Source organism: Polaribacter sp. NJDZ03, assembly GCF_019263805.1.
In the GTDB taxonomy this organism is placed as follows: domain Bacteria; phylum Bacteroidota; class Bacteroidia; order Flavobacteriales; family Flavobacteriaceae; genus Polaribacter.
Genome location: NZ_CP079195.1, coordinates 3,154,731 through 3,212,401, shown reverse-complemented (window position 1 = coordinate 3,212,401; position 57,671 = coordinate 3,154,731). Strand labels below are relative to the sequence as shown.

49 protein-coding genes and 1 tRNA gene (2 of these 50 cut by a window edge) are annotated in these 57,671 nt (G+C 30.7%); 13 read left to right on the top strand and 37 right to left on the bottom strand.

Annotation, left to right across the window (positions count from 1 at the left end):
* On the top strand, window positions 1-283 hold the 3' end of the coding sequence (locus KV700_RS13680) for a T9SS type A sorting domain-containing protein (RefSeq protein WP_218598215.1). Its footprint begins 9,212 nt before the window's first position; the window shows 283 of its 9,495 coding nt (coding positions 9,213-9,495); its start codon lies off the left edge, out of view; its stop codon occupies window positions 281-283.
* A gap of 429 nt (window positions 284-712) precedes the next feature.
* Complete coding sequence (locus KV700_RS13675; RefSeq protein ID WP_218598214.1) at window positions 713-6,127, top strand: T9SS type A sorting domain-containing protein; 5,415 nt, start codon at window positions 713-715, stop codon at window positions 6,125-6,127.
* Between the two features lie 171 nt (window positions 6,128-6,298).
* On the opposite strand, the gene KV700_RS13670 is transcribed toward KV700_RS13675, so the two are convergent.
* From KV700_RS13670 to KV700_RS13655, 4 genes are all read right to left on the bottom strand, one after another.
* A tRNA-Arg gene (locus tag KV700_RS13670) sits at window positions 6,299-6,372 on the bottom strand.
* Window positions 6,373-6,406: 34 nt separating this feature from the next.
* A complete protein-coding gene (locus KV700_RS13665; RefSeq protein WP_218598213.1) occupies window positions 6,407-6,856 on the bottom strand; it encodes a GatB/YqeY domain-containing protein in 450 nt (149 codons plus the stop codon).
* Between the two features lie 20 nt (window positions 6,857-6,876).
* Window positions 6,877-7,326, bottom strand: a complete 450-nt coding sequence (locus KV700_RS13660; protein ID WP_218598212.1) for a retropepsin-like aspartic protease — start codon at window positions 7,324-7,326, stop codon at window positions 6,877-6,879.
* A gap of 52 nt (window positions 7,327-7,378) precedes the next feature.
* Window positions 7,379-8,170, bottom strand: a complete 792-nt coding sequence (locus tag KV700_RS13655; protein ID WP_218598211.1) for an alpha/beta hydrolase — start codon at window positions 8,168-8,170, stop codon at window positions 7,379-7,381.
* Between the two features lie 209 nt (window positions 8,171-8,379).
* On the opposite strand from KV700_RS13655, the gene KV700_RS13650 reads away from it, so the two are divergent.
* A complete protein-coding gene (locus tag KV700_RS13650; protein WP_166387741.1) occupies window positions 8,380-8,559 on the top strand; it encodes a hypothetical protein in 180 nt (59 codons plus the stop codon).
* Between the two features lie 166 nt (window positions 8,560-8,725).
* Here KV700_RS13650 and KV700_RS13645 read toward each other — a convergent pair whose 3' ends face one another.
* The 12 genes from KV700_RS13645 to KV700_RS13590 form a co-directional block, all read right to left on the bottom strand.
* Entirely contained in the window at window positions 8,726-9,475 is a 750-nt protein-coding gene (locus KV700_RS13645; protein ID WP_254712919.1) for a LytTR family DNA-binding domain-containing protein, read from the bottom strand.
* Complete coding sequence (locus tag KV700_RS13640) at window positions 9,459-10,154, bottom strand: sensor histidine kinase (protein WP_254712918.1); 696 nt, start codon at window positions 10,152-10,154, stop codon at window positions 9,459-9,461. Before KV700_RS13640 ends, KV700_RS13645 begins: the two co-directional genes overlap by 17 nt.
* Before the next feature lie 83 nt (window positions 10,155-10,237).
* Entirely contained in the window at window positions 10,238-10,900 is a 663-nt protein-coding gene (locus KV700_RS13635; protein WP_218598209.1) for a hypothetical protein, read from the bottom strand.
* A 34-nt stretch (window positions 10,901-10,934) separates the two neighbouring features.
* Window positions 10,935-11,627: a hypothetical protein gene (locus KV700_RS13630; RefSeq protein WP_218598208.1), complete on the bottom strand. Its 693-nt coding sequence runs from the start codon at window positions 11,625-11,627 to the stop codon at window positions 10,935-10,937.
* 171 nt (window positions 11,628-11,798) lie between these two features.
* Entirely contained in the window at window positions 11,799-13,154 is a 1,356-nt protein-coding gene (locus KV700_RS13625; protein WP_218598207.1) for a hypothetical protein, read from the bottom strand.
* Window positions 13,155-13,246: 92 nt separating this feature from the next.
* Window positions 13,247-14,971: an OmpA family protein gene (locus tag KV700_RS13620; protein WP_218598206.1), complete on the bottom strand. Its 1,725-nt coding sequence runs from the start codon at window positions 14,969-14,971 to the stop codon at window positions 13,247-13,249.
* 240 nt (window positions 14,972-15,211) lie between these two features.
* A complete protein-coding gene (gene nqrF, locus KV700_RS13615; protein ID WP_166387753.1) occupies window positions 15,212-16,522 on the bottom strand; it encodes an NADH:ubiquinone reductase (Na(+)-transporting) subunit F in 1,311 nt (436 codons plus the stop codon).
* A 2-nt stretch (window positions 16,523-16,524) separates the two neighbouring features.
* Window positions 16,525-17,250, bottom strand: coding sequence for an NADH:ubiquinone reductase (Na(+)-transporting) subunit E (nqrE, locus tag KV700_RS13610; protein WP_166387755.1), 726 nt, complete (start codon window positions 17,248-17,250; stop codon window positions 16,525-16,527).
* A gap of 79 nt (window positions 17,251-17,329) precedes the next feature.
* Window positions 17,330-17,977 carry an NADH:ubiquinone reductase (Na(+)-transporting) subunit D gene (locus KV700_RS13605; RefSeq protein WP_166387757.1) on the bottom strand — a complete coding sequence of 216 codons (648 nt, stop codon included), beginning with the start codon at window positions 17,975-17,977 and terminating at the stop codon, window positions 17,330-17,332.
* A gap of 3 nt (window positions 17,978-17,980) precedes the next feature.
* The gene (locus KV700_RS13600) at window positions 17,981-18,727 is read right to left on the bottom strand and encodes a Na(+)-translocating NADH-quinone reductase subunit C (RefSeq protein ID WP_218598205.1); all 747 of its coding nucleotides are present in this window, start codon (window positions 18,725-18,727) and stop codon (window positions 17,981-17,983) included.
* A 2-nt stretch (window positions 18,728-18,729) separates the two neighbouring features.
* A complete protein-coding gene (locus tag KV700_RS13595) occupies window positions 18,730-19,929 on the bottom strand; it encodes an NADH:ubiquinone reductase (Na(+)-transporting) subunit B (RefSeq protein ID WP_166387762.1) in 1,200 nt (399 codons plus the stop codon).
* Between the two features lie 4 nt (window positions 19,930-19,933).
* Entirely contained in the window at window positions 19,934-21,283 is a 1,350-nt protein-coding gene (locus KV700_RS13590) for a Na(+)-translocating NADH-quinone reductase subunit A (RefSeq protein ID WP_166387764.1), read from the bottom strand.
* A gap of 204 nt (window positions 21,284-21,487) precedes the next feature.
* Between KV700_RS13590 and KV700_RS13585 the strand changes: the two genes are divergently transcribed.
* Window positions 21,488-22,705 (top strand): DUF5103 domain-containing protein, encoded by a 1,218-nt coding sequence (locus KV700_RS13585; protein ID WP_218598204.1) that lies wholly within the window; start codon window positions 21,488-21,490, stop codon window positions 22,703-22,705.
* 61 nt (window positions 22,706-22,766) lie between these two features.
* Entirely contained in the window at window positions 22,767-25,196 is a 2,430-nt protein-coding gene (locus KV700_RS13580) for an ATP-binding protein (protein WP_218598203.1), read from the top strand.
* Here KV700_RS13580 and KV700_RS13575 read toward each other — a convergent pair.
* The 7 genes from KV700_RS13575 to KV700_RS13545 form a co-directional block, all read right to left on the bottom strand.
* Window positions 25,189-26,547 carry a sigma-54 dependent transcriptional regulator gene (locus KV700_RS13575; RefSeq protein WP_218598202.1) on the bottom strand — a complete coding sequence of 453 codons (1,359 nt, stop codon included), beginning with the start codon at window positions 26,545-26,547 and terminating at the stop codon, window positions 25,189-25,191. The two genes, KV700_RS13580 and KV700_RS13575, sit on opposite strands and share 8 nt — an antisense overlap.
* Window positions 26,548-26,671: 124 nt before the next feature.
* Entirely contained in the window at window positions 26,672-27,034 is a 363-nt protein-coding gene (locus KV700_RS13570) for a hypothetical protein (protein ID WP_166387772.1), read from the bottom strand.
* A gap of 83 nt (window positions 27,035-27,117) precedes the next feature.
* Window positions 27,118-27,447 (bottom strand): hypothetical protein, encoded by a 330-nt coding sequence (locus KV700_RS13565; protein ID WP_218598201.1) that lies wholly within the window; start codon window positions 27,445-27,447, stop codon window positions 27,118-27,120.
* A gap of 74 nt (window positions 27,448-27,521) precedes the next feature.
* Window positions 27,522-27,851, bottom strand: coding sequence for a hypothetical protein (locus KV700_RS13560; protein WP_218598200.1), 330 nt, complete (start codon window positions 27,849-27,851; stop codon window positions 27,522-27,524).
* A gap of 94 nt (window positions 27,852-27,945) precedes the next feature.
* The gene (locus KV700_RS13555) at window positions 27,946-28,275 is read right to left on the bottom strand and encodes a hypothetical protein (RefSeq protein WP_218598199.1); all 330 of its coding nucleotides are present in this window, start codon (window positions 28,273-28,275) and stop codon (window positions 27,946-27,948) included.
* A gap of 94 nt (window positions 28,276-28,369) precedes the next feature.
* The gene (locus KV700_RS13550; RefSeq protein ID WP_218598198.1) at window positions 28,370-28,699 is read right to left on the bottom strand and encodes a hypothetical protein; all 330 of its coding nucleotides are present in this window, start codon (window positions 28,697-28,699) and stop codon (window positions 28,370-28,372) included.
* A 96-nt stretch (window positions 28,700-28,795) separates the two neighbouring features.
* Window positions 28,796-29,125 (bottom strand): hypothetical protein, encoded by a 330-nt coding sequence (locus KV700_RS13545; RefSeq protein ID WP_218598197.1) that lies wholly within the window; start codon window positions 29,123-29,125, stop codon window positions 28,796-28,798.
* A gap of 403 nt (window positions 29,126-29,528) precedes the next feature.
* On the opposite strand from KV700_RS13545, the gene apaG reads away from it, so the two are divergent.
* Entirely contained in the window at window positions 29,529-29,915 is a 387-nt protein-coding gene (gene apaG, locus KV700_RS13540; RefSeq protein WP_166387973.1) for a Co2+/Mg2+ efflux protein ApaG, read from the top strand.
* A gap of 158 nt (window positions 29,916-30,073) precedes the next feature.
* A complete protein-coding gene (locus KV700_RS13535; RefSeq protein ID WP_218598196.1) occupies window positions 30,074-30,979 on the top strand; it encodes a DUF3667 domain-containing protein in 906 nt (301 codons plus the stop codon).
* On the opposite strand, the gene KV700_RS13530 is transcribed toward KV700_RS13535, so the two are convergent.
* Window positions 30,957-31,661 (bottom strand): NRDE family protein, encoded by a 705-nt coding sequence (locus KV700_RS13530; protein ID WP_218598195.1) that lies wholly within the window; start codon window positions 31,659-31,661, stop codon window positions 30,957-30,959. The two genes, KV700_RS13535 and KV700_RS13530, sit on opposite strands and share 23 nt — an antisense overlap.
* A 153-nt stretch (window positions 31,662-31,814) precedes the next feature.
* Here KV700_RS13530 and pruA point away from each other — a divergent pair, with 153 nt between their 5' ends.
* Both pruA and KV700_RS13520 read left to right on the top strand, forming a co-directional pair.
* Window positions 31,815-33,440: an L-glutamate gamma-semialdehyde dehydrogenase gene (gene pruA / locus KV700_RS13525; protein WP_218598194.1), complete on the top strand. Its 1,626-nt coding sequence runs from the start codon at window positions 31,815-31,817 to the stop codon at window positions 33,438-33,440.
* 76 nt (window positions 33,441-33,516) lie between these two features.
* Window positions 33,517-33,906 carry a DUF2306 domain-containing protein gene (locus KV700_RS13520; protein ID WP_218598193.1) on the top strand — a complete coding sequence of 130 codons (390 nt, stop codon included), beginning with the start codon at window positions 33,517-33,519 and terminating at the stop codon, window positions 33,904-33,906.
* A 59-nt stretch (window positions 33,907-33,965) separates the two neighbouring features.
* On the opposite strand, the gene KV700_RS13515 is transcribed toward KV700_RS13520, so the two are convergent.
* Window positions 33,966-37,262 (bottom strand): reprolysin-like metallopeptidase, encoded by a 3,297-nt coding sequence (locus KV700_RS13515; protein WP_218598192.1) that lies wholly within the window; start codon window positions 37,260-37,262, stop codon window positions 33,966-33,968.
* Window positions 37,263-37,326: 64 nt separating this feature from the next.
* On the opposite strand from KV700_RS13515, the gene lipB reads away from it, so the two are divergent.
* Window positions 37,327-38,031 (top strand): lipoyl(octanoyl) transferase LipB, encoded by a 705-nt coding sequence (gene lipB / locus KV700_RS13510; RefSeq protein WP_166387981.1) that lies wholly within the window; start codon window positions 37,327-37,329, stop codon window positions 38,029-38,031.
* 233 nt (window positions 38,032-38,264) lie between these two features.
* Here lipB and KV700_RS13505 read toward each other — a convergent pair whose 3' ends face one another.
* The 3 genes from KV700_RS13505 to KV700_RS13495 all read right to left on the bottom strand — a co-directional run bounded on the left by KV700_RS13505 (window position 38,265) and on the right by KV700_RS13495 (window position 40,994).
* Complete coding sequence (locus KV700_RS13505; RefSeq protein ID WP_166387776.1) at window positions 38,265-38,570, bottom strand: GIY-YIG nuclease family protein; 306 nt, start codon at window positions 38,568-38,570, stop codon at window positions 38,265-38,267.
* Between the two features lie 543 nt (window positions 38,571-39,113).
* Window positions 39,114-40,166 (bottom strand): nucleoid-associated protein, encoded by a 1,053-nt coding sequence (locus KV700_RS13500; RefSeq protein ID WP_218598191.1) that lies wholly within the window; start codon window positions 40,164-40,166, stop codon window positions 39,114-39,116.
* Between the two features lie 228 nt (window positions 40,167-40,394).
* Window positions 40,395-40,994 carry a ribonuclease HII gene (locus KV700_RS13495; protein ID WP_218598190.1) on the bottom strand — a complete coding sequence of 200 codons (600 nt, stop codon included), beginning with the start codon at window positions 40,992-40,994 and terminating at the stop codon, window positions 40,395-40,397.
* A gap of 175 nt (window positions 40,995-41,169) precedes the next feature.
* Here KV700_RS13495 and KV700_RS13490 point away from each other — a divergent pair, with 175 nt between their 5' ends.
* Both KV700_RS13490 and KV700_RS13485 read left to right on the top strand, forming a co-directional pair.
* A complete protein-coding gene (locus KV700_RS13490) occupies window positions 41,170-43,140 on the top strand; it encodes a putative porin (RefSeq protein WP_218598189.1) in 1,971 nt (656 codons plus the stop codon).
* A 321-nt stretch (window positions 43,141-43,461) separates the two neighbouring features.
* Complete coding sequence (locus tag KV700_RS13485; protein ID WP_166387784.1) at window positions 43,462-43,716, top strand: hypothetical protein; 255 nt, start codon at window positions 43,462-43,464, stop codon at window positions 43,714-43,716.
* On the opposite strand, the gene KV700_RS13480 is transcribed toward KV700_RS13485, so the two are convergent.
* The 9 genes from KV700_RS13480 to KV700_RS13440 all read right to left on the bottom strand — a co-directional run bounded on the left by KV700_RS13480 (window position 43,673) and on the right by KV700_RS13440 (window position 53,020).
* Window positions 43,673-44,134, bottom strand: coding sequence for a GNAT family N-acetyltransferase (locus KV700_RS13480; protein WP_254712917.1), 462 nt, complete (start codon window positions 44,132-44,134; stop codon window positions 43,673-43,675). The two genes, KV700_RS13485 and KV700_RS13480, sit on opposite strands and share 44 nt — an antisense overlap.
* A complete protein-coding gene (gene nhaC, locus KV700_RS13475) occupies window positions 44,121-45,605 on the bottom strand; it encodes a Na+/H+ antiporter NhaC (RefSeq protein ID WP_166387786.1) in 1,485 nt (494 codons plus the stop codon). The genes KV700_RS13480 and nhaC overlap by 14 nt, the downstream gene beginning before the upstream one ends.
* A 639-nt stretch (window positions 45,606-46,244) precedes the next feature.
* Window positions 46,245-46,886 carry a YceI family protein gene (locus tag KV700_RS13470; RefSeq protein ID WP_218598188.1) on the bottom strand — a complete coding sequence of 214 codons (642 nt, stop codon included), beginning with the start codon at window positions 46,884-46,886 and terminating at the stop codon, window positions 46,245-46,247.
* A gap of 122 nt (window positions 46,887-47,008) precedes the next feature.
* Complete coding sequence (gene dtd, locus KV700_RS13465) at window positions 47,009-47,461, bottom strand: D-aminoacyl-tRNA deacylase (RefSeq protein WP_218598187.1); 453 nt, start codon at window positions 47,459-47,461, stop codon at window positions 47,009-47,011.
* Between the two features lie 6 nt (window positions 47,462-47,467).
* A complete protein-coding gene (gene rsgA, locus KV700_RS13460) occupies window positions 47,468-48,436 on the bottom strand; it encodes a ribosome small subunit-dependent GTPase A (RefSeq protein WP_218598186.1) in 969 nt (322 codons plus the stop codon).
* 554 nt (window positions 48,437-48,990) lie between these two features.
* A complete protein-coding gene (locus KV700_RS13455) occupies window positions 48,991-50,073 on the bottom strand; it encodes a bifunctional 3-deoxy-7-phosphoheptulonate synthase/chorismate mutase type II (RefSeq protein WP_218598185.1) in 1,083 nt (360 codons plus the stop codon).
* Between the two features lie 21 nt (window positions 50,074-50,094).
* A complete protein-coding gene (locus KV700_RS13450; RefSeq protein WP_166387797.1) occupies window positions 50,095-50,946 on the bottom strand; it encodes a prephenate dehydrogenase in 852 nt (283 codons plus the stop codon).
* 99 nt (window positions 50,947-51,045) lie between these two features.
* A complete protein-coding gene (locus KV700_RS13445; RefSeq protein ID WP_218598184.1) occupies window positions 51,046-52,188 on the bottom strand; it encodes a pyridoxal phosphate-dependent aminotransferase in 1,143 nt (380 codons plus the stop codon).
* Window positions 52,189-52,195: 7 nt separating this feature from the next.
* Window positions 52,196-53,020 (bottom strand): prephenate dehydratase, encoded by an 825-nt coding sequence (locus KV700_RS13440; protein ID WP_166387801.1) that lies wholly within the window; start codon window positions 53,018-53,020, stop codon window positions 52,196-52,198.
* Window positions 53,021-53,923: 903 nt separating this feature from the next.
* Between KV700_RS13440 and KV700_RS13435 the strand changes: the two genes are divergently transcribed.
* Window positions 53,924-57,671, top strand: the start of a protein-coding gene (locus tag KV700_RS13435) for a T9SS type A sorting domain-containing protein (protein ID WP_218598183.1). Its footprint extends 4,763 nt past the window's final position; only the first 3,748 of its 8,511 coding nucleotides appear in the window; the start codon lies at window positions 53,924-53,926; its stop codon lies off the right edge, out of view.

Sequence of the window (57,671 nt, the reverse complement as noted above, 5' to 3'; positions counted from 1 at the left end):
TCCAAGCAATACTTTAGATCTAGAAGATGAAATATTAGCTGCATACACCAATATTTATGCAGACAATAAAAACAACCAAATTGTAATTTCTATAAACAATGAAATAGAAATAAACAAGGTAGAGTTGTTTGACATCCTTGGTAAAAAAGTAAGCCTTTGGAATATTAAAGAACAAAAAGAGACTTATCAATTAGGTATCAAAAAACAATTACCAACAGGTATTTATATTGTAAAAATGGATACAGATAAAGGTACTATCAATAAAAAAGTAGTTATTGAATAATACTTTAGAAATATTCCAAATATAAAGGAACAATTCTTAAAATTTAAACCAGTGAAAAATTTTCACTGGTTTTTTTTTGTCAAAATAAATTCAATAAAAAAAGATTAAACCTTGTTATGTAGAACCTGTTTCAGCATCTAAATTTACGGAAGTTCAACCATCATAAGAATCTGAAATAAATTCAGATTGACAAGAAAAATTAGACAACCTCTTTTAGGATAGCTTCTAAAAAGGAAATTCTCTCAATCAGTTACTTTTTCAAATTATCTATATAATGAATGTATTATTTATTTAAAATTCTCGTCCTAAAATATCTTAAACAATTAAATATTTAAATTAAGTGTGACATATAAAATTTAATAGTGTCTATAACATGGTGCTCAGTTAATAATAACTACTTTTGCACCCTTTTAAAAAAAACTTTCTTAAATGATTAAATATCTAAAAGAAACGAAACTATTTGGGGAAATAGCTCGTTTTAATGTATTTAACCCTATAAACTTATCTTTATTTAGTTTAAAAAATACATTAGTATCAAATTCAAATAAGGTTTCTTATCTTATACTTACTACATGTTTACTTATTACTTTTCAAAACACAAATGGGCAAAGCACTCCTATTTTTCCAAATAGTCAAGTGTTAAAGCAAGGTACAGACAAAAAACCAGGTGCAAAGTATTTAATAGAAGATGTACAACTTAAAGCCAATGGAAGCCTTTATGATGTAGATGCAATTCTAAGTATTGTATCCTTTATTGGTACACCAACTATTGTAAGCATTGATGATACACAATTTGTTGAAAACAGATTTGAACCTGTTATAACATACAGTCAACCTAATCAGGCTGTACGTTGGAGAATAGAATTTATTGCTGCCGGTTCTGCAGATAGTAATATAAATGACGCAGTAGTGTTTCCTTTAGATTCTTATACGTTAGAAATTATAGATTTAGATGCAGGAGAATGGGCAGAAGTTATTGTACCAGATAGTTATCAACTTGCTAGTCCTACTATTATTTCTGCAACTCCAGGAACTTCGGTAGCGAACTCAACTCGTTTTACTAGTGAAACAAATACAACAGACCAAAGTGTATCTATAAATAACACAAGATCTATTGTAAGAATTAATTACACAAACGTAAGTGTTGTAGACTTTACATTAGGTAGAAATAACAACGTACCAAATATAACAAGAAATATTTCTGTTGGATTTCTAGGAGAAGTAGTCTTTACGAGACCTGTTGTAGTAGAAGTAAATGAGCCACCAGTTGTAATAAATAACTTAAACAACATCATTATTTCTAACACCACATTTACAAAAAATGTACTTAACGGATCTAGTGATCTTGATGGTAATTTAGCTCCAGAAACAATTACGTTAATAGACCCAAATAACCCTACAAACCTAGGAAGTGTTGGCAATCCGTTAGTAATTCCTGGAGTTGGTACCTATACCGTAAATAAAAATGGAAAAGTAATATATACTCCTGCAACAGATTATGTTGGAGATGCTTCTATTCTATTTAGAGTAGCAGATACACTTGGCGCAAATTCTAATGATGGAAAATTACAAATTACAGTATCTGCAGATACAGATAATGATGGTATTCCTAATATTTTAGATTTAGATGATGATAACGACGGTATTTTAGATACTGTTGAAAACGGAAACAACTTTGCTGATGGTGATGAGGATGGTGATGGAATTCCTAACTATTTAGACACTGTAGATAATGGTAATTCTGGTGATGGTAGTACAACAAATTACACAGATGCAAATAAGGATGGTATCCCAGATGTATATGATGTAGATGGAGATGGTATACCTAATCATTTAGATTTAGATTCAGACAACGATGGTATCCCTGATATTGTAGAAGCTGGTGGAGTTGATACAGACGGAAATGGTTTAGTAGACAATATTAATACGAATGGTACTCTTAAAAATGATGTTGATAAAGATGGTTTAGATGATCGTTACGACGCTAATGTAAAAGGAGGAACTAATGGAATTGCTATTACGAACCCAGATACAGATAACGACGGAATTTCTGATGCACAAGATTTAGATGCCGACAATGATGGAATTCCTGATATTATAGAAGCAGGCGGAACAGATACTGACGGAAATGGTTTAGTAGATACTATTAACGCCAATGGTAAACTTAAAAATGATATTGACAGTGATGGTTTTGATGATCTTGTAGATGGTGATGTTGGCCAATCAGGAACATCAAATAACAAGAATAATGCATTAATAATTACCGGATCTGATACAGATAAAGATGGTAAACCAAACTCTTATGCAACTGGAGATACTGATGGAGATGGAATTCCAAATCATTTAGACCTAGATTCAGACAACGATGGTATTGTAGATATTATTGAAGCTGGAGGAACAGATGCTAACAAAGATGGTAAAGTAGATAATATTGATACCAACGGAAAGTTAACAACTGATAGAAATACAAATGGTTTTGACGATGCAGTAGATGGTGCTATAAATTCTGGTACTCCTTTAATAATTACAGGAACTGACACGAATAATAATGGAAAACCAAACTCTTACAAAACAGGTGATGCAGACAATGATGGTAAATTAAACCACTTAGATATTGATGCAGACAATGATGGGATTCCAGATAATATTGAAGGACAAACTACAGCTGATTACATCGCCCCTAGCGGAATAGGAACTACTATAAAAGACACCAACAACAATGGTGTAGATGACAATTATGAAGACATCTCAAATAATATTGTTGGTCTTACTCCTGAAAATACGGATAAAACAGACGAAGCAGATTATTTAGATTCAGACTCAGATAATGATGGAATTCCTGATATTTTTGAAAATGGTCATACAAAGAATATCCTTAGTGGAAATGACAAAGATAATGACGGTTTAGATGATAATTTTGAGGATAATGATGATTCATCAATAAATGGAGCTACTGTTAATGATGGTTTAAATCCTGACAATAAAGTAACAGACCTAGTAACTTTAGAAAACTCTTTTGGTGATGAAGACAATGACTTCGACCCTAAAACCCCAACTACCGGTAATCTTGATTATAGAGATGTACCTGTAGCTGCAGATGTGATGATTACCCAAGTATATCAATTCAACAATGAAAAATGGATTGAAATTACAAATATCAGTTCTAAAGTTATACCTGCTAAAACTATTAAAATTCAATTATATAAAGATAAAACAGGCGATCAAACAGGTGTAGAAGCAGATGCTTCTTATATTGTTGGTACAGAACTAAAAGCAGGTAAATCTGTATTATTTAAAAATAGTACAAACAGTATTATTTCTAAGGATGAATTAGCAGCAGATGCAACCATTATTATTAATAATGCGTTAACTAGTTTAGATGATGCTACTAATGATATTATTACGCTTTCTTCTGTTTCTGGAGTGTATTCTTGGGCATATAGATACGATGTAGCCTCTAATATTGCTAACAAAACTTCGGTTGTAAGAATAGATGAAACATTAAAAACGAATCCTAACTATACAAAAAGTGAGTGGGTAGTATTTATAGATGATGCAATAAACTCATACCAATCTGGATATGGTGGTGGTAATAGCAATACTAAAAGACACTCTCAAGATCCTTTAATTTCAGAAATAAAGACTTCTAATAAACAAGCAAATACCTTGTTAGGTTTACACAGAATTAAGGAAACTACAACAAATACAGATGGTACTTGGAATAATGGTTTTCCAGACAGATCTCGTTATGTTATAGTTAATGCATATTACAATCATGAGAACAATAGATTAAGTGCAAGAAAATTAAAGGTTGTTAAGAATAATGAATTAAGAGTAACAGATCAATTATTAGTCGTTACTAATGATATAGAGTTAAACGGAGAAATTCGTTTATCTGGTTCTTCTGCTCAATTGATACAAACACACACAGATGCAAGTACCGTTTCTGGGGATGGAAGGTTGTTTGTAGATCAAAACTCAGAAGTACCTAGTTTATATCGTTACAACTACATGAGTTCTCCTGTTACCACTTTAAATGAAGATACCTATACTATAGAATCTGTTCTTAGAGACGGTACCATAGCAAATACACCTAAAGAAATTAAATTTGTTGGTGGTTATGATGGTGCATTTACTGGATCTGGTATTTCCTTAGCAGATTACTGGGTATATACCTATACTCCTGCTAGTAACGGAAGAGCTAACTGGGCACATAAATATAATAAAGGAATTATAGATAGAGGTGATGGTTATACTTTTAAAGGACCAGGAAGAAACCAAAATTACACATTTGTGGGTACCCCTAATGATGGTAAGTTTGAGACTAAGAATATAACTAAAGGACAATCTTATTTAATAGGTAATCCTTTCCCTTCTGCTTTAAATGCTAGAAAGTTTTTAGATGATAATAACGCTTTAATATCAACTATTTATTTTTGGCAACATGTAGCAGAAACGGAAGCTTCAGGAACTGCTGGTCATAACTTTGGAGGTTATATTGGTGGATATGCTGCTCAAAACGTAAGTATGGCAACAGCTGTAAAAACGGGTAAAATAGAACCTGTTAACTACACGCTTGAAGCTGAAGATTCACCAACATTAATTGGAGCTATATTAGACCTAATTGGTCTAGGTAATAAAGAAGTTTCTTTAGCTAAAGATGAATATATCACTTTTGAAAATATTACTAGAGGAGTAGATTCTTTAAGAATTGTATATAGAGCAACAGGACTTAAAAAATTAAAAATTAAAATAAATAATGTTGAAAGAGGAGAATTTAAGCTTCCAAACACTAGTAATCGTTTTGAAGAAATAAAGTTTGCTATGTGCATAACATCAGGTAGTGACATAACATTAACCTCTAACTCTAACTCTAGTGAACGTCTTTATATTGATAAGATAATTTTAAAAGATGAAGATGGTCAGTTAGCTTGTATTCCAGACTCAGGAGGTGATACTTATACAAATTTATACAAAACTCCAGAACCATATGTTGCAATTGGTCAAGGATTCTTTGTAGAAGGTATTGGTAACGGAAAAATTAAATTTAACAATAGTCAAAGAGAGTACAAAACAGAAGGAGATGGTACCTCTATATTCTTAAAAAGTAGTCAGAAAAAAACTGTGAAATCAGTTAATAATGAGCTACCTATATTAAAATTAGGAATGAGTTACTCTAATGATCAAGGAAGTAATTTACATCGTCAAATTGGAATTTCTTTTAATCAAGCAAATTCTTTTAGTTATGAAAAAGGATATGACTCAGAAATGTTTGATGTTAGTACTACAGATTTCTATTGGAAGTTTCCAAATGACGCAAATAGCTATGTAATTTCTGGAGTACAAGAAATTTCTAACGCATTAGAAGTACCTTTAGAAGTTATTGTAAGTGAAAACAGTATTATTACCATTAATATTGATGAAATAAACAACATCAATCAAGACGTTTACATCAAAGACAAATTAACAGGTAAAACACAGCAAATAAACAATGCCAATGTAACGTATCAATTAAAAGCAGGAACGTACACAGATAGGTTTGTTTTAGCTTTTAACGCAACCGAGGAAACACTACTTGGTGTTCAAGAAGATATACTTGCTGGTAAAACGAGTATTTATGCAGACAATGATAATAACAACATTGTAATCTCTAAAAACCAAGAAGTAAACATTCAAAATGTAGAGTTATTTAATATTCTTGGTAAAAAAGTAAGTACATGGAATATTAAAGAACAAAAATCTACGTATCAATTAAACGTCAAAAAACAAATAACAACAGGTATTTATATTGTAAAAATGAATACAGATAAAGGTACCATAAGCAAAAAATTGATTATTGAATAATTAGATTAAAACCTTGTCATGCTGAACTTGTTTCAGCATCTTAACTGATGCAACTTCAACCATCATAAGAATCTGAAATAAATTTAGGTTGACAAAAAAAGATAACCTCTTTTATCTTATAAATTAAAAAAGGCTAAGAATTACAAAATGTAATTCTTAGCCTTTTTTTTGTGACCGCGAAGGGATTCGAACCCCCAACCCTCAGAGCCGAAATCTGATATTCTATCCAGTTGAACTACGCAGCCATTTTGTTTTCTATAAAGAAAACAAAAATATTTTTTACATTAAATTCTTTTTCACTAAAGTAGAAATGGTTTTACCATCTGCCTTACCTGCTAACTCAGCAGAAACAATTCCCATAACTTTCCCCATATCTTTCATTCCAGATGCTCCTACTTTACTAATCGTAGCAACAACAACACTTTCAATTTCTTCTTTAGATAATGCTTCTGGCAAAAACTGTTCTAAAACAGCTAATTCAGCCAATTCCGGGTCTGCTAAATCTTGTCTGCCTTGTTCTATAAAGATAGCTGCACTGTCTTTTCTTTGTTTAACTTGCTTCTGAATAATTTTAATTTCTTGCTCTTCCGTAATTTCTGCTTGAACACCTGTTTCGGTTTTCGCTAATAAAAAGGCAGATTTAACCGCTCTTAAAGCTTGTAAAGCAAGCGTATCTTTTGCTTTCATTGCTTCTTTCATTTTATCCATTACTTCTTTTTGCAAACTCATTGTATTTTATTTTAAATTAATTATTTCTTTGTTTTCTTTAAGTATAAAACTTTTTTATGATAATCTATAAATGCTTTTCCTTTTTGTAGTACATCTGCACCAATAATACCATGTACTTCCTTTGCTTTGTGCTGCGTTAAAGCAGTATTTACATGCGATAAATCAAACAATACTAAATGACATTTCTTAGTATTCCAATTTCCTATTTTTAAAGAATTATTATCAGATTGTAACGTTTCCATATCTGTTGCTCCTGCCCCAGCCGCTTTGGTTTCACTTTCTTGAGCATCCAAATTAAAATGAGTAATCATATCTAACCCAACACAAGAATTAGAAGCACCTGTATCTAAAATAAATCGCCCTTTAACACCATTAATTGTTGCCTTCAATTCTAAATGATTGGTAGCAATTTTCTTTAGCTTTATTTTGACGAATTTCTTCTTCTTTAAAATTTTCTCAATACTACTCATCTTATTATGCTTTGAAGTGATCAAAAATACGATTTATAAATTTTAAGAAGTACTATCGTTCTAAAATTTCTTTAAGATTCTCTTTGTAAATAGCAAATTCTCTAAGATTATGATGCGTTCCTCCATCAATCTCTACAAACTTATTTCTAGTTGATGTATTTAGTGCTAACAAGCTTTTAGATTGCTTATAAGAGGTTGTATCGTCTTTATTACCATGAAAAAGGGTAATAGGACACGTTATTTTAGAAATATCCTTATCAGACCTAAATTGATATTTTAACAAAAAAGTTGGAACAACCTTAAATTTATAAGTAGCTGCTTTTTTAAAATTGTAAAAAGGAGCTTCTAAAATTAATTCTTTTGGGGTATTAAGAGACGCTATTTTGGTTGCAAAAGTTCCACCTAAAGAAAAACCATAAACAACAATATTCTTTTCTTTAAAACTTTTTTTTAGCTGATTATAAACAACTAAACCATCCTTGTACATGGCTGCTTCATTAAATGCACCAGTACTTTTTCCGTAATTACGATAATCAAAAACAAAGACTTCATAATTGTATTCTAAAAAGTAAGCAACCCGATCTCCCCATTTTGTTAAATTACCTTTATTACCATGACAAAATAAAACAACTCCTTTTGGGTTTGGTAATTGAAAGTGAAGTCCATTAATTACATTGCTTCCATCTGTCTTAATAAAGACTTCTTCAAACTTGTTTGTAAATTTATATTGATAATTTTTAGCTAATATATCACCATTTAAAAAAATGAATTTTTCTTGAAAGAGATAAAGAACAATAAAAACAACACTTATTATTACAGGTAAAGAATATACTAAATAAACCATTTATAAATTTGAACAACAAAATTAATCATTTTAATGATTATAAAATAAACGTGATTACAATATATCTAAATGAATTAAGAGATAATCAACCTAAAAAATAGATTTAATGAGTATAAAAGTATTTATAAATAATTAATTAACTTTTTAAATAAAAAGCACATTAGTAAAAAAATGTTTTTAACTTACTATGAATTATAAAACATAAAAAAATGAAGAAATTATTATTTGTAGTTGTATGTTTAACAATATCATTTACCGCTTGTAGAGAAGATAAAAAATCAGAAAAAAAGACTGAAGTTAAAACTGAAAATAATGTAAATATTGAAACTCCAAAAGGAAGTGTAAAAACTGATGGAGACGGAAATGTAGATATTAAAATTAAAGAGTAAATAGTAAAACTTAAAGTAAATTTTCTTTTTTATTTAGAAAGCAAAATTTATGTGTATAAAAAAACCGATTTAGAAATGAATCGGGTTTTTTATTAAATTTTATGTTGATAAAAGCTTCTTTGATGAAACATTAAATGAACGAACTACCTTTTCAAAAAACTTAAAATTAACCTTTTAAATTATTTAAAAAATCTTGTCGTCTATTTCTAGAGACAGGCACTTTATGATTCTCACTTAATAATACGTAACCTTCGTTCAAATATTTTTTTATATGCTCTAGATTTATCAAATGAGATTTATGGACTAAGTAAAAATCTTGCTGCTGTAATAATTTATTAAAATGACCTATGCTTTGTGAGCTTAAAATAGGTTTTTGATTGCTGAAATGAATCTTAGTATAGCCATCTACACCTTCGCAATGTATAATTGCATCTATTTTTACAAACTCTAATCCATCTGCAGATGGAATGACTATTTTTTTCTTCTGAAAATTTTGTATGCCTAAATTCTCAATCAGTAATTTGTTTTTTTCTAAGGCAGATTTATCAGCAATATTTTTAGAAGCCTTTATTACGGTTGCTATTAAAGTTTCATTATCCACCGGCTTCAATAAGTAACCAATAGCACTATAATTTATAGCATCTATTGCATATTGGTCAAAAGCGGTTACAAAAATAATTTCGAAATTTGGGTTCTTTACCTTTGCTAAAACATCAAACCCATTCATTACAGGCATTGCAATGTCTATAAATACCAGTTGAGGTTGCAATTTATCTATAAGTTCTAAACCTTTTTCTGGACTCTGAGTTTCTGCAATAATATCTATGTTTGGACAGTATCTTTCAATTTTATTTTTTAAAATAGATAATGCTTTACGCTCATCATCAATAAGTATCGTTTTAATTTTTGTCATCATAGTTTTGATTAAATTCTAAAACAATTTCTGTACCTGTTTTACCTGTTTCTATAGAACGATCTATCATCTTATGGCTTACATTCCAAGAACCACTTTCATTTAAAAAATGAATTCGCTCGGTTAATACTTCAGATGAATGTGAAGCATTTTGACTTTTAATAGAAGTATTTAGTTCTTTCGATTTTTGTAAACCAACACCATTATCTATTACACTAACTTTAAAGCAATTTGCATTTATAAAATTGAATAGTACAGTTACTTTTCCATTCCCTTTTTTATGAAATAAACCATGGTTTATAGCATTTTCTACTAACGGTTGTATAAGCATAGAAGGTATCTGTTCTTCTTCAATATCTAATTCTGAATCTACCTTTATTTCATACGCTATTTTTTCTTCGAAGCGTAATTTTTCTATTTGAAGGTAATTTTCTAGCAAGCTAATTTCTTCACTTAAACTAACACTTTTCCTTCTTGAATAATCAAAAAACTGACGCATCAATTTCGAGAATTTTGCTAAATAGTTTTCTGATGTTTCTACATCATTCTGTTGAATATAATATTGAATCGCATTTAAAGAATTATGTACAAAATGTGGATTCATTTGACTACGCAACGCCTTTAATTCTAGATCGTGTTGGCGTTTTTGGTTTTGTATAGTTGCCTCAAAATTATCACGCACTAATTTGTTTTTTCGGTTTATAAACACAAAAAAAAGCAATACTAGTAATACCCCTAAAAAAACGAGTATTAATATTGAATAACCTATGATTGAACCTTCTGGTGAGTGCATATAAAACCGATACTTAAAATGATACTTTTTAAACTTGTAATTGTAATTAATAAACCAAACAAATGATGAAACTCTTTAAAACTTGCAAAATAATTTTGACCTACTTTAAAAGGTATAAAGCCTAAATAGTAGATAAAATGTGCAATTGCAATCCATAGTAATAAATTGGTATATATATTTTCTTGTTTACTAGATGTTAATAACACCATTAAATAATAAGCTACAAAGATTAAAATACTAAATCCACCAATTATGTAAGACTCTAAAAAACTCTGACTAGTGTAATCTATTTGTTTAATCAGTAATTCATACGCAACAACTGTGAAATATAGAACTCCAAAAAATATAATTATATTTTTAAATATTTTACTATTGAATTTAGAATAGAATAACCAAAATAGAAAACTAAAATAAATGACATTATATATATTATAAAAAACTGCGTTTTTTTGTATTACAATATATCTACCATAGTATAAGGCAAAAATTTCATTAAATATTCCATACCAAAGTAATAGTACAAAATATCGATGTTTAACATCTAGTTTCTTAATATAAAATAAACCAATAAATGCTGGAATAATCTGCAAATATAAATGATAGTAAACAACAGAATCATATATTACTTCTAACAAAATTATTTATTTTTTAGTTGCTATTTTATAAATCTTATTGCCTAGGAGGCATTATATTAAACTCATCTGCATTTAAACTTGAATTTCTTTCTAAAGACCTTGTAGCACTTTTAGTTTCCTTATTTTTCAGGTAGGGTAATAAATATTTATAAGTTCCTTTATATTTATTATCTTGGTTTGTGTATTCAATAAAAAAGGGAATATGTCTATCAAACTCATTTTTGAATATTGAATCTTTATGATTCTCTCTAAAGGTTGGTGCTAAAAAAACTGTTTCTCTATGTCTCATGTCTCCAACTACCCTATCATTTTTCTCATTCATCTCGTCATAACTCTTAATATTATGATTAAATTTAGGTATGGAATTAAGTGTTTTATTTTTATCATGAGCACCTAAAAATATTGCAATTCCAGTAACTTTATTGTTCTCATTACCTTTATTTGTTTTTTCTACTTCCTTTAAAAATTGAATGTAATTTTCTAATTGTTGTATGCTAACCAATACATATTCTGTTCCTTCATATCCTTTTCTATCCAAAATTGAATTTTGTGCTTTTTCAACGTAAGGCTTTATATTATCATTGTAATTTTCATATAAACTGTGGCTTTGCTTCATTGTAATTGCGTGCCCTGATTTTTCATATAATTCAATTGGGCTTGCACAAGAACAAAAGATTAAAGCAGTAATAGTTGCGTAAAAAAGGTGTTTGATTTTTAAATTTTTCATATTTTTTTCTTGAAAGTTAATGTTAATTAATGAAATGTTAAAAAAAATGTTTGATATCTAAATAAATAACTTCTGTATTAGTTTTTAAAATAAGGTTTAAAAAAGCAACTTTGATACCATCTCCATTGCCTTTTCATGAATAATCAATCCAAAATAAATTATTTATTTTAGTTATTGACTACAGATATCTATAAAACAAGAGTTTGCATCAAAAACTTCTACATCCCCTATTCCTAATTTATCTCCAGTTGAATAGCTTCCATTTAAATCTATAAATAAATCTGTGTCTTTATTTGCTGTTGGACTTACGGCAGTAGAAGAATTATTTCCTGAATATGAAATACCCTCTAGCCCATAGACTTTACCCGAAATATTACTAGCATCCATATAATTCCCTGAAGCCCAAAAGAAATCATCACAATCAGCACTAATATCTCCATTTAGTTCTTTATAAGCAAAGTCTACTCCACCTGCAGAATTTTCACCATCTGCTCCTGCGTTTGCTCCAACAAAATATTGCTTATTAAAGTTCCATGCAGACGTTCTAGAATAACTAATAACTTTTGAAGCATGAGGGTTTCCTCTTTCAGAAAGTAACATTTCGTTAGTATCACTAGAAAAAGCAAAATCTGAAATTACATTTTGAGTTCCTGGAACAGCACTTATTTCTACAACTTCTGAAGCTGTTACAGGAAAACTACCATCATTATTTAATGTAATTGAATAAATTTCTCTTGCCCCAACACTTGTTACTCTTGGAAAATAAACCTTTGTGTTTCCTCCTTCATAGTTTACGCCAATACCCCATACTTGTTCATCTTGACTTACAATACCAGGTGCAGAAGGTAATGGATCTTGAGACCATGGATCGTATACGTCAACCACTGTGCCTAAAGAGCCATTTAAACCCGTAATTCTATATATGATACCATTCTCTAAATTTGTTGCAAATAATTGATTGTTTCTTTTATCATAAGCAATATTACCAATATCATTAAAATTTCCTGTTGATGTTGGTAGACTAATAAAAGGAGTTGCACTCCAACTAGGAGAACTACTTTTATAAATAGTTGCTGATTTAACACCATTATCATAATTATATCCTGATGATTGATTATAAATTCCTGAAGTTGCTAAAAAAATATTTTCACTGTCATCAATAGCAATTCCAAAAACTTGTCCAATATTTGCTGCTGTCCAGCTCGGTGGATGGATAGCTTTTGGAGAAATAGGAAAAACTGGACCTAAAATAGCTCCCCAATCATCACCTGGCACTGCAGATGAATTTAGACTTGTATCATAAATTACGCCAATAGGATTACTTGCTGTACCTGCGTAACAGGTTGCAACTGACCAACCTGAAAGTTTTGTATTCGTTTTTGAAAAAGTACACGAACTAGTATTAGAATCATAAGCACAACCATCATCATCACTACAACCAATAAGATTAATTAATGCAAAAAGGCTTAATAATTTAATTGAATTTTGAAAAGTTTTAACTCTTCTATTTTTATATCTCGTTTTCATATTTTCTAGGTTTTTAAAATGTAAGTCAAGACAGCCTTTTACTGCCTTGACTTGGGTACTAATTATTAATAAATCAAACTCAAATAATTTTATTAAAAGCAAACTACTTTAAATTCTGTTCTACGGTTTATTCTATGTTCATCATCTGTACATGGTACATTATTAGCACATTTGGTATTCTTTAATTCACTTTCTCCTGCACCTCGAGAAATTAATCTACTTCTTGAAATACCTTTACCAGCAATATAATTTACGGTAGCATCTGCTCTTCTTTGAGATAAACTTTGATTATAATCATCTCCTCCTTGACTATCTGTGTGCGATGACATTTCTACAGTTATACTTGGGTTGTCTTGCATTAATTTTACCACATAATCTAAATCTGGTTTTGCAGCTGGTAGAATAATTGCTTTATCTAAATCGAAATTGATATTGTCTAATTTAATAGCCACACCACAAGGATCAATACACATTTCAAAATCTATAAAAAGAGTATTATCTCTATTATAAGAATTTGTAGAAACTTCTACTTCATTAGAAAAATACCCATCTTTTCTTCCGTTTAAACCAAAAGTTGATGCTTGTTTTAAATGGAAAATAAAATCTCCTTCTGCATTTGATAAAGTGTTTTTTTGACCTGCATTTATTTTATCTTTTAAGATGATATCTACACCTTGTATTCCGGTTGTAGAATTACATTCAACTACATTTCCCTTTAAAATAAAATTTTCATCAGCATATACAATCACTTTTTGTATACCAGCACTTTCCTTTTTACAGTTTTTAAATTCTGCCTTGGTAATTGTGCCTTCATCTAATGAAACATTATACAATTTTCCTTTAATTACATAATTATCTTCTGGTACATCTGTAAATACCACAACGCCATAAGAATTTGTAGTGGCACTTTTTACAATATTGCCGTTTAAATCTGTTAACACAATATCTGTATTTGGTAAAACTTGTTTTGTAAATTTATCTTTAGCAGTTACAGTTACACTACACCCACAAGTTGCACAGCAATGTGGAACATGGTCTTCTCCACAAACCGGACATGAGTTCTCTTTTTTACTGAATTTAAACGTAACACCTACAAATAAACCAACTGAAGATATATCGCAATCACACGGTTCACTTCTTACCTCTGGATTTCCTTGATCAAGATAAAACTCCCCAGCATCTTCTGTAAAAGGTTGGTAACTTGCAGAACTCCCTGCTTCATTTAACTCTGTAACGCCAAAGTGTCGCATATAATAGGCACCAGCATTAATTCCAAAATTTTCAGATAAGAAATAAGTAAAACGAACTTGACCTTTAAATGTAAATACACTTGATGCATTATAACCAGCATGAAAATTTAATATGTTTGCTGCTGTTGGACCTGCTAAAAGTGTTCTACCACCTTTTATAGATGCTAATCCGAAACGGGTATTAAATTCAGTTTTAAATCTACCAGAATTACTTCTTATTTGTGCATTGGGACCAATTCCATAAAATATACGTGTAATTTTGGCTTCGGATAAAGCTGTTGGTAAAGTACTTGCTATTATTGGATATGTGCTTTCTGGCTTGTTTTTAATGTAATCAAAATCTGCACCTACCCCAAACCATGTCCAATAATAGTCTAAGGAAATTCCTAAATCTAAACCACCTTTATAATCGATATAAGGAGTATTATTATTGTAGGTCGGAAAATCGTATCCTACTCTGGGACTTAATTGAAAATAATTATTATCTAAAGGCTGTTGTTGTGCCAATGATGAGAATGTATTTGTAAGTACAAATAGCGTTAGTAATAGTTTAAATAAATTTTTCATAATAGAGTTTGTTTTACAAAAAAGCATTTACTCTTAATTGCTTTTTATCTGATTAATACTGAACAAATATTCTATTAAATCTTAATTTATTAAAGGGTGATTTTATAAACTGACGTTTTCAATCTATAAATGGTAATGATGAGGTTATATAGAGGAATACCTGTATATTTTAGAAAGTTAATTCCACAAAAAAACCGATTCATTTCTGAATCGGTTTGTAATATTATAATTAATTGAAGTCTATCCTCCAAAATCATCAAAACGAATATTCTCGTCTGCAAGACCAAAATCTTCACCCATTTTCTGAACTGCATTGTTCATTAATGGTGGCCCACAGAAATACAATTCTAAATCTTCTGGTGAGTCATGCTTAGATAAATAATTATCAATTACACAGTTGTGAATAAACCCAACAAAACCATCTCCAGCTTCATCATGAATGTCTGTTTTCTTTGTCCAGTTATCTGCCTCTGTAGGGTCTGATAAAGCAATATAGAATTTAAAGTTTGGAAAATCTTTTTCCAATGCTCTAAAGTGTTCGATATAAAATAATTCTGCTTTAGAACGACCTCCGTACCAATATGTTACTTTTCTACCCGTTTTTAAGGTTCTGAATAAATGATATAAGTGAGAACGCATTGGTGCCATACCTGCTCCACCACCTACATATAACATTTCTGCTTCAGACTCATTAATAAAGAACTCTCCATAAGGTCCAGAAATAACACATTTATCTCCTTTTTTAAGGTTGAAAATATATGAAGATGCAATACCAGGATTTACATCCATCCAGCCACCTTTCACTCTATCAAAAGGAGGTGTTGCAATACGTACATTTAACATAATTTCTCTTCCCTCTGCAGGGTAAGAAGCCATAGAATATGCTCTTTCTACAGTTTCTGTATTCTTCATTACTAATGGACGTAAGTTAAACTTATCCCACTCACCTTCAAACTTATCTGGTGTATCATGCTCTTCTGGATGCGCTGTAATATCCATATCTGCATAGTTTACTTCACAAGCTGGAATTTCAATTTGAATATATCCACCTGCTTTATACCCCATATCTTCTGGAATTTCAACAACAAATTCCTTAATAAATGTAGCTACGTTGTAATTTCTTACAACAACTGCATCAAATTTCTTAATTCCGAAGATTTCTTCAGGAATAGAAATATCCATATCTTGTTTTACTTTTACTTGACAAGCTAAACGAATTCCTTCTTTTAATTCTTTACGAGTAAAGTTAGGTATTTCTGTTGGCAAAGCTTCACCTCCACCAGAATTTACGTGACACTCACATTGAATACAAGTTCCACCACCTCCACATGCAGATGGTAAAAATATCTTTTCGTTTCCTAAAGTTGATAGAAGAGAACTTCCTGAACCAACTTCTATTTTACGCTCACCATTAATAGTAATTGTTACTGGACCAGATGGCGATAGTTTTTGTTTTACAAATAATAATAACGCGACCAATACCAGTGTTAATACTAAAAAAGCTGCTACTGTTGCAATTATGGTTCCTGTTGTACCTGCTGCTAATATCATATCTACTCTTGGTTTGTATTTGTGTTTTCAGCTACAATTTCTTTCGTTGCTGGTTTTACTTCTTCTTTCTTAATACTAGCTTCCGTAGCTGGTTTTTCTTCTTCATCACCACCACCAGTTAACATTCCTCCAAAGCTCATAAATCCAATAGCCATTAATCCTGTAATGATAAACGTAATTCCTAAACCTCTTAATGCAGGTGGAACGTTAGAGTATCTAATTTTTTCACGAATTGCAGCAATTGCTACAATTGCTAAAAACCATCCAATTCCAGAACCAACTCCGTAAGTTAATGCCAAACCTAAAGTAGGAATTTCACGAGATTGCATAAATAAACTTCCACCTAAAATAGCACAGTTTACTGCAATTAATGGTAAGAAAATACCTAGTGAGTTGTATAATGAAGGTGAGAATTTTTCAACAATAATCTCTACCAATTGTACCATGGTTGCAATTGTTGCAATAAACATGATGAATGATAAGAAACTTAAGTCGTATTCTGCATACTCTGCACCTAACCATTTTAATGCACCTGGTTGTAAGATATATTGATCTAATAACCAGTTTAAAGGTACAGTTACTGCTAATACAAAAATTACAGCAGCTCCTAAACCAACGGCAGTAGTTACTTTTTTAGATACGGCAAGGTAAGAACACATTCCTAAGAATACTGAAAATACCATGTTATCTATAAATATCGATTTGAAAAATAATTCTATATGTTCCATATTTTTAGTTTTCAGTTTTTAGTATCAGTATTTAGTGAGCATTTTACTGCAAACTGTAACTGCTTACTGCAAACTCATTTTAATTTTCTTCTATTAATGATGTGTTTTTACTACGCTGTATCCAAATAATAATACCAACTACAATTAATGCCATTGGAGGCATAATCATAAATCCATTATTTTCGTAACCAAATGCATACAAACCTGTTTTAGTAATAGGGTCTCCTAAAACTTTAAATCCTAATAAAGTACCAGAACCTAATAATTCTCTAAAGAAACCTACAATCACTAAAATTAAACCATAACCTGCTGCATTACCAATTCCATCTAAGAAAGATCTCCATGGTCCGTTTGCTAAAGCAAAAGCTTCAAAACGTCCCATAATAATACAGTTTGTAATAATTAAACCAACAAAAACAGAAAGTGTTTTACTTAGTTCATAAGCAAAAGCTTTTAAAACTAAATCTACCACAATTACTAAAGCAGCAACTACAACTAGTTGTACAATAATTCTAATTTTAGATGGTATAATGTTACGCATCAATGAAATAACTACGTTTCCTACAGCTAATACTGCCATTACTGAAAACGCCATAATTAAAGATGCTTTTAATTCTGCTGTAATAGCTAAAGCAGAACAAATACCTAATACTTGTATCGTAATAGGGTTGTCATCTAATAAAGGATCTGTAATTAATGCTGCGTCTTTTTTTGATAAAAGTCCCATAAATTATTTTTTTAAAGTTTTAAAATAAGGAATGTAAAGCTTTAACTCATCTTTAATCATTGCAGACACTCCGTTACCTGTAATTGTTGCTCCAGCGATGGCATCTACTTCATTATCCGTTTTGTCTTCATTTAATGGATCGTTATTACCTTTTGCTACATCAATTCCTTTAAAGTTTCCATTGCTAGATAATAAGTGTTCTCCAATAAAATCATCCATAAAAAAACGTTGTTTTATGTTTGCACCTAAACCAGCTGTTTCTCCTTTATGATCAAAATAAGCACCTTGTATAACCATGTCCTTATCTATAGAAATATAAGCCCAAATAGCATCCCAAAGTCCTTTTCCTCTAATTGGTGCAATATAAAAAGTCTCACCATCTTTCTCACCAATAAACAATGGTAAGCGACGTTCGTTTCCTTCTTTTGCGCTTGTTTGTTCTTTTTTAATATCAATTAAAAACGCTTTGTCATCTTCAGTAACTTTATCACCTTGAATAACTAATTGTTTTTTAATGTATTTTTCAAATTCCTCTTGAGCAATATCTGTAGAAACAAAGTTTGCACTTGTTTCATCATTATCATTTACGCCCATAGCGTATAAGATATTTTGCTGTTTTTCTATACGTTGATTCGCTGTTATGGTTGGTCTTAAAGACGAAGCCGTAAAAGCCAACATAGTACCAACAACTAATACCATTGCTACGGCAAAAATCATTGTATATGAATTACTATCTGTTCTCTTACTCATAATTAGGCAGTTTTAACTTTAGCACGTTTTAATCTTTTCTTTACATTTCCTTGTACCACATAGTGATCTATTGTTGGAGCAAAAACATTCATTAATAAGATTGCTAAAAATACTCCTTCTGGGTACGCTGGGTTAAATACACGAATCATAATTGACATAAAACCAATTAAGAAACCGTAAATCCATTTCCCTTTGTTTGTTTGTGATGCTGTTACAGGATCTGTAGCCATATAAACAGCTCCAAATGCTAAACCACCAATCATTAAATGTTCCCACCAAACCGTATTCATTAATCCGTAAAAAGAACTAGATTCTGTAATAATATCTGCTGCTACAATTTGATTAAAGATTAATCCCATAACGGCTGCTCCTATAAATGTAGAAAGAATAATTCTCCAACTTCCAATCTTAGTAAAGATTAAGAAAGCGGCTCCTAAAAGGATTAATAATGTAGATGTTTCTCCAACAGAACCAGGAATGAACCCCATGAACTTATCAAAGTTAGAATAAATTACTTCACTATTTTGAGCGTAACTACCTAAAATAGTTTCACCAGAAATTGCATCTGCAGTTCCGGCTCTATTTACAGCATCGTGTACCCAAACTTTATCTCCAGACATCCATGTAGGATATGCGAAAAACAAGAAAGCTCTAATGGTTAAAGCTGGGTTTAAGATGTTCATTCCTGTACCACCAAAAACTTCTTTACCTATTACTACACCAAAAACAACGGCAACAGCCAACATCCATAACGGTGTATCAACTGGTACAATTAATGGCACTAACATACCTGTTACTAAGTATCCTTCTTCTACTTCATGACCTTTAATGATCGCAAAAATAAATTCTACTCCAAGACCAATTCCGTAAGAAACGATTACTAGTGGTAATACTTTAATGATTCCTATCCAAAGATTATCTAACGTAAAAAAGTTAGCTAATACATCTGCTCTTAAAGAACCATCTATTGCTGCATAGTGTTGATAACCTGCATTAAACATTCCAAAAATCAAACAAGGAACTAAAGCCATAATTACCGTGTTCATGGTACGCTTTAAATCGTCTGCTGCTTTTATATGAGTTCCTCCGTGAGTAACATCATTTGGTAAATATAAAAAGGTATGGATTGCGTTAAACGCAGGAGCCATTTTAGTTCCTTTATATTTCTCTTTTAAATTATGTAAATTTTGTTTTAAGCCCATAATCTTATCCTAATTCTTCTCTCATTAAATCTAAACCTTCACGTATTATTTTCTGATGAGGTTGTTTAGATACACAAATAAATTCTGTTAGTGCAAAATCTTCTGGAGCTACTTCGTAACCTCCTAAAGCTTCCATTTCATCTAAATCTTTATACATACATGCTTTTAACAATTGCATTGGATAAATATCTAAAGGAAAAACATTCTCGTAAGAACCTGTTACAACAAATGCTCTATGCTCTCCGTTTGTATTTGTATTTAAATCGTATTTTTTCTTTGGTGTTAACCAAGAAAAAGTTAACGCTCTAGAGGCAGATATCTTATTAAAAACTGGCTTATTCCAACCAAATAATTCATAATCATCTCCTTCAGGAATTGCAGTAACTTGATTATCATAATACCCTAAAAATTCAGTTTCTTTTACTTGCTTTCCAGAAAGTACGTTTCCACTAATAATTCGTGTATTATCATTTACTAAATTGTTAGCCGTAACATCTGCAATAGAGGCTCCTGCAATTGCAGTTACATATTGTGGTTTGCTAAATTTAGAACCTGTTAAAGCTACTGTTCTAGTTGCATTATACTTACCAGTTAAAAGCAATTCACCAATAACAATTAAGTCTTGTGGTGTAATTACCCAAACAACTTCTCCCTTATTAATAGGATCTATGCTTGCAATTTGAGTACTCACATTCCCAGAAGGATGTGGGCCAGAAACCTTATGCAACTCTATTCCTTTAATATTAGCTAAAGGTGAGTTAGAATTGGCTCCTACAGAAACATGTACTTTACCGTTAGTAAGTTTAGAAACCGCGGTAATTGCTGCTTGCAATTCGGCTTCTTTACCAGCTAAAGTAAAGTCTAAATCGGCTGCTAAAGGTGCACTTGCATACGCAGAAACAAAAATAGCTTTAGGTGCTTGGTTTGGATTTGCAACTACATCATAAGGACGTTGTTTTACAAATGGCCAACAACCAGAAGCAAATAAATGATTCTTAACTTCTTCTGCAGACATTTTAGCTGCATCTTTAGTACCGAAATCTTTATATTCTTGTGTTGAGTCTGCAGAGATCTTAACTGCTAATACTTTTCTTCTTGCTCCACGTATAACCTCTACTACTTTACCAGAAACAGGACTTGGAAATAAAATGCGTTCGTCACTTTTTGAATAAAAAAGTACTTCTCCTGCTTTTACTTCTGCTCCTTCTTTGGCAACAAGTTTGGGTGTAATTCCGTGAAAGTCTTCTGGCAAAACTGCATAAACACTACTTAAAGAAACCTCTTTAGTCGTTTTTTCTGCACCGCCAATAAGCTTAATATCTAAGCCTTTTTTAATACGAATGTCTTTTGACATAGTAAATTGGAATTGTTAGTTATCTTAAAAAATCAAGCAAATTTAGGCTTTTTGCTATGTATGAGTGAAATATTTTAACTTTTATCTTAGTTAAATATTCTTATTTATATCTAATCTAAATAATTGAAATAAATGAGAACGGTTATGTCATAAATTTTGGCTTAAATATTGATAATTAAAATAAATGAACACTATTTTTGTAATATGTATAAAAAGCTTCTAATCACTGTTTCAATCTTGTTTTGCCTAAACTCTTTTTCGCAAAACATAAAATCTATTCAGTTAAGACCATTGCAAGAAAACAACTTTTCTGCCATTGTTCCTCTTGGTACTGTACTAGAACTTTCTTTTGATGATTTAGATGCAGATAGCAAAGATTATCAATACAAAATAGAACACATGACGCATGATTGGCAACCTAGTAGATTGTCTTCTAGTCAATATATAAATGGATTTAATCAAAATACCATTATAGAAGTAACAAACTCATTTAACACCCTACAAAGCTACTCTCATTATTCTGTAGAAATACCAAATGTAAATACGGTAATTACAAAAAGTGGAAATTACCTTGTATCAATTTTAAATAGTTATGACGAGCTTATCTTTACAAGACGTTTTGTTTTGTACGAAAACGCTACTACCGTTGGAGTATCTGTAGAAAGAAGTAGAAATACAAAAACATTAAACACACAACAAACAGTTCAGTTTTCGATTACGCATCCAAACATAAAAATAAATAACCCTAATCAAGAAATAAATGTTGTTATCTTAAAAAACAATAATTGGAACGAAAAAATAACAGACATTCAACCTACATTTTTTAAACCAAATCAATTATTATATACGTATACCAACAAAACTAATTTTTGGGGAGGAAACGAATATCTAAATTTCGACAATAAAATTATTAGAAATAGTAGTTTAAATGTGGTTAAAGTAATTAAGGAAGATGTTTTTAATCATTACTTATATCCTTACACCTATAATGAATTTAACGAATACAAATACAACCCAGATATTAACGGACAATTTGTGGTTAGAACTATAGAAGCAGATGATTCTAGAACGGAAGCAGATTATGCAATGATGCACTTTTCTGTTTTGGCTGATGAACCTATTGCTAATAAAGATCTTTATGTTTACGGTGCTTTTAATGATTTTAATATTACGGAAGAAAATAGAATGGAATATAATTCTAAGGAAAAATACTATGCTGCAAATATGCTTTTAAAACAAGGTTTTTACAATTACACTTTTGCAACCTTAAATGCCGATGGAAATGTAAATACAAATGACATACTTGGTACATTTTATGAAACTGAAAACGAATACACTGTAATTGTATATTACAAACCTTTTGGTAGTTTTTATGAACGTGTAATTGGTATTGGAAACGGTTATTTCAATCAGAATAGGTAAACAAAATATTGTTTTTTTTTATAAAATTAGCTTGCTTTAAAAAATATTACACACTTACTTTATGAAATCATTAAAAAAGAATATTACTTTTAAAGTTATAATAGGCTACATCATTCTGGGGCTTTTAGCTACTGTTGCTGGTTATTTAGTGCTTTCTGAACTAAAAACATTTACACAATTACAAAAACAAGATATCTCAGACAGAAACGTAATTGTTAGAACGGGTACTTTAATAGCTCACATATACAAAAACGAAAGTATCGCCAGAGCCGCATTACAGTTAAATTCTCCAACACAATTTAATGAATACCTAGAAGAAAACAAAAAATTAGTATCAAAAATAGACTCACTGAGCCTTATTGTTGCTAACAATTCTCAAGAATTTATTTTAGATAGTATTAAATTAATAATTGATAAAAAACTAAAAAATATTATCGATTTAAAAGATTTAAATACCAACTATGATTCTAATAAATCTATAAACGAAGCGATCAATAAATTAGGTTCTATAGATTCGCTGCTTTTAAAAATTACAATAAACGATTTTATTAAAAATCCGTTGTATTTTGATAATGGAACAAGTTCTAAATTAGAAAATTTTGCACTAGCCTTAAACCAATACGTCCCAAAAGATTCTATTAATAATATTGAACAAAAACAAATAGACTCTTTAGTTTCTATTTCTAGAAAAATGCTAAAAGAGGCTCAAAATAAAAGTAACAACCAGCGTTTTTTTCTTAGAAAAAAACAAAATGAACTTATAAATAATGATTTAACCATTTCTAGAAAATTACAAGAATTGTTAGAGAATCTAGAAAAAGACATTCTTTTCTATACTAGTAATATGGACAAACAACGAGAAGAAACATTAAACCAGAGTAGAAAAATTATTTTATTTGCTGCCGGAATTAGTTTTATCATCATTATTATTTTTTCTATTATTATTCTAAGCGATTTCTGGAAAACCCAGCGTTACCGTTTACAATTAGAAAAAGCAAACAGCACAACACAATCACTTTTAAAAAGTAGAGAACAGTTAATCTCTATGGTTAGCCATGATTTAAGAACTCCGCTAAGTACTATTTCTGGGTTTAGTGAACTACTTCAAAAATCTACAGAGAACACAAAAGACAAAAATTATTTAGACCATATAAGAAGCGCATCTACATACATGGGGCAATTGGTAGATGATCTTTTAGAGTTCTCTAAATTAGAAAATGGTCATATTGCTATAGAATCTATTCCTTTCAACCTAGAAAGTTATATCAATGAAATTATTCTAAATTCAAAAAATATCATTCAAGATAAACCAGTACGGTTTGTGGTTAAACAAGACAATTCTATTAACAGTCTTATTATTAGTGATCCGTTTAGAATTAAACAAATTTTATATAATTTAGTTGTAAATGCGTGTAAATTCACCAACGAAGGTACCATTACTATTCAAAGTTCTATAAAGCAACAAGACCACAAGAGCACCTTAGAAATTTTAATTATAGATACAGGAATCGGGATTAGTAAAGACAAAAAAGCAACTATTTTTAATGCCTTTAATCAGGCAGAAAATGCAAGCGACAACAATTTAAAAGGTTTTGGTTTGGGTTTAACCATCTCTAAAAAACTAGTAGAACTTTTAGGCGGAAAACTAACGCTAGATAGCAAACTAAATGTAGGAAGTACTTTTACCTTAAAAATACCGGTAAAATTATCTGACAAACCAATTGTAAAGATTGAGGAAACTAAAAAGACTACTACCAATTTTAACTTAACAGCTGTTGTTGTAGAAGACGATGCCTCTGTTCGCTTACTTTTAAATGACTTTTTAAAACAATTTAATATTGAAGTATACACTTTTGAAAATGCACAAAATGCCATTAATGCTATTGATGAAATTTCGTATAATTTTGTAATAACAGACATTCAACTTCCAAAAATGAATGGAATTCATTTTATGGAAATCCTTAAAAATCATAAACTTTATAAAAATCAACCGATTATTGCCATGACTGGGCGTGCAAATATTTCTAGAGAAGAATATTTAAAAATTGGCTTTGCAGAAGTATTGATAAAACCTTTTAACTCCAACCAGCTTCAAGATGTATTACATCGTTTTTTTAAGTCGAGCAACATACCACTTAAAACCAAAGTTGTAGAAAGTACAGAAAAAGCAACTGCAGGTTTTAGTATAGAATCTTTACAATCTTTTTTAGGCAATGATATTGCTGCTATTAAAAACACTTTACATATTTTTTTAGAAGACACTGAAAAGAATCTTTTAACTCTAAAAAAGGCAAAAGAAGACACTGATATTAAGACTTTAAATGAAATAAGTCATAAAATGCTTAGTATGTTTAAACAATTAGAAGTAAAAGCCGTAATTCCTTATTTAGAAGTATTTGAAACTACGACAGCTATTAATAAAGATGATTTTATTGATTTTGAGAACCAGTTAAATATTTTTATAACAACTTTAAAAGAGTACCTTAATTAAGGTCGTACTCTTTCATTTTGTTATAAAGTGTTTTTCTAGTAACATTTAATAATTTTGCCGCTTGTGTTTTATTATTTCCTGCTTCTTCTAGCGCACTTATAATCAGCACCTTTTCGTTTTCTTTTGTAGAAAATTTATTTGATGAAACAGTATTTGCTTTTACTTTAGTTAATTCACTAGGTAAAACATCTACATCAATAATTTCTGATTTTGTTAATAAAGTAGCTCTTTTAATTACATTAGACAGTTCTCTTAGGTTACCAGGCCACTGATAATTCTGAAAAATAGTTAATACTTTTTTAGAAAAACCAATTACAGATTTACTCAACTGTTGGTTTGCTTTGTTTAAAAAGAAATCTGCATATAAGATTAAGTCGTCTTTTCTATCTTTTAAATTAGGTACTTTAATAGAAAACTCATTTAAACGGTGGTACAAATCTTCTCTAAAATCGCCTTTTTCAACTGCCAAAAGCAAATCTTCATTTGTTGCCGTAATTAAACGAATATCAACATTAATTTCTTTACTACTTCCTACTGGTTTAATTCTTCTTTCTTGCAAAGCACGTAAGAGTTGTATTTGATTTTCATAGGTTAAGTTACCTACCTCATCTAAAAAAAGAGTGCCACCATTTGCAGATTCAAAATGCCCAATTTTATCTTCATTAGCCCCCGTAAAAGAACCTTTTTTATGTCCGAAAAACTCGCTCGAAGCTATTTCTCTAGGTATTGCACCACAATCTACGGCTATAAAAGGTTTGTTATGCCTAGGGCTTTGTAAGTGAATTGTTTTTGCAACCACTTCTTTTCCCGTACCACTTTCTCCTGTAATAAGCACAGACATATTAATAGGAGCAACTAGACAAATATATTCATCAAGTACTTTTGATGAACTACTTATACCTTTAACAAAGCCATTATCGGTTTTACTATTTTCTTTTTCTTGCTGCGCTTCTTTTTGCTGTTTTTCTTGATCATCAGCAACATCACTTGCCTTTTCCTCTAAAGCATTGCTAATAACTTCTAAAACTTCACTTGGGTTAAAAGGTTTCGATATATAATCAAAAGCCCCTTGTTTCATTGCTTGTACAGCGGTAGAAACCTCTGCGTAGCTAGTCATTAAAACTACGGGAATAGCATGTTTACTAAGTTTTATTTGCTTTAACAAGGTAATTCCATCACCATCAGGAAGACGCAAATCTGTAAAAACTAAATCGTAGTTTTTCTTTTCTAACTGCTGCAAAGCATTTTTTATATTATAACTAACCTCCACAACATACTTATGTCGCTTAAGAAACTGCTTCAACATTTCTGAAAATGCTACATCATCTTCAACTAATAAAATCTCCTTCATAAAGCTTATACATTTCTTACAAAAATATCAAGATAAATTGATTGTGGTAAAAAAAAAAGACATTTTAATTAAAAAATGTCTTTCTCTTTGAAAAATTGAGGTTAAAGATCCTTAAGTCTTCTAACTACTCCTCTTTTTCTTCACTAACGTCCCCTTCTTCACTTGGTGATATAATGTCTGTACCTTTTAACCAGTTTCCTTCTTTATCTAAATAAACAATACCTTGAGTTCCATCTGCAGTAAGTTCAATTTTATACTGCTCACTACCATTTAAATATGCTTTAACTACTGTAGCTGTAGAAAAATCTCTTGAAACTGAATTAGAAACCGCTTCTGGCAATTCTTTTACACTTATTTCTTTAAAATCATCATTCGTTACTACTACAACAATTTCGTCTACATTGTTCGTTTGGATATTGTCTGCTGCAAATACTGATACTCCACTTGTTAAAAGTGCTACGGTTACTGTTAAAATTAATTTTCTCATGATTATATGTTTTTATATTTTTTATGATTGAATACTTTTAAATTAAAGATCCTTAGATCTGTAATCACTGTAATACTACACCCTTATTCTACTACTATAACATCGGTTTCTTTTAACCAATTACCTTCTTTATCTGCATAAACTACACTTTCAGCCCCGTCTAAAGTAAGTTCAAACTTATATTGCTCACTACCGTTTACGTATGCCTTAATAGCTGTAGCTGTTCCAAAATCTTTTACAATTGCGTTAGAAACCGCTACTGGTAATTCTTTTACACTTATTTCTTTAAAATCATCATTAGTTACTACTACAACAATTTCATCTGTATTGTTAGTGTTGATATTGTTTGCTGCAAATACTGATACTCCACTTGTTAAAAGTGCTACGGTTACTGTTAAAATTAATTTTCTCATGATTGTATGTTTTTATATTATTTTATGTTTGAATGTTTTAAAATTAAAGATCCCTAAATCTCTAATCACTGTACTTATTCTACTACTATAACATCGGTGTCTTCTATCCAGTTCCCTTCTTTATCTGCATAAACGGTAGTTTCAACTCCATCGTTAGTCAATTCTATTTTGTACTGTTCACTACTGTTTACATATAGTTTGTTAACTGTAGCCGTTCCAAGATCTTTTATAATTGCGTTAGAAACTTCCACTGGTAATTCCTTTGCTGTAATTTCTTTAAAATCATCATTCATTACTACTACAACAATTTCATCTGCATTGTTAGTGTTGATATTGTTTGCTGCAAATACTGATACTCCACTTGTTAAAAGTGCTACGGTTACTGTTAAAATTAATTTTCTCATGATTGTATGTTTTTATATTATTTTATGTTTGAATGTTTTAAAATTAAAGATCCCTAAATCTCTAATCGCTATACTTCTATACACTAACTTGTACTTATTCTACTACTATAAGATCGGTGTCTTCTATCCAGTTTCCTTCTTTATCTGCATAAACGGTAGTTTCAACTCCATCGTTAGTCAATTCTATTTTGTACTGTTCACTACTGTTTACATATAGTTTGTTAACTGTAGCCGTTCCAAAATCTTTTATAATTGCGTTAGAAACTTCCATTGGTAATTCCTTTGCTGTAATTTCTTTAAAATCATCATTCATTACTACTACAACAATTTCATCTGTATTGTTCGTGTTGATATTGTTTGCTGCAAATACTGATACTCCACTTGTTAAAAGTGCTACGGTTACTGTTAAAATTAATTTTCTCATGATTGTATGTTTTTATATTATTTTATGTTTGAATGTTTTAAAATTAAAGATCCCTAAATCTCTAATCACTATACTTCTATACACTAACTTATTCTTATTCTACTACTATAACATCTGTTTCCTCTATCCAGTTTCCTTCTTTATCTGCATAAACTACAGCATCCGTTTCATCAATAGTAAGATCAATTTTATATTGTTCATTACCATTTACATATAGTTTATTAACGATACCTGATGGGAAATTTTTTATAATTGCGCTAGAAACTGCTGCTGGTAATTCCTTTGCTGAAATCTCTTTAAAATCGTCATTATTTATTACCACAACAATTTCATCTGCATTGTTAATATGAATATTCTCTGCTGCAAATACTGATACTCCACTCGTTAAAAGCGCTACGGTTACTGTTAAAATTAATTTTCTCATGATTGTATATTTTTAATATTATTTATAATTTGATATTTTAAAATTTGTAGTTAAAGATTCTTATATATGTAACTACTTAGCTAAATTATTGTAATCTTATTCTGTTATTACAACATCACCTTCTTTTAACCAATTACCTTCTTTATCTGCGTAAACTACACTTTCAGTTTCATCAATAGTAAGTTCTATTTTGTATTGTTCACTTCCATTAACGTATGCTTTTCCAATAATAGCCGTTGCATAATCTTTTAAGATTGCATTACTTACTCCTTCTGGCAAATCTTCTAAAGCAACTTCTTTAAACTCTTCATTAATTGTCATTACAATTACTTCATCAGAATGATTATTATTGTTAATGTTAGCGGCTGAGATTGAAACTCCACTTGATAAGATTGCTACTGCTACTGTAAAAATTAATTTTTTCATGATATAAGTTTTTAAGGTTGTTATTATTTCTGATTAGTATATAGAAATAAATATGCCATGAAGAATCACCCTACAACAATCACTCGTTAAACCTTTAAAATCAATCGTTTAATTATTTTTATGTTTTATACCACTTTAATTAATCCGTGTAAAACATGTGTAATTAATAGTGTAAACGAGTAAACTTTACACAATATAAAATAGAAAATCAGTTATAATACGAAAGTGTAGTTTACAAAAAGCTAAAAAAGAATAACACGGAAGCTCCTATCTAATAACACTTATAATTTATATGAGTTGTTAGTGAGAAAACCTACCTTATATTCACTATAATTTTAAATAAATATAAATGAGGTTAAAAATCATTTGTAATTTAAAATCAAAAAAACTACATTTACTATAGATGATAAACCAAATTACAAAAGGCATAAAAATTTCTGTTGATACTAAATATAAAGGCACTAATTATAGAAACAACAGACTGCACCACATTTTTGGGTATGTAATTACTATTGAAAATAAATCTACAGAAACAGTAAAACTAACAGATCGTTTTTGGACAATTTTCGATACACTTAATAATACAGAAATTGTTAGCGGAGAAGGTGTTGTGGGGCAAACCCCAACTCTAAAACCAAACGACACATATACGTATAGTTCTGGTTGTTTTTTAGAATCTAACATTGGTGCCATGAAAGGTTTCTACACCATGATAAACTTGGATACTTTTGAGCAATTTAAAGTTATAATACCAACCTTTCAACTAACAACCAAAGCAATATTAAACTAGCAAAATCTAAAAAGAAAGCAATTAGTATAAAAGACCCTGCATGTTTAAACTGTGGACATCCTTTTAGTGGTCAAGAAAAATTTTGTCCAGATTGTGGTCAGGAAAATAAAGGAAATAGAATTACTTTTTACAGTTTTATTCATCATTTATTTAACGGCTTGTTTAATTTTGATGCTAAATTTTGGAAAACATTAATTCCGCTTTTAATAAGACCCGGAGAAGTTTCTAAAAATTACATTGCAGGTAAAAGACAACGCTATTCTAACCCTTTTAAATTCTACTTAACTGTTTCTGTTATCTTCTTTTTAATTATAGGTATTACAGACAGTTATAACGATTTTAATAACTTTAGAAACGGTAAAAACCAAAAAAATACTGATGTTTTTAACGCTATAAATATCAATTTAAAAGAAAATCAAAAAAAGGATTCTATCTTAAATTTAAAAGAAACAGATTCCACATTAACCGCTATTAAAGATACTATTTCTAAAATGCCATTCCTTAAAGTTGGTGGCAAAGAAATAAAAATAGTTAAAATGCTGAAGTTTCAAAAACAGCATCCTAACCTGTATGTAGATGATGCTCTAGATAGTTTAAAAATTCATAAAAGTTTTTCGAACAAATTTTGGTATTCTAGGTCTCAGTTAATCAATACTATTTTTACAGATAGCACAGTTTCCAAAAAGTTAAAAAAGCAATTTATTTCTTACTCTTCAATTGCGTTATTTATACTACTACCCTTATTTACTCTCTTTTTAAAGTTCATTTACATTCGAAGTAAGTTTACCTATGTAGAGCATTTAATCTTTGTTTTTCATACGCAAACGCTATTTTTCTTGCTACTTTCAATATTTTATGTTCTAAATATTTTTATAGAAACAGACTGTTATACAGGTTTATTTTTATTGCTTTTTTTATTATATTTATTTCTAGCAATGAAAAACTTCTACGAACAAAGCTTTATTAAAACATTATTTAAATACTTATTTGCAAATGTTTTATTTATGACTTTTACTTCACTAGGCGTTGTTTTTATTTCATTTATTGCTTTTGCATTGTTTTAGGTGTATTTACAAAATCTAAATAGTGCATTTTAACGTCTAAATTCTTTTTAATAACGGATGTAACACTCACCGTTTCTACAAATTCGCGTTTCATTTTAGGAGAAGTACCTAAAGTTCCTAGGTTTTCTTTCTGATGAAATTCTACTATTTTTTCTTGATGAAATTCATTATTATCTAATAACCAATTAGAAAACCAAACTTGTCTCATCTCTTTCATTTCTTCTGTGTATAAAGTAGAGGAAGACCAAATTTTAGGTTCTTGTGGTAATTTATTAAAATGTTTTACAGTTCCGTCCCAAACCAATTCGTAGGTTTCTAAATCATTTTTCCAATCGACCAAAACCAAGGTAAAAGGCTCTATTTCTGTAAAGTCGAAATTATTTATATAAACTACACCATTATCAGCAGTTAAAATATTTTTTACAATAATCCCTCTACTCATTTTATAAGAACTCTTTCTTGTATGTATTTTAAAACCTCCATTTAAAAGGCAAACTAGTCTACTTTTATCACTTAAACCAATCCAGGTTCCTCCAGCTAATTGATCTTTAGGATATGTTAATTCTACTCCATTTTCTACATATTTTTGGGGTGGAATTGTATTTCTTAATGGAGTCTCATCTCTATTAGAAGTTAAGATAAAATCATTATCGCCTAAAGGTAAATAACTTACTGTACACATATATTCTATAATTAATTATGATAAACTTTACGTTTAGACGATATCTTTATGCATTCCTTAACAAAGTAGATAAAAATTCAGTTAAAATTATTGAAACAAAAATTGTAACTTTGAAACTCAAAATTAGTCGATTAAAACTTAAAATACACACAAATGTCAAGAGGATTTTATAATGTTCCGAAAGCAGTAAACGAACCTGTAAAAGGGTATGCTCCAGGCTCTCCTGAAAAGGAAGAATTATTAGCTACTTATAAAGCTATGTTTAACAGCAATATTGATGTGCCAATGCATATTAATGGTGAAGAAGTTAGAACAGGAAACACTAAAAATATTACACCTCCTCATGATCATAAACATGTGGTTGGGCAATATCACACAGCAGATAAAATACATGTAGATGCTGCTATTTCTACAGCTTTAGCTGCTAGAGAGGCTTGGTCTAATGTAAGTTGGATGGAGCGTGCTTCTATTTTCTTAAAGGCTGCAGAATTATTAGCAGGACCTTATAGAGCAAGAATGAATGCTGCAACAATGATTGCACAATCTAAAAACGTGTATCAAGCAGAAATTGATGCTGCTTGTGAAATGATCGATTTCTTCCGTTTTAACGTAGAATACATGACGGACATCTTTAAAGATCAGCCAACATCTTCTCCTGGAGTATGGAACAGAGTTGAGTACAGACCTTTAGAAGGATTTATCTACGCTATTTCTCCTTTTAACTTTACATCTATTGCTGCAAACTTACCTGCATCTGCTGCTTTAATGGGTAATGTTGTTGTTTGGAAACCTTCTGATCATCAAGCTTATTCTGCACAAGTAATTGTAGATTTATTTAAAGAAGCTGGTTTGCCAGATGGTGTAATTAACGTTGTTTACGGAGATCCTGTTATGATTTCTGATACTGTATTAGCTTCTCCAGATTTCTCTGGATTACACTTTACAGGTTCTACACACGTTTTTAAAGAATTATGGAAACAAATAGGTAACAACATTCATACCTATAAAACATATCCAAGAATTGTTGGAGAAACTGGTGGAAAAGATTTTATCTGGGTGCACAACTCATCAAATCCTTTACAAGTTGCAACAGCAATGACAAGAGGTGCTTTTGAATACCAAGGTCAAAAATGTTCTGCTGCTTCTCGTTCTTACATTCCTGCGTCACTTTGGCCAGAAGTTAAGAAACACTTAATTGCACAAGCAAGCGAGTTAAAAATGGGGTCTCCAGAAGATACCTCTAACTTTATAAATGCAGTTATTCACGAAGGTTCTTTTGATAAAATTACAAGTTATATTGATGCCGCAAAAACAGATAAAGATGCAGAAATAATTATTGGTGGAAACCACGACAAATCTTTTGGTTACTTTATAGAGCCTACTGTAATTGTTAGTCAATCTCCAAAATACGCAACCATGACAACTGAGTTATTTGGCCCAGTGATGACGGTTTATGTATATGAAGATGCAGATTGGGAAGCTTCATTAAAATTAGTAGATGAATCTACAGAATACGGATTAACAGGTGCTATCTTTTCTACGGATAGATATATTGTAGAAAAAGCTTCTAAAGCATTAGAAAATGCTGCTGGAAACTTTTATATTAACGACAAGCCATCTGGAGCTGTTGTTGGTCAGCAACCATTTGGAGGAGCAAGAGCTTCTGGAACAAATGATAAAGCGGGTTCTGCACAAAACTTATTACGTTGGACTTCTGTTAGATTGATCAAAGAAACATTGGTTTCTCCTACAGATTACAAATACCCTTTCTTAGGATAAGAAAAAATAATATTTAGTAAAAAACCGTATCAAATTTGATACGGTTTTTTTATTTTCCTATTTTAGTAAAAAAACTATGGAATATAAATATTTAATGTACGCACATTTAATAACGGTTGTTCCGTGTGTCTTTATTGGAGCTTATCTTTTAGCTGTTAAAAAAGGAACTCCTTTTCATAGAGACTTAGGTAAAATATACATGCTCTTAATGATGATTACAGCAATTATTACCTTATTTATGCCTGCTTATGTTGGTCCTCAGGTTTTAAATCATTTTGGATTTATTCATTTGTTTAGTTTTTTAACACTTTACAGTATTCCTACGGCTATTATCGCCATAAAAAAGAAGCAAATTAAAAAACATAAACTAAAAATGATCTTTCTCTATGTTGGTGCTATTGTTATTGCTGGAGGTTTTACGTTTACTCCTGGTAGATATTTACACACTTTCTTTTTTGGAAGTTAGCCATAAAAAAACCACATCGTTTTTATAATGTGGTTTTAACATAGTACAAAAATATATTGTTACTCTATAAGTAGTTTTCTTGTTGTTTGTTTATTTCCATTAGTAACTTTCAACAAATATAATCCAGTAGCAGCTTTTTCAAAAAAGATTCTTTCAGAAAAATTGGTAACGGTATTATAATAGGTTTTTTCATCAATTAATCTTCCTCTAACATCAAATAACTGAACGGAAACTTTATCTGTATTTACAACTTGTAAATTAAGCGTAAACTCCCCTTTTGTTGGGTTCGGAAATAAATTAAAACCGTCAAAAGTAACTCTATCAATAGAAGCTGTATTATCTACAACAATAGTATAATCTTCTGTTTCTCCCCATTCTGTTAAATGATCTGCATTACAAGATCCATCTCCAAAACCTCCTATAGAATCATCATATTCTATAACAACTCTCATTGTTGTGCTTCCAAACTTGGCATCAGTAGGTACTGTAATCATCAAATTTTTAACTCCTATATCTGCAGACTCAGATCCTAAATCATACCTTTCCGTTGTTTTATCAAAAACAAAATCTTGATTCCAGTCTACAAATACATATACATGGTCTTGAAACCCTCCTGTATCTAATGTTACTGATATTTGATGAGCTTCTCCTCTCTTCACGTTCGTTTCTATAGCTGTAAAATCTTCATATCCATTTACAGCAGCATTACCAGAATCATTATTAATCGTGTTAAATGTTATATTGGTAATAAATTCTTTTCCATCAATATCATCAGTAAAAGTAGAAGTACAATAAGCAGGAACCAATGTCTTAAATTGAAATATATTTGAAAAATCGCCTTCTGCACAAGTATTTTTAGCTTTTACCCTCCAATAATAAGTAGTATTTACATCAAGTCCAGATAAGAAATACTCATTTAAAGTTACATTTTCGTTAATAAATAAACGTGTAAAACCGCTGTCTGTTGCTACTTGTACATTATAATTACTTGCATTTGTATCAGCACTCCAACTTAAGGCTCTACTTAAACCTACATCTACAGCATCATCTGCGGGAGAAATTAAAGTTAAAGTACCAAAACTAGAAGTAGTTACATTTAATTGAATATCTATATTTTCAGATACACTTGTAGAAGTACCTTTAACATTAATTGTATAAGGTTGTGCTATGGCACCATTTAAACCAGCTACATTCATGGTTACGTTTCCATCTACACTTAATATTGATGGACTAAAACTAACTGTACTACCAGTTGGTTGACCGCTAGCTGAAAGAGATACATTTTCTGAAAATCCGTTTATAAAATCAAAATTTAAAATATAGCTTATAGCCTTATTTCCGGTATCACAAACAGACTGGTCTCCATTTGTATTTGTCATTACAAATGTTGGCTTTGATGAGTTTATTGTAAAATTTGTTGCATTTACATTATAAAAAATATTGTCTACTGCTTCTACCATAATTCTGGCAGATGTTGTTGGATTTTCTGGAATTACAATATTTTCAGATCCATCATTTGGGGTATTTTCTTTTAAGATTACAGGATAGGTAATTCCACCATCTAAAGATAATTTTATCGTTACATTTTTACAATTTATAGGAGCAATATCTGTTGTTCCTTTATTCCAAGTTATATTTTGTGTTGTTCCTGCGTACCAAGAAACAACGGTACTTGGCGTTAAAACCGTAAAAGCTTCTGCATCTTCTACCGTTACTGTCATATTATCTCTTGCGGTACTTCCTCCTCCAAAATGATTATCTCTTACCAAAAAAGAAAAATTTAGTTTTCTTGCTACAGAAGGCAATACTTCCCAGGTGGAAGATGTACTACCAGCCAAAACAGTTTCTAATGCAGGCATATACCTTTTGGGGCTAATTGCCGATGGTAAAGACCTAAACATTGGTCCACCAGAATTCGTTTCACGTGGAGGCATTGTAGCAGATTGATTATCTGTTTGCTCCCAATTATAAGTTAAACTAGCAATACCGTCTGCATCTGTTCCAACTCCCTTTAATAAAAAGGGTGTAGATTTTGGAATACTATAATCCAAACCTGCATTTGCTGTTGGTGCACTATTATTTGTATCTGTTAACACAGCACAATTTGCAGTAGAACTGATAATATTCCACATTTCTGCAATACTAACTGCATTAAAATAATCATCACTTTGAGACTGCACGTTTGGTGCACAAATACCGGCATACCCCATTATAGTAGAAGCACTCCCTGGCTCTACAGCTGTACTATTAAATCTATTACAACTGCTATTACTTTGTGTATGGTTTGCCCCAAATTGATGCCCCATTTCATGGGCTACAAAATCAACATCATAAGCATCTCCAATTGGCTGACTTCTACCTGATAGACCACGTGCTTTTTGACCTGGAGTGCAAACCACTCCACCACCTGCTAAACCTTCTCCAACGGTGTTAAAAAGATGTCCAATATCATAATTAGCATTTCCTATTTCAGTATCACAAATAGTTTGTACTTGATTAAGCATTGTATCAGCATCAGTATCTGAAATATTATCTGTATCAGCATCTAAGAAAACCAATTTATCATTATCTCCAACCATGGTCATTCTTACAGATAAATCTCTTTCAAAAATACCATTTACTCTAGTCATGGTTGTATTCATTGCAGAAAGCACTGCCGCTTTTTTAACTTCATCTGTAGCAGCAACAGATATATTCTGATTTGTTAAATGAAATTGCGCATACTCTCCACTACAAACTAAGGCTAATCGAAAAGTTCTTAACTTTCCATCATTTGCATTTTTTAAACTTATTGTTTCTGCAACACTTCTACGTGCAAACCCTTCTACATTACATGTAAAGCTATCATTATCTGCATCTAAATCACTTCTTTTATAAACGATTAAAGATTTTTTATCTTTAGAATAAGGATCTATATATAATGTTTTTTCTACGCCAGAATACACTACTGCATGAAAACCATCTGTACCAACACTAATTTTTGCTACTGCCGTAGGATCATCTATTCCTTGAGCAGAATACGACTTTATCATTGAATATTTTTGTGCTAATTTGGTTTCAAAAATTGAAGTCTCCCGTATTATAAAGCTTGAAAAACCTCCATTAGCATTCGGTAATTGTATAGTTTTCTGTTTAGATTTAGAACTAGATTTTGATTTTAAAGCAGAATTAAAATTATTTACATCTATAGAAACCAAGCTATATGCTTTTGGAAAATTTTTCTTAGAATACATTTGATCTTCTTGAATGGTAAAACTATTTTTATCAATCTTCTTTAAAAAGGTCTGAGCATTTATCACTTCAATAGAAGAAAAGAAGATCAAAAAAATAAATAACAATAATAATTTTGTTTTCATAAACAGTAATTTATATAAAATCGGTATCAAATATAATGAAATAATTATCTTTGTAGTCGCAATGATGAACAGAAACATACTATTAAAAGACTTATCTGTAAAAGATTACAAGGAAACTTGGGACTATCAAACTGAACTATTACAAGAAATTGTTGACGTTAAAATTGATAATCGTAGAAATGAGAACAAATACCCTACAAAAAATCACTTTTTATTTGTGGAACATCCACACGTTTACACTTTAGGTAAAAGTGGAGACCTAAGTAACTTACTATTGAATGAAAGACAGTTGGCTGAAAAAGAAGCTACTTTTTATAAAATAAATCGTGGTGGAGATATTACGTATCACGGTCCTGGACAAATTGTTGGATACCCAATTCTAGATTTAGAAAATTTCTTTACAGACATTCATAAATATTTACGCTTTTTAGAAGAAGTTATTATTTTAACCATTGCAGAATATGGTATAAAAGCAGAAAGAAGTCCTGGAGAAACAGGTGTTTGGCTTGATGTTGGCACTCCGTTTGCACGTAAAATTTGCGCAATGGGAATTCGATCTTCTCGTTGGGTTACCATGCATGGTTTTGCCCTGAATGCAAATGTAAATTTGGGTTATTTTGATAATATTATTCCGTGTGGAATTAAGGGAAAAGCAGTTACCTCTATGGAAGCTGAATTAAATAGAAAAGTAGATATCGAGGAAGTAAAATCTAAAATCTTAAAGCATTTTAAAACGCTGTTTGAAGTTGAAGATTTTATTGAGGCTTAGGATTTGGCTACTCGTGCAAGATGCTGAAATAAATTCAGCATGACAAATATTGACTAATATGCTATCTCTATAAATTTGTTTCACCTTTAAAGAAATGATAAAACAAGTTCTACAGGATAAATGTTAAGTAATACCGTGTCACCCTGAATTTAGTTCAGGGTCTCAGACTTAAGATGAGATACTGAAATAAATTCAGCATGACAAAATTTGTAATTAACATTAAAATTCATAACCTATAAATCTAAAGACGCCCATAAATTATTCCAACTAGGATTACCCTCTTCTATTAAATTTATTTTCCATTGACGCCGCCAATTTTTTAACTGTTTTTCTCTAGCAATTGCATCCTCAACATATTGAAATTCTTCATAATAAACTAACATTTTCAGGTTGTACTTTGCTGTAAATTTACTTCCTTTCCCCGTAATATGTCGCTCCATTCTATCATCAATACCTCCTGTTACACCAATGTATAAAGTTCCTCGTTCTTTATTGGTGAGAATATATACCCAATAGTTGTGGTAAGTACGTGGGGCCATTATTTATAAACTTTAATTTTAGAAACTAAAGTTAATAAAAAAATGTGAGATTTTCTTAACTGAAAAGATGCTGAAACGAATTCTGTATGAAAAAATATAAAATGATGCCCTGTCACCCTGAATTTATTTCAGGGTCTAAAGGCTATTGGGTGTTGAGATGCTGAAATAAATTCAGCATGACAAAGGTTAAATGGCACATATCACTCTGAATTTATTTTAAAGTCTTAAATCATGTCGTGAGATGCTGAAACGAATTCTGTATGAAAAAATATAAAGGGATGCCTGTCACCCTGAATTTATTTCAGGGTCTAAAGGCTATTGGGTATTGAGATGCTGAAATAAATTCAGCATGACAAAGGTTAAATGGCACATATCACTCTGAATTTATTTTAGAGTCTTAAATCATGTTGTGAGATGCTGAAACGAATTCTGTATGAAAAAATATAAAGAGATGCCCTGTCACCCTGAATTTATTTCAGGGTCTAAAGGCTATTGGGTGTTGAGATGCTAAATAAATTCAGCATGACAAAGGATTCATTATTATTACTTCTCTTCGTTAAAATATACTTTATAGAATTTCATTTTCTTTTCTTCATCATACCCTCTTTCTAAATATTCTGATGCCGCTTCTGGTGCATCTACATCTAGTTTTATGTTGATGTTGGTATCTAACTTAATTTCTGTTTTAAGCTTGTTTTTCTCTTTCTTTAAAACAACTCCAGAAACATCAAAATTATTTCTAATTAACACATCGTTTAACTTTTCGAAGTGGTTTTTATACTCGTCAAATTTTTCTTTGTGTTTCTCGTCTTCAAAAACCTCATCTTTAAAAGTAGCGTAATCTACTGCTTCATTTTCTTTAAAATAATCTACTGTACTTGCTAAGAAGTTTCCTTTTTCGTGCATTCCTAATTCTGGCTGAATTACTTCTTCAGAGAATTCTTTACACATTTCTAAATAGTTCTGTGTATGAGAATTATAATCGTCTGCAAGTTTTACAGATAAGAAATTCTTTACCCAATATTGTGCATCGTAATTGTTATTATCTACAGATAATACAACGGTTCCTTCTTCGTCTGATGTGTTTAAAACCAAACATCCTTTATCTATTCTTTTTGTAGAAATTCCTTTTTGAACAACAATATCAAAACTTTCGTTATCGTCTAAATACGTTTGAAAGAAATCTACTTTATTTTCTATTTTAAAAACACCAATTGCTTCTGTTAAAACATCTTTATACTCGATACCTTCTATATAAACAACCAATACATCTCCGGTTTTTATTTGTGCCGAATTAGATTGTTCAAATAAATGGTTTACAATACTTTTAGAGTATTCTACAAAACTTTCTTCGTCTGTAAAAACTTCTGAAGCAAACTTGTTTACTTCATTTAAACGAACATCTTCATGTTTTGTAAAACGGTAACTCTGCGTTAAATTTCCGAATGGTTTTAATAAAAAACCTTTCATTAAATCGTAACTTTCTTGATCGAAACGAATTAAGTCTTCAGAAAAAACATTTTGTCCACTATTAAATTTATTGGCAACTTTATGTAAAATACATTTGGTAATTTCTGCTTTGGTTTTTCTTATCATTACTTAAAATTTTGGAGCGTAAAAATAGTTGAAGTTTTTAAATAAAAAGGAAATAATTGTATGAGATTTTTAAAAGTTAGCAAAACGACTTAGCCCTGATTGAACGGTTTTTTTGAGCTCTTTTTTACTGTCCGTTCGAGTGAATTTGTGAAGAATGAGCAAATTTGTATCGAGAACTAGCAGTAAAAAAAGCGAGTAGTGAAAGCAGGAAATAGCTTCTAAAAAAAATTACAACTTTAATTTTACCTGTTCTGGTAGCAACTTAAACGTTTTTCTATGGTATTTTGTTGCACCAAATTCTCTAATTCCGTTTCGGTGTTCTTTGGTTGGGTAGCCTTTATTTTTTGCCCAATTATACATAGGAAATTCTTTATGAATCTTTGCCATATACTCGTCTCTATACGTTTTTGCCAATACAGAAGCTGCGGCAATACTTAGGTATTTTGCATCGCCTTTTACAATGGCTTGGTGCGGAATATCTTTGTAATTTCTAAATTTATTACCGTCTACAATAATATATTGTGGCTCAATTTTAAGCATCTCAATAGATCGATGCATGCCCGTTATAGAGGCTTGCAAAACATTTATGAGATCTACTTCTTCTTGCCAAACAAAAGAAACGCCATAAGCAATGGCGTTTTTTTCTATAAAAGGACGCAATTCTTCTCTCTTTTTTTCTGATAATTGCTTGGAATCATTTAAAAAAGGATGTGTAAAATCTTTTGGTAAAATTACTGCTGCTGCCACAACTGGCCCACATAAACAGCCTCTACCAGCTTCATCTGTACCTGCTTCTAAAGAAAAACCACTATAATTTGATGCTAACATTTTACAAAGAAAAGAAAACTTTTACTTTTAGTTTCTTGTTTGTAAAGGAAAGACACTTTTTTAAAGGTTTTTAAAGTAAAACATAAAAAATATAGTTTAATTAACAGATTTCATAATAATTATTAACGATTATTTTCGTTAAATTATTTTACATTTGCCGTTGCAGAAACAATCTATGAATAAATCGTTATTTTTCTTATCAATACTTGTTCTCCTTATAACAAACACGCTATATGCTCAAGCAGATTTTCAATTGGGAAATGGTGGAAATGGTTTAGGAAGAAACCCTAAATCTCAAAATGATTCTATTAGAAATTCTGGTGAAATTTCTGTAACTTTATCTGGGAAGACAAAATATACAGACTATAAAATATTTTCTCACCAAAGAGATACTACTTATATAGACACTACCCTATCGATACAAAAGGATTATAAATTCAATTATTTAAGAACTGATAATTTTGAGTTATTGGCTTTTCATAATCAAGGACAAACTTTTACTAATTTAGGATATGATTTTAGCAATCTAAAATTAATGCCAGATATTGGTTTTACTGCAAAACAATTTAGTTATTTAGATATCGATGAAATAAAATATTACGAAGTACCAACACCAACTACAGAAATAACGTACAGAACTGGTTTGCAACAAGGGCAAATTTTAGATGCTATTTTTACTGCTAATTTTTCTCCAAGACTTAATGTTTCACTTTCGTATAAAGGTATTCGTTCTTTGGGAGCTTATAGAAGGTCTTTGGCTAGCCATGGAAATTTTAGAGGTGCTTTTCATTATAGAACAGAAGATAATCAATATGAAATTCGTGGACATATAACGTCTCAAGATTTCTTTAATGAAGAAAGTGGTGGTTTGCCTCAAGTTGAAATTGATAAGTTTGAAAGCAATGCTTCAGACTATAGAACTCGATCTTATTTAGATGTAAATTTAAACGATGCAGAAAATGATTTTGAAGGTAGAAGAGTATACTTAGACCATAGTTATAAGTTATTAGCTAATAAAGACACTATTAATAAAACAGATTTTAGCAACTTAAAAGTCGGACATATTTTTACTACAGAAACTAAAGAATATAGTTTTACACAACCTACAATAACAACAAGCTTTTTTGGGGAATCTAATAGTTCTGGCGCAAGTAATAACCAAGCTAAAAGTACCATTACAAATAATGAAATGAACTTAGAGTTTAACTCTAAATATGTACTTGGTAAATTTAAAGCCAAAGTAAATATTACCAATTATTCTTATGGTTATGACTCTATTTTAAATTCTAATAGTACCATTTCTAAAATTAAATTAGAAGGAAATGCTATTTCTGTGGGTGCAGATTGGAATGCAAAAATTAATAACTTTTATTTAAATGCTACAGGTAATCTGTCTCCAGGAAGCGGTAGATTGTCTGGGAGTTTTTTACAAGGAGAAGCATTGTTTAAAAAAGACAGTCTTTTTGCGGTAAAAGGAAGTTTGTTAATTAGTTCTAAGTCACCAAATTTTAATACCTTATTACATCAAAGTAAATATGATGATTACAACTGGTACAATGATTTTAGTTCTGTAAATACAAGAGATTTAGGATTTGACTTAAGTTCTAAATGGCTAAATGCTTCTCTAAATTTTACCAATATAGACAACTATACGTATTTTGATGAAAACAACAAACCTCAACAATTTGATAGCCAAGTTACCTATTTAAAGGTAAAAGCAAGTAAAGAGTTTAGAATTAAAAAGTTTGCTTTAGACAATACCATAATGTACCAAAACGTAAGTAGCGGAAGTTCTGTTTTTAGGGTTCCAGAACTGGTTACTAGAAACACATTATATTACCAAGATTATTGGTTTAAAGGAAAACCAATGCTGGTAAATATTGGCGCAACTTTTAATTATTTTTCTAAGTATAAAATGAATGCTTATAATCCGTTATTAGCAGAGTTTACCATACAAAACGAACAAGAAATAGGTTTTCCTTCTGTAGATGTTTTCTTTAATGCACAAGTGCGAAGAACGCGTTTGTTTTTAAAAATAGAGAATGTAACTTCTAGCTTTACAGAAAAAAATTATTACTCTGCACCTAACTATCCTTATAGAGATTTTGTAATTCGTTTTGGTTTGGTTTGGAACTGGTTTATATAGTTCCTATTCTAAATACTTACCGAAAGAAAAAATTTTAGCTCGTTTGTCTAAAAATTAATTTTATTATGATCTTGATTCTTTCATTTCTTTTAATTTTAATAGCAACAAGCCTTATTAGTTTACTGCTATTATTCAAATGGAAACATTTAGCAACTTTTATTTTACTAAATATATCAATAATCATTATTTATATTACCTTGATGTATTTTATAAATGACAATTATAATTTTGGCTTCTACTTTAGAATTCTAACCTATTTCACCCTTCAATCATCTATCATTTTTATATTTTCAATTTACAAAAATCTTAAATTAAGGATAAATGAAAAAACAGCTAAAAGATAACTGGAAACTCTTTTTAATTGCAAGTTTAACATTAGGGCTTACACCTTTTAATCCGCCCCATATTTTAGGGAAAATTCAATGGATTTTAGGTGGAAATGCTTTTTCTGGAGAACATGCCATGCAAGCTAAAGATTGGTTTGATGTTTTGCTACACGGAATTCCGTGGTTGTTTTTAATCATTTCTATTGTTATAAATCTTTTTGCATTAAAGACAAAAAACGACCTAAAATAGCACTACCTATTTGCTCTTTCACTAAAAAACCTTGCGATTTATAAAAAGGAATTGCGTTTGGGTCTGCTACTAATTCTATTGTTTTTACTTTAGAAATTGTTGCCTTGTTTAAAGCATGGGCTAATAACTTTTTCCCGATTCCTTTGCCTATAAAAAGAGGTAAAACAAATAACATCTCTAATTTAACTAGGTTTTCTTTTGCAGTGTTTAATACATAGAAACCAACAACAACTTTATCAACCATACATTTATACACTTGGCAAGTTTGTATGGTTTTAGAGGTTACGGTTAAGTCTGCACGCCAACTTTCTATCAACTCACTAGAATATCCCCAAAAAGCTTTCGATTTTAAGGCTACTTCTGTAAGAGTTTTCGCATCGGAAATAGTTGCAGCAATTATTATATTATTTTTTAACAAGTTGCTTAATTTTAATATTAAAAGCGGCAAAGATTAAAGTCATAAAAGGACTTAACCAGTTAAAGATTGCAAAGAAAAAATATTCTGACACAGAGACACCTAAAACTCCAGATTGATAAGCGCCACAAGTATTCCAAGGAATTAAAACAGACGTTACCGTACCAGAATCTTCTAAAGTTCTGCTTAAATTTTCTGGTGCTAAACCTTTGTCTTCATAAGCTTTTTTAAACATTTTACCAGGAACTACAATTGCTAAATATTGGTCTGAAGCTGTTATATTTAAAACTAAACAACTTGCAACAGTACTTGCAAATAAACCAAAAACAGAACTAGCTAAAGTTAATAAAGCTTTACTAATTCTAGCTAATGCACCAATTGCATCCATAACTCCACCAAAAACCATTGCACAAATAATTAACCAAATTGTACCTAACATACCATTCATTCCGCCAGCCGTAAATAAATCATTTAATTCTTTACTAGACGTTTCTACAGCAGAATCTACCGTTATTGCGTTCATAACTCCTTTATAAGCCGAATTAAAAGTTAAAGAATCTGCACCAGCAACGTTCATTACTATATCTGGCTGTGCAATTATAGCAACAATACCTGCTAATAAAGTACCCGCTAATAATGCTATTAAAGGTTCTGTTTTTTTTACAATTAGAACAATTACAGTAATAGGAACTATAAACAACCAAGGAGAAATATTAAAAGCGCCATCTATAGCCGCTAATTTATCTGAAATATCTGGCGTACCTGTAGTTTCTATAGAAAAACCAATAATTACAAAAATTAATAATGTTATTATAATTGTTGGTATTGTGGTTATCGACATATATTTTATATGCGTAAATAAATCTCCTCCTGCCATTGTTGGTGCAAGATTTGTTGTGTCTGATAACGGAGACATTTTATCACCAAAATAAGCCCCAGATAAAACCGCACCTGCCGTCATACCTGCAGAAATGCCTAAAGTATTACCAATACCTACTAAAGCAATACCTACTGTTGCAGAAGTTGTCCAAGAACTACCTGTTGCTACAGAAATAATTGCACAAATAACTACAGAGGCAGCTAAAAATATTGTTGGATTTAAAATTTGTAGTCCATAATAAATCATAGAAGGAATAATACCACTTATTAACCAAGTTCCTGCGAGAGCACCAACCATTAATAAAATTAATATAGCGCCAGAAGTAGATTTTAAGTTTTCTGAAACTTCTTCTATCATTTGTTTATAAGAAACCTTATTCTTAAAACCAACAAGTGCAGCAACTGCTGCCCCCATTATTAAAAGAAATTGATTACTACCACTTAAAGCATCGTCTCCATATACAAAAAATACGTTGTAAAATAACATACCAACTAAGGCAAAAACAGGAAGTAAAGCTTCCCAAATATTAAGTTCTTTATTTTCAATAATTTTTTCGTCTTCTATTTTTGTTGGTATAATATTCTTGCTCTCCATATAGTAAAAATTTTGTTTTGTAATGTTACGATATTAGAAGAAACTACGCAAATTGAATCCTTGTCTGCAACCTTTTTTAGCAAAAAAGAAAAATAAACAACTTTAATTATTTTTTATGGATATTAATACAGCTAAATTTCTTTTTATATTTTATAACATAAAAAACTCTTCTTTTTTTGAGTGATAGTAGTTCTTAAATTTTCATGTATTCGTAATATTTTTTAATTTAATTACCAAAAGCATCATAAATAGTAGCGGAAAGTTCTGTTTTTTTTAATGTCATTATCATAATGAGCAGAACTGTTAACATAACTGTTTCCTATTTTATTAAAACAGTAATTACTTCTCTTCTAAACACTGTCATTTTATCTACCTCTTCAATAATAATTTCTATACAGTGTCTCTAATAACTGTATTTTTAGCTTCTTTTAAAGCATTGGACTAGGGATTAATAAGGAAGCGTAATTTTCTTTTTGACTAAAAGTAGTAGTTATTGAAAACAGGGAAATACATAGACAAAATGAAATAAACTTTTTCATACAATCATAGGAATAGCAACCCTAAGTTAAAAAAAATAAAAAAAAAGAGGCTAAAAACATACGTTTTTAGCCTCTAAAATTGAATTTGAATTAATCTAATTTACGCTTTCGTTTTTACAACAAAAGAGAAAGTCATAATATCATCAATAAATTTATCTTTTAATCCTTCAAAGAATTTTTTAGATCCATATTTTACATTAAAATCTGCTCTATCTACATTAAAAGTTTCACTTGTAAATACGGTAACTCCATTCTCGGTAGAGATTGTTGCTGGTATTGTAATACTTTTTGTTACATCTTTAATTTGTAAATTTCCAGTAACAGCTAATTTTCCTTCAAGCTCTTCTACTTTAGTAATTACAAAACTAGAGGTTGGATATGTAGCTACATCAAAAAAGTCTTCATTACTTAAATGTCCTACTAATTTTGCATTTCCTTCATTATCCACAGGTATATCTAAACATACAATTGTAGACATATCAATTACAAACTCACCATTTGTAAGTTTACCATTTTCAACTAATAATCCTCCACTTTTTAAAGCTACTGTTCCATTATGCGCTCCACCTGGTTTTGTTCCTGCCCAATTTAAAACAGATACAGCAGTATCAACATTATTTAATTCAGCAACATTAACCTCTACTTTTACAGCTTCTTTAACTTCTACTTTTTCCTTCTTTTCTCCTTTACATGCAGTTAAAACTGATGCTACTAATACTAATGATAAAACTATTTTTTTCATTTTTAATTTGATTTAGATTGATTTTTATTTTATTTCCCATGGCAAATATACGTGATTTATTTTCCATGGAAAGTATTGTTTTAATTTTTTAATAAAATTAACATTTAACGGTTTTATAAAAGTTACTCTTTATTTTTAGAATCAATAATAATTGTAACCGGACCATCATTTACCAAAGCTACTTTCATATCTGCACCAAACTTACCTGTTCGTACTTTATTATCGATTTCTGCAGCTAATGTTTCTACAAAATTCTCATACAAAGGAATTGCAATTTCTGGTCTTGCTGCTTTAATATAACTGGGTCTATTTCCTTTTTTGGTGGACGCCTGTAATGTAAACTGACTTACAACAATTACTTCGCCATTAATATCTACGAGTGATTTATTCATCACTTCATTTTCATCATTAAAAACCCGAAGATTTGCTATTTTTCTAACCAAGAAATCAATGTCATCCTGAGTGTCTTCTGCAACAATACCTAATAATACTAAAAGTCCGGTTTTTATTTCTGCAACTTTAGCACCATCTATTGTTACACTGGCTTCTAATACTCTTTGAATTACTATTTTCATAATGTTTTACTCCTCATTATCTTCTTCATTCCAAACATCAGTTCTAAAATGTTCTTTCTCTTCATCTCCACTTAAAATTTGAAGGTAACTTTTATAACGAGACCAAGAAACACGCTCTTCTTCTAATGCTTCTTTTACAGCACATTGTGGTTCTTTTGTATGAATACAATTATTGAATTTACAGTCTTGTTTTAAAGCAAAAAACTCAGGAAAATAATCTCCTAATTCATATTTATCAATATCAACAACACCAAAACCTTTAATACCTGGTGTGTCTATTATTCTTGCATCGAAACCTAAATCGAACATTTCTGCAAAAGTAGTAGTGTGTTTACCTTGATTATGTTGGTCTGAAATTTCTTTTGTTTTTAAGTTTAGGGTTGGTTCTATTGCATTTACTAAAGTAGATTTACCAACACCAGAATGCCCAACAAACATAGATGTTTTGCCAGTCATTAGTTCTTTAATGGTATCTATGTTTATGTTTTGCGTTGCAGAAACTTCTACACAACGATACCCAATTGCTTCGTAAATATCTTTTAAATACAGAATCTCTGCTCTTTCTTCTAGTTGATAAGAATCTATCTTGTTAAAAACTAATATAGTATCTATTCTATAAGCTCTAGTTGCTACTAAAAAACGATCTATAAAAGTGGCAAATGTAGGCGGATTATTAATGGTTATCAATAAGAAAACTTGGTCTATATTAGACGCAATAATATGTATTTGCTTAGATAGGTTTACAGATTTTCTGACAATATAATTATCTCTGTCTAAAATCTTTTTGATAACACCTGTTTCTTCATCATTCTTTTTTTCTAAATCGAACACAACTTTATCACCAACCGCAATTGGGTTGGTACTTTTGATGTCTTTAATTCTGAATTTCCCTTTGATTCTACATTTGTAAAACTCTCCGTTATCAGCTTTTACTTGATACCAACTTCCTGTAGATTTATATACGATTCCTTTCATTAATACAAAGATGCTGAATTAATATTGATTTATGAAAAAATGGATTGAAATTGCCACGAATTCACCAGTTTTTGTCTTTTCTAACAACTCCTATGGTTTAATTTGTGTTAAAAAGACCTGTCTGGTCAGCAATATTGCTCACGCTCGTTTATAACGTGTATAACATTAATTTCGGTACTCGTTGCAAACGAGCACTAGCTGGGCGAATATTATCGCTATATTACTGTAGTTAAAGTACTTACCCACACTTAAAAACTAACAATTGTTGTAATTTATTGCATATTAAAATAAGACCTCACAGGTTTTAAAAACCTGTGAGGTCTTAATATACTTTTGGTAGTCTAACAAAACATCCTTTTTAAGTTTTCACCAAGCGTTAAGGATTGAGCAATTATTTGAGCTCTTTTATGTTTTTTGACAAAAAAAGTGAATGCCTTTCAACTACGCTCAAGATAAATTCTAGTCTGACCAAGCTTTTTTGCTTGGTAACGCCCAAAAAAAATACCTTCAAATTATAAAACTTGAAGGTATTTAAATAAATATATGCTTAAAAATTATCCGTTGATAATTTTTTCTTGATGTACGATAGATTCTTGGTGAATTGCTTTAAACATTTTTAAAACAAATTCTTCACTTAAACCTTTACTACTACCTTCTAAAACCATGTTTCCTAAAATCTCGTTCCAACGACGTGATTGTAAAACGGCTACGTTTTGATCTTTCTTTAATTGACCAATTTTATCGGCAACTTGCATTCTTTTACCTAATAAATCTATTAATTGATCGTCTACCACGTTAATTTGAGCTCTTAAGTTCTCTAAAGGCTCTCTGTAACTTACAGCAGTTTCAGTTTGTTTCTTCACTTTTAAGTCTACCATTATTTGCTTTAAAGCAGCAGGAGTAACTTGTTGTGCAGCATCTGACCAAGCATTTTCTGGGTCAAAGTGAGTTTCTATCATTAAACCATCAAAGTTTAAATCTAATGCAGTTTGGCAAACATCAAAAATCATGTCTCTCTTACCTGTAATATGAGATGGATCGTTGATTAATGGTAAGTCTGGAAATTTATTCTGAAACTCAATAGCTAATTGCCATTCTGGAGTATTTCTATATTTAGATTTTTCGTATGTTGAAAACCCTCTATGGATTGCTCCTAAGTTTTTGATTCCTGCAGTATATAATCTTTCGATACCACCTAACCATAAAGCTAAATCTGGATTTACTGGATTTTTTACCAATACAATTTTATCTGTACCTGCCAAAGCATCTGCAATTTCTTGCATAATAAATGGTGATACTGTAGAACGTGCACCAATCCATAATAAATCTACATCGTGCTCTAAAGCTAACTTTACATGCGCTGCATTTGCAACTTCTGTACAGGTTTTCATACCTGTTTCTTCTTTTACTTTCTTTAACCAGTGTAAACCAATTTCACCAACACCTTCAAACATTCCTGGTCTTGTTCTTGGTTTCCATATTCCTGCTCTAAAATAGCTTACATCAGAATCTTTTAGTTCGTGTGCAATTTTTAAAACCTGTTCTTCGGTTTCTGCACTACAAGGCCCTGCTATTACTAGTGGATGATTTAATTTCATATCGTCCAACCATGTTCTTAATTCTTTAGTATTCTCCATTTTTCTGCTTGTTTTGGCTTATTATTTTATGCCGTTTAAAATTTGTTTTATGTGATTTGTATTCTCCATTTCGTTAAAAATCTCAGAGAAATCATCTTTTTGCATCAACTCTTTAAACTGTTGTAAATTGTTAATGTATGCTTCTAACGTTTCTATTACGTTTTCTTTATTTTGTTTAAAAATTGGTGTCCACATTGCTGGACTACTTTTTGCCAAACGAACTGTGGAGGCAAATCCTGAACCTGCCATATCAAAAATATCGCGTTCATTTTTAGCTTTATCAATAACCGTTTTACCTAACATAAATGAACTTATGTGAGACAAGTGCGAAACATACGCAATATGCTTGTCATGAGAAACGGGGTCCATGTAACGAATACGCATTCCAATATCCATAAAAAGCTTTAATGCTTTTTCTTGAAGCTTAAAAGTTGTCTTTTCTACTTCGCAGATAATATTGGTTTTTCCAACATACAAGCCGGATATAGCTGCTGTTGGTCCAGAATTTTCTGTTCCTGCAATTGGATGACATGCTAAAAAATTTCTTCTTTTTGGATGATGTTCAACTACTTTACAAATTGCTTCTTTTGTAGATCCGGCATCAATTACCAAACCATCATCAGATATTTTATCTAAAATAGTAGGTAATAATTTTACGGTTGCATCTACCGGAATAGATACAATTACCAAGTCTGCATTTTCGATATCGTCTAAAGTTGCTTTCTTGTCTATTAGGTTTAATTCTAAAGCCTTATTTAAGGTTTCATCTTTTCTACTAATTCCGTGAATTACAACATCTGGATTGTTTTTTTTAATGTCGATAGCAAAACTACCGCCAATTAATCCAATACCAATCATGTATATATTTTTCATTTTTTCTTTTTTCAATAGATTTTAACCACGATTAATGGGTTGAAACCACGTTCAATGGGTTGAAACCACGTTCAATGGGTTGAAACCCATTGCTATTCATTAAAACCTGCTAATTGCTTCTTTTATAATATCTGTTGTTACACATAATGAAAAACGGATGTATCCTTCTCCTTGAGAACCAAAAATGGTTCCTGGTGTAATAAAAATATCGTTATCATATAAAACTCCATCTGTAACTTCTTCAGATTTTTTTCCTTCTGGTATTTTTGCCCAAACAAATAACCCTGTAGAGTTTTTATCATAAACAGCATCCAATTTATCTGCCAATTGCCAAATTAAATTTCTACGTTCTTCGTATATTTTATTTTGTGCTAAAAACCAATCATCTGATAATTGTAATGCTTCTATGGCTCCTTTTTGAATTCCGTAAAACATACCAGAATCCATATTAGATTTTACTTTTAATATTTCGTTGATGAATGTTGCGTTTCCTAAAACCATACCAACGCGCCAACCTGCCATATTAAAAGTCTTACTTAAAGAATTTAATTCTAAAGCAATGTCTTTTGCGCCTTCTACTTGTAAAATACTAATAGGCTTATCGTTTAAAATAAAGCTATACGGATTGTCATTTATAATTAAAATATGATGTTTTTTACCAAAAGCCACTAGTTTTTCAAACGTTTCTAACGTTGCATTTGTTCCTGTTGGCATGTGCGGATAATTGACCCACATAATTTTTACATCACTCAAATCTTGTGCTTCTAATGCTGTAAAATCTGGTTGCCAATTAGTTTTATCACTTAAATTATAAAACAAAGGCTCTGCTCCTACTAACTTCGTAACAGATGTATATGTTGGATACCCAGGATTAGGAATTAATACTTTATCGCCTTCGTTTAAAAAAGCCATAGAAATATGCATAATTCCTTCTTTACTGCCCATTAATGGTAAAATCTCATTTTCTGGATTAGAATCTACAGAAAATTTGTTTTTATAAAAAGTAGCTATTGCATTTCTTAATTCTGGTAAGCCCTGATACGATTGATATTTATGCGCACTTACATCACTTAAACTACCCTGAATTGCTTCTAAAACTTCTGTTGGTGGCTGCAAATCTGGAGACCCAATTCCCATATTGATAATTGGTTTTCCGGCTGCAACTAAACCTCTAACTTCTCTTAACTTTTTAGAGAAATAGTATTCTTGCACTGTATCTAATCTTTTAGCTGGTTGTATCATAACTATACTATTTTCTACCGTTTTTATAAACTCCTAAAATTTTGAATTCTTCTGCCATTATTTCTATAATCGCTTTTGCTTTTTCATACTCACTATATTCTTCAAAAGTAACATCTACAAAAAATGAATATTTCCACGGAGTTTCTATCACTGGTAAAGACTGTATTTTGGTTAAGTTCATTTTACAATCACTCAACACATTTAAAATTGCAGCCAAACTTCCTCTTTTATGATTCAACTGAAATTTTAAAGAAGCTTTATTTACTTCTTTATTAACTTCTGGTTTAGCAGTTTGTACAATTACAAAACGTGTAGAATTATCTTTTATGGTTTGAAGTTTATCTTCAAGGATTTCTAAACTAAATATTTCTGCTGCAATTTTAGGTGCAATTGCTGCAATACCAACTAAGTTTTCTTTCGAAATTCTTTTTGCAACCTCAGCAGTATCAACATCTTCCACTAGTTTTATATGTGGATATTTTTTAAAAAACTCCTTACATTGTAACAATGCCATTGGATGAGACCAAACTTCTTTAATATCTGCTATTTTCTGACCTTTTAGAGCCATTAAGTGATGATGAATATTTAAATATTCTTCATCTATTATGTGTAAATTATTATTATCAATTAAAGCATAATTAGGAATTATAGAACCCGCAATGGTATTCTCTAAAGCCATAATACCCAAATCTGCGGTATTGTCTATTAAACTAGCTACCAACTCATCAAAAGACATACATTCTTTTAATTGTATAGTGGTTCCATAAAAGTTGCGTGCAACTTTATGATGATTTGAGCCTTCTGCTCCCTGTATGGCAATAATTTTATTCATCTATTACAAATAATGTCAAAAAAAAAGCCTCGAATGAAATTCGAGACTTTATATGATATGAATGTTACTTAAAAACATGATACAAAGTCTCCTCTCTTACTAAAAAAGTAAAAGTAAAAATAGAAACGAGTAAAATAGTTATTTAACATTTGTATTCTCTTTGTTTATACTGACAAATCTAAAGATAAAATTGAAACAAACAAACTAAATAGCATTTTTTATAAAAAAAATGATAAATTATTAAAAATCAGATAAAAAATAAAGCTATAATTATGAATTCCCTTAACTAAAAAGAGATTAAAAACAGAATTCTAAATGTAAAACTGTTCTTCTTTTATCTTTTTTCTACCGAAGCATCTGTTTATAACAGCGATAATTCTTAATTACCTCATTTACAAGTTCTCTAAAACAATTCTTTATTATTTTTTATTTTTTTTCAGATAGACTTTTAAACCCAAAAAAGTAACTTATTATTTATGCGTTTTATAAACTACGTATCGTAACAAAAACACTCACACATTATATATGTATGTATTAATTTAACTATTTTAGGTAAGGATTTTTTATATCATTTTTTTCAGCAACCACACCATTATATACTAAAAAACAGCATTCTATGTGTTTTGTATTTAAGGAATGCTACCACAATAGCAAAAGCACAATTAGATGTTTTATAATTGCTACAAATCATTAAATTAATTTAACCTAGTATAAACAAACATAGAAAAACCCTCAAATTTACTCCGTAAAAATCAATAAATAATTCTTACATTATATTTGTACATTTGCTAACTTAATACTAATTTTGCCAACTTAACTGCGCCCCTAAGCAGATTATGTCGTATTCCCCCTACGTATTTTACAATTTTAACAACTCCCCCAGAGAACAATAAAACAAAAACCATGAAAAAAAACACTTTTCAGGTATGTGAATTTGGGGAAATTCAACACCTATTTAACAACAGCTTAAAAAGCTTAACAATACTTACCGTATTGTTATTTGCCACTTCCTTTTCTATTAGTGCGCAAGGACCCGACACCAATGATAATATTAATTTTTACAAGAAGTTTTCTGGAGCCAATCTTACCTACAAACAAATTGGTAATAGTGAGGTTTCATACGAAACAACGGGAACAACTTACACTTGTATAAAAAATAATGGAAGAGCTACTAGTGCTAATTTATCTATACCTGCAGATGCAGTAATACAAGCAGTATACGTACAATGGTTTGCTCTTGTAAAACATGGTAGAACTGGTTTAACATCCTATAACCCTTTATCTACAACTATTCCTATTAAATTTCCTAACGGAATCACAAAAACCATAACACGAGATAAAAGTTATAAGGAAACTGTACCGTTTAATACCTTAAGTCCTCAATACGAAGGTTATTTAGCAGATATTACTGCAGAAGTATTAGCACAACCCAACCCTTCTGGAACGTATACTGCAGATGTTATCTCAACATCTACAAATAGCAATGTATTGTATAACTTTAATGCTGCTTGTGCATTTTCTCAAGAAAACGTAAGAGCATGGCAAATGCTTGTAGTATATAAATCTAGAACAGCTGAACCAGGTATCAATCAAGTATATGTATATGATGGTTTAAAAGGTTTTGTATATGGAGATATTACTGTTCCTGTAACAGGTTACAAAGTATATTCTGGTGATGTAGCAGGTAGTATATCTGTAGCTTCTTTACAAGGAGATGCAGCTATAGACGGAGAAAGTATTAAAGTTTCAGACAATGCCTTTGCAGACTTCCCTATAGATTTTGCAAATTCAGGAGGGGTTTCAGACCCAGCTCCAGGTAATAATGCTTATACAGGTAGCCCTTATGGAGCTTGGGATATAGATGTTGTAAACAGTAATTTTACAGCAGGTTCAACCAACTTAAATCTATACGCAGGGTCATGGCAAGATCTTATTATGTTAGATTTAATTGTATTAAAAATACCAACAGGAGGTTTAGTTGTAACTAAAAAAACTACCACACCTAAAGTTAATATCGGTGAAAATGGTACTTACCAAATAACTTTAACAAATGCTACCAATGTAGATTTAAAAGGCGTAACAGCTAAAGATATTCTACCAGCAGGTTTTACCTATGCATCTGGCGCTAATATTATATTAAAAGATGCTCAACAAACTTCTACAACAAAACCACAAGTTGGAGATACTACGCTTAATTGGGGGAAATTTAATATTGATGGTAAAGGAAGTGTTACTATTATTTTTGATGTAAATGTACCTATGAACCAACCTTTGGCAGTATACCAAAATAGTGCAACAGCTACTGTTACAACCCCAAATGATACCGTAATTACAAATTATGAATTTGGTGATTCTAATGATGAAGACATCACTGTAGGTAACCGTTGTGACGCAAAATCTTCTGGTAACTTAGATACAGACGGAGATGGTATTAGCGATATTTGTGATTTAGATGATGACAACGATGGTATTTTAGATGTTGATGAAGATATTTGTGATATCTATGGTACTCCTTTACTTAATGAAGATTTTGGTGTAGGTAATGCTACAACTAGTACTCGTTTATCTGGAGGGGCAACTACAGATTATAGATATTTAGAATTAAAAAACCCACGTAGTAATGATATCAGTCGTGATCTACAAGATGATCTTTACGCAGTATTTAATAACATCCCTAACTCCGCAAGTTGGGCAGATAGACAATGGCAAACTTTAGGAGACCATACAAGTGGTAGCTTAACACCAACAGCAGATAACATGTTAATGGTAAATGCAGGTACAACACCAGATGTCATTTATCAAAAAACAATAAAAGGTGTTACCGCAGGTGCTCTTTTAGACGTATCTTTTTGGGTATTAAATTTAGATGTTGACAATAACGTTAATGATAATCCTCTTAGAGTTTTACCAAACATACAAATAGAACTTTGGCAAAATGGAAAACTTTTAGGTCCTTCTGTAAATACAGGGAACATTGTTAGAGAAAAAGCAGGCAGTAAAGATGCATGGAAATATTACGGTACAAATGCTCCTTTAACTACATTAAATAACAGCGACATTACTGTTGTAATCAGAAACAATACAAAAGCAATATTTGGAAACGATTTAGCTATTGATGACATTATAGTAAGACAATTATGTAATACAGATTCAGATGGAGATGGTATTCCTAATCGTTTAGATTTAGATTCAGATAATGATGGTATTCCAGATGTAATAGAATCTGGTGGTAAAGATGAAAATCGTGATGGAATGGCAGATGGAGTTGTAGGTACTACACCATCAACTAACGGAATTCCTGCATCAGCAAATACAGGTAACACACCTACGTCAACAGACGGAGATGGTATACCAGATTATAAAGATATAGATGCCGATAATGATGGTATTCCAGATAATATAGAAGTACAAACAACAGCTGGCTATATTGCACCAAGTGGTATTGGTACAGGAATTAAAGACACTAATAAAAATGGTATAGATGACCTTTACGAAGTAGGCGGTAAAGTTTTTATACCTGTAGATACCGATGGTGATAAAATACCCGATTATTTAGATGCAGATTCAGACAATGATGGTATTCTTGATATTGCAGAAAATGGAGACCTTCAAAATATTCTTACAAAAAAAGACACAGATGGTGACGGTTTAGATGATGCTTTCGATGATAATACAGACAACCCTACTATTGGTTTTACTGTAAATGATGGTTTAAGTCCAGATAAAAAAGTAACCAGCTTGTTAACTTTAAAAAAATCTTTTGGTGATGAAGATAAAGACTTCGACCCTAATAACCCAAATACAGGTAATCTAGATTATAGAGATATTAAGGATAATGATAATGATGGTATTCCAGACAGCATCGATTTAGATGATGATAACGATGGCATACCTGATACTCTAGAAAATGGAGGAAACCTAGCTGAAGGGGATGAAGATGGAGATGGTATCCCTAACTATTTAGACAACCATGATGATGGTAACGATGGAGATGGAAGTACTACAAACTACGCAGATTCTAACAATGACGGCATACCAGATGTATATGATAACGACGGAGATGGTATTCCTAATCATTTCGATTTAGATTCAGATAATGATGGTATTCCAGATATCGTAGAAGCTGGTGGTATTGACACAGATGGAAACGGAAAAGTAGACGATCTTAATACTGATGGTACTCTTAAAAACGATATAGATAAAGACGGTTTAGATGATCGTTATGACGCTAATGTTACAGGTGGAACGAATGGAAAAAATATTACAAATCCAGATACAGACGGAGATGGTATTCCAGATACACAAGATTTAGACTCAGACAACGATGGTATCCCAGATATCGTAGAAGCAGGTGGTACAGACATTAATGGAGATGGTAAAGTAGACAACCTTAATGCTGATGGTACGCTAAAAAATGATGTAGATAATGATGGTTTTGATGATCTTGTAGATGGTGATGTTGGTCAACTTGGTACACCAAATAACAAAGACAATGCATTAGTTGTTACAGGAAGTGACACGAACAATGATGGTAAACCAGATTCTTATACAACAGGAGATGCAGATGGAGACGGTATACCAAACCACATAGACTTAGATTCAGATAACGATGGTATTACAGATATTACAGAAGCTGGTGGTATTGATGCCA

Bases quoted from the DNA above. Each gene is read 5' to 3' on its own strand.
- KV700_RS13675 (WP_218598214.1), top strand. From the start codon at position 713: ATGATTAAATATCTAAAAGAAACGAAACTATTTGGGGAAATAGCTCGT.
- KV700_RS13665 (WP_218598213.1), bottom strand. From the start codon at position 6,856: ATGAGTTTGCAAAAAGAAGTAATGGATAAAATGAAAGAAGCAATGAAA.
- KV700_RS13660 (WP_218598212.1), bottom strand. From the start codon at position 7,326: ATGAGTAGTATTGAGAAAATTTTAAAGAAGAAGAAATTCGTCAAAATA.
- KV700_RS13655 (WP_218598211.1), bottom strand. From the start codon at position 8,170: ATGGTTTATTTAGTATATTCTTTACCTGTAATAATAAGTGTTGTTTTT.
- KV700_RS13650 (WP_166387741.1), top strand. From the start codon at position 8,380: ATGAAGAAATTATTATTTGTAGTTGTATGTTTAACAATATCATTTACC.
- KV700_RS13645 (WP_254712919.1), bottom strand. From the start codon at position 9,475: ATGATGACAAAAATTAAAACGATACTTATTGATGATGAGCGTAAAGCA.
- KV700_RS13630 (WP_218598208.1), bottom strand. From the start codon at position 11,627: ATGAAAAATTTAAAAATCAAACACCTTTTTTACGCAACTATTACTGCT.
- KV700_RS13625 (WP_218598207.1), bottom strand. From the start codon at position 13,154: ATGAAAACGAGATATAAAAATAGAAGAGTTAAAACTTTTCAAAATTCA.
- KV700_RS13620 (WP_218598206.1), bottom strand. From the start codon at position 14,971: ATGAAAAATTTATTTAAACTATTACTAACGCTATTTGTACTTACAAAT.
- nqrF (WP_166387753.1), bottom strand. From the start codon at position 16,522: ATGATATTAGCAGCAGGTACAACAGGAACCATAATTGCAACAGTAGCA.
- nqrE (WP_166387755.1), bottom strand. From the start codon at position 17,250: ATGGAACATATAGAATTATTTTTCAAATCGATATTTATAGATAACATG.
- KV700_RS13605 (WP_166387757.1), bottom strand. From the start codon at position 17,977: ATGGGACTTTTATCAAAAAAAGACGCAGCATTAATTACAGATCCTTTA.
- KV700_RS13600 (WP_218598205.1), bottom strand. From the start codon at position 18,727: ATGAGTAAGAGAACAGATAGTAATTCATATACAATGATTTTTGCCGTA.
- KV700_RS13595 (WP_166387762.1), bottom strand. From the start codon at position 19,929: ATGGGCTTAAAACAAAATTTACATAATTTAAAAGAGAAATATAAAGGA.
- KV700_RS13590 (WP_166387764.1), bottom strand. From the start codon at position 21,283: ATGTCAAAAGACATTCGTATTAAAAAAGGCTTAGATATTAAGCTTATT.
- KV700_RS13585 (WP_218598204.1), top strand. From the start codon at position 21,488: ATGTATAAAAAGCTTCTAATCACTGTTTCAATCTTGTTTTGCCTAAAC.
- KV700_RS13580 (WP_218598203.1), top strand. From the start codon at position 22,767: ATGAAATCATTAAAAAAGAATATTACTTTTAAAGTTATAATAGGCTAC.
- KV700_RS13575 (WP_218598202.1), bottom strand. From the start codon at position 26,547: ATGAAGGAGATTTTATTAGTTGAAGATGATGTAGCATTTTCAGAAATG.
- KV700_RS13570 (WP_166387772.1), bottom strand. From the start codon at position 27,034: ATGAGAAAATTAATTTTAACAGTAACCGTAGCACTTTTAACAAGTGGA.
- KV700_RS13565 (WP_218598201.1), bottom strand. From the start codon at position 27,447: ATGAGAAAATTAATTTTAACAGTAACCGTAGCACTTTTAACAAGTGGA.
- KV700_RS13560 (WP_218598200.1), bottom strand. From the start codon at position 27,851: ATGAGAAAATTAATTTTAACAGTAACCGTAGCACTTTTAACAAGTGGA.
- KV700_RS13555 (WP_218598199.1), bottom strand. From the start codon at position 28,275: ATGAGAAAATTAATTTTAACAGTAACCGTAGCACTTTTAACAAGTGGA.
- KV700_RS13550 (WP_218598198.1), bottom strand. From the start codon at position 28,699: ATGAGAAAATTAATTTTAACAGTAACCGTAGCGCTTTTAACGAGTGGA.
- KV700_RS13545 (WP_218598197.1), bottom strand. From the start codon at position 29,125: ATGAAAAAATTAATTTTTACAGTAGCAGTAGCAATCTTATCAAGTGGA.
- apaG (WP_166387973.1), top strand. From the start codon at position 29,529: ATGATAAACCAAATTACAAAAGGCATAAAAATTTCTGTTGATACTAAA.
- KV700_RS13530 (WP_218598195.1), bottom strand. From the start codon at position 31,661: ATGTGTACAGTAAGTTATTTACCTTTAGGCGATAATGATTTTATCTTA.
- pruA (WP_218598194.1), top strand. From the start codon at position 31,815: ATGTCAAGAGGATTTTATAATGTTCCGAAAGCAGTAAACGAACCTGTA.
- KV700_RS13520 (WP_218598193.1), top strand. From the start codon at position 33,517: ATGGAATATAAATATTTAATGTACGCACATTTAATAACGGTTGTTCCG.
- KV700_RS13515 (WP_218598192.1), bottom strand. From the start codon at position 37,262: ATGAAAACAAAATTATTATTGTTATTTATTTTTTTGATCTTCTTTTCT.
- lipB (WP_166387981.1), top strand. From the start codon at position 37,327: ATGAACAGAAACATACTATTAAAAGACTTATCTGTAAAAGATTACAAG.
- KV700_RS13505 (WP_166387776.1), bottom strand. From the start codon at position 38,570: ATGGCCCCACGTACTTACCACAACTATTGGGTATATATTCTCACCAAT.
- KV700_RS13500 (WP_218598191.1), bottom strand. From the start codon at position 40,166: ATGATAAGAAAAACCAAAGCAGAAATTACCAAATGTATTTTACATAAA.
- KV700_RS13495 (WP_218598190.1), bottom strand. From the start codon at position 40,994: ATGTTAGCATCAAATTATAGTGGTTTTTCTTTAGAAGCAGGTACAGAT.
- KV700_RS13490 (WP_218598189.1), top strand. From the start codon at position 41,170: ATGAATAAATCGTTATTTTTCTTATCAATACTTGTTCTCCTTATAACA.
- KV700_RS13485 (WP_166387784.1), top strand. From the start codon at position 43,462: ATGAAAAAACAGCTAAAAGATAACTGGAAACTCTTTTTAATTGCAAGT.
- nhaC (WP_166387786.1), bottom strand. From the start codon at position 45,605: ATGGAGAGCAAGAATATTATACCAACAAAAATAGAAGACGAAAAAATT.
- KV700_RS13470 (WP_218598188.1), bottom strand. From the start codon at position 46,886: ATGAAAAAAATAGTTTTATCATTAGTATTAGTAGCATCAGTTTTAACT.
- dtd (WP_218598187.1), bottom strand. From the start codon at position 47,461: ATGAAAATAGTAATTCAAAGAGTATTAGAAGCCAGTGTAACAATAGAT.
- rsgA (WP_218598186.1), bottom strand. From the start codon at position 48,436: ATGAAAGGAATCGTATATAAATCTACAGGAAGTTGGTATCAAGTAAAA.
- KV700_RS13455 (WP_218598185.1), bottom strand. From the start codon at position 50,073: ATGGAGAATACTAAAGAATTAAGAACATGGTTGGACGATATGAAATTA.
- KV700_RS13450 (WP_166387797.1), bottom strand. From the start codon at position 50,946: ATGAAAAATATATACATGATTGGTATTGGATTAATTGGCGGTAGTTTT.
- KV700_RS13445 (WP_218598184.1), bottom strand. From the start codon at position 52,188: ATGATACAACCAGCTAAAAGATTAGATACAGTGCAAGAATACTATTTC.
- KV700_RS13440 (WP_166387801.1), bottom strand. From the start codon at position 53,020: ATGAATAAAATTATTGCCATACAGGGAGCAGAAGGCTCAAATCATCAT.